The sequence below is a fragment of the Lunatimonas lonarensis genome (assembly GCF_000390185.1).
Taxonomy (GTDB): Bacteria; Bacteroidota; Bacteroidia; order Cytophagales; family Cyclobacteriaceae; genus Lunatimonas; species Lunatimonas lonarensis.
The window spans coordinates 57,672-115,342 of sequence record NZ_AQHR01000096.1 but is presented as its reverse complement, the minus strand read 5'-3'; the positions used below and the strand labels follow the sequence as shown (position 1 = coordinate 115,342).

Sequence of the window (57,671 nt, the reverse complement as noted above, 5' to 3'; positions counted from 1 at the left end):
GGATTCGGAAAATTACGATATTCCCGAGCGGACCGTGGAACTGGTGAACCGGGCATTGGATGGCAAGAAAAGGGTAGTAGCTGTGGGAACTACTTCCCTAAAGACCATTGAGTCGTCTGTTACGGCGAATGGCAGACTGAAAGCCAGCGCGGGATGGACCGACAAGTTTATCATTCCGCCCTATGATTTCAAAATCGCCAATTCACTGATAACCAACTTTCACCTTCCGGAGTCTACCTTGCTTATGACCACGGCCGCATTTGGAGGCTATGACCTCGTTATGAAGGCGTACCAGGAGGCAATCAAGGAAAAATATCGGTTTTTCTCCTACGGAGACGCTATGCTGATCATTTAAGAAAAGGGCGCTATTGGCGCCTTTTTTTATCCATAAAGATAATGTATTGATTCATGAACTCAGTAGTTATAGTCGCAGGAGGAAGTGGAACCCGAATGGGTAGCCTTACGGCAAAGCAATACCTGAAAATAGGGGACATGCCGATCCTGATGCATACTATGGCCGCTTTTTTCAATTTCGACGTTTCTATTGACATCGTGTTGGTTCTACCTTCCGGGGATCGGGATTTCTGGCAAACGCTTTGTAATGATTATGGGTTCAAGGTGCCGCATCGGACAACCGTAGGAGGGTCTTCCCGGTTTCTTTCCGTCAAGAATGGATTGGCAGCCTGCGATCCAGCCAGCAAGTTGGTGGCCATTCATGACGCGGTACGGCCTTTTGTCGCCGAATCGGTGATCCGTCAAGGGTTTGAGGTAGCAGCCCAACACGGGTCGGCCATCCCGGTAGTTCCGCTGAAGGATTCTCTGAGGAGAGTGGAGGCGGATGGGAGGTCAACTTTTCAGGACAGGCAAGCCTTCCGATTGGTCCAAACACCCCAGATATTTCAGAAACCCCGAATTCTACAAGCGTTTCGCGTGGAGGACAATCCGGCTTTTACCGATGATGCCACTGTATATGAGCACCAAGGTTGGGAGGTCACATTATATCCTGGAAATCCCGAAAACATCAAAATCACATCCCCCGAGGATATGGCCTATGCAGAGTTCCTGCTAAATGGTCTTTCAACGTAAGCCTGATTGGTGACTTTTGCCGATAAAAAGTAGCTGCTTACCGATTTTTTGTTACTCGTCACCTATTTTGGTCGGGATATTCTAGAAACACGGTCTATTTTTGGTACGGTAAACAACGCCTTAAAGCGAAAAATTGCCCATGAGAAAATTTCTCACACAGGAGAATGACTATGATGGGTATTCGATCCCTATAAACCGGGACAAGTTGTGACCTTTGAAAAACAAATATAGACACATGAAATCAGACAATCAACGAACCTTAGGCATAATCGTGCTGGTGATCGGTACCGCCCTGTTACTAAAACAGTTTGGGATTATTTTCCCTGCATGGCTTTTTTCTTGGCCGGTCATTCTGCTGGCGATAGGAACCATAATTGGGGTAAAGCATGGTTTTACAAATACAGCATCCATTGTACTTCTGAGTATCGGTACGTTTTTCTTCCTACGAAACAACCATGTACTGCCAAGTGACACCGAGAAATTTCTAGTCCCCATAGGAATGATTTTGTTGGGAGCCTTTTTGCTGGTAAAGAAGCGTACCAAAAAGGTCAACTGGGAGGGTAATTTCGACCGGTTTGAGCGAAAACTCCGGACAGGAAAGGGAGGAATACCGCAGGACGGAGACCCCTCCGACTATGTAAACGTGGAAGCTATTTTTTGTGGCATCAAGCGCAAGAGTATTTCAAAGTCATTTAAGGGTGGGGAGATAACAACCATTTTTGGAGGGACGGACATCGATTTAAGCCGTGCTGACTTGGAAGGAACAGCGGTGCTGGACATTTCAGTGGTCATGGGAGGTGTCAAGCTGATCGTCCCCTTCCACTGGGATGTCTCCTTTGGCGTAAGCAATATTGCCGCCGGTGTGGAGGATAAACGTGCTCAGCAGGTTGTTCCGATGGAGGCAGAAAAAAAGCTTATCCTAACGGGAGCCGTGATTTTTGGAGGTATCGAAGTAACCAGCTATTAGGATGGGATTTTCCGGTGATCGTGCTACGTCAAGGAAAGGTAGGGGGTGGTTTTTTCTTGCGCTCTATATAGTGACGGCCGGAGTTTCCTTGCTTCTTTTTGCCTACTACAAAGGCCTGGACTGGTTTGTTGTTTCCGATAGTGGCATTCATGCATCGTTGATAATGCTAGGGGTATTGCTACTTTATTTGGTTTATCCCTATCTGAGACATTCGGGAACTTCTTACCTGCACACCTTGAGTTTTCCCGCAATTCTCGGACTCTTTGCGGTTTTTCTTGGCAAACTCATGCTCCAATGGCTTTGGGGCGATGCAGAATACCAAGGGTTTGTCGAATATACCCTGCCGCTGCGGTTGGCTTTTGTGTTTCTGCTTTTTTATGGGATGTCTTTGTTGGTTTTTTGGCAAAAGGAACAGGAGAGGGGCTGGGATATGAAGGAACGGGAGGCAATCACAGAGAAGCTCGCTATAGAGGCTGAATTGCATCAGCTTCGGTTGCAGCTTCAGCCCCATTTTTTGTTCAACAGTTTAAACTCGGTAAGTGCGCTTATTGGGAAAAATCCTGCAGGGGCAAGGGATATGCTGCTCCGTTTGGCCGATTTTTTCCGTCTGACGATTCAGAAGTCGGTTGCCTCCAAAGAACCCTTTGATTGTGAGTGGGAGCGAATTGGGCTATATTTGGCGATTGAGAAAACGCGGTTTGGTGACCGCCTGCAAGTACATATGGAAAAGGAAGAGGCCTTGGGCGATTGGGCTATCCCGCCCTTGGTGGTGCAACCGTTGGTGGAGAATGCGGTCAAATTTGGTTTGTACGGTGTAATTGATACGGTATCCATTCAAATCAATGCCTACGAGTCCCAAGGTATGCTTCACGTAGCGGTGTCCAATCCATTTGATTCCGACACCCTACAGCCTTCCGGTACCGGCTTTGGGTTGGAAAGCGTTCGCCGCCGGCTTTATCTGCTTTATGGCCGGCAGGATCTTCTGCATACCCAAAAGAGAGACGGCGTGTTTACAGCAATGCTAAAAATACCGCAGATCCATGATAAGAGCAGTAATAATAGACGATGAGCCTTTGGCACAGGACATTCTGGAAGAGTTTCTTGGCGACCACGCCGATGTGCAGGTAGTGGGGAGGTACCTAAACGGCTTTGACGGGGTAAAGGGGATTCAGGAGCTTCGGCCTGATTTGGTTTTTCTGGATGTACAAATGCCCAAAATCAACGGCTTTGAGCTATTGGAGCTTGTAGAGTACCTTCCTGCTGTCATTTTTATGACTGCGTATGATACCTATGCGCTCAAGGCCTTTGAAGTTCAAGCCTTGGATTACCTGCTTAAGCCCTACAGCAAAGACCGGTTGGCACAGGCGTTGGATCGCTGCCGCAAAGACCGGGAAAATAGGAAAGGTACGCAGCTACGTTACCTCGTAGAGCGCCCTCGTTCAGTAGAGACTCTTACGAGGGTGGTGGTCAAGTCTGGCAACAAAATAGACGTGATCCCGGTCGCAGAGATACAGTACCTCTGTGCAGAAGACGATTATGTAGGAATCGTAACCGCAACGGGGAGGCATTTGAAACTGGGTTCTATGCAGTACTTTTCGGAAGCACTCGACCCGCTTAAATTTGTACGGGTTCACCGCTCCTATATCGTCAACATAGATGAGGTGACACGAATAGAGCCGTATGAGAAAAGTAGGCAGCAATTGGTGCTGCGATCGGGACAGCGTATTCCGATGAGTAGGCAGGGAGCCATGCGGCTCAACGAGGTTTTCAGGACATAAAAAAACTCCCGATGGATTCACCGGGAGTTTTTTGCTTCAATATTCGTCTTCGTTGAAGAAGAAATCGTCTTTTGTCGGATAATCTGGCCAGATTTCCTCAATGTTTTCATACGGCTCACCATCGTCTTCCAGCTCCTGGAGGTTTTCAACTACTTCCAGTGGAGCACCGGAACGGATGGCAAAATCAATCAACTCATCCTTGGTGGCCGGCCAAGGTGCATCTTCCAAGTAGGAGGCAAGTTCTAACGTCCAATACATAGTCTACACAGTTAATAATGGTCCCTTTCGGGTTGGTAAAAATAGATATCTTTGCTTACGATTGTATGCTAAACGGATTAGCGAATGGTTAGTTCCCTCAAAAGGTGATTTTTTACATCCATTTTTCGTAGGTAGCTATTTATCTTGCGCTGCATGACGATATCGAAATCCTTTTCGTTGCTTCGAAAGTTTTCCGCGTTACCCTTAACGGTGTCAAGTTCCTTTTGATCCCGCGCTATTAGGTCTTTCAGGATACCCGCTTTGATGATGTTTTGCTCTTCTATTGTCTTCTTTTCGAAGTCTTCATACTTGGAGTGACAAAGCTTTTGCAGAAAAGATTTTTCGTACACCAAATCGGTGGAGAAGATAAATGTTTTGATGCTTTGCTGGGCATTTCGCGGCTTCTTCGGAGGGAGCTTTTTCCATTCTGCCTGAAGGCGTTTTGCTTCTGCCAGCGTAGAGGGAGAAGCAGATCCCTTGGAAAGAATGCGCATCTCCTGGGCCATTTTTTCCATTTTTCTTAGCAATAGACCTGGACTGAGGGTAGGCCCACTTTGCATTACCCGCTTGTATTTTGAGAAAATCCGGTTGTTGAGTTTGGAAAATTCATCCCAGATCGGCTGCCGCTTATCGGCGGGAACCCTACCGGATTCCTTCCATTGCTTTTGTATTTTCTTGCTGATTTCGAAGGCCAGCTTTACATCTGCCAAATCATGCGCTTGCCTTGCCTGTACCAGCAGGTCTTCGTATACCTTTAGGTTTTGTTCCGCCTGAAGCGCTAGACCATCAAAGTAGTTTTTCCGGTTGCCAAAAAACACGTCCAGCGCCTGCTGAAAGCGGGTTTCCATGGCTTCCTCTACGGCCTTGTCAACAGGTCCTGTTTTGAGCCAGCGGAGCTTTATGTCTTTGAAGGTTTCCGATGCAGGCTTCCAGTCGGTGCTATGCATCAACGCCTCTGCCTCTTCTATAAGAGCCTGCTTGATTTCCAGGTTTCGTTCCCGGTTGCCCTGAATGATTTCTTCGAGGAATTTCTCTTCCTGTTCCAGATCGGCGATCAAGCTGGGGAAATCACCCAGTGCGTCGTATGAATAGAGGGACTGCTTCAGGTGAATCAACTTCATCAGGAAGGACCCCTTGTTTTGGTTTTGTTGGATGTCCAGTTTCAGTTTTTCCACTTTTTCACGCAATGTTTCGAACCTGTTTTCGAAATATTGAATGGTGGAAGTCTCGCTTTCCTTGACTTCTCCAATCACCCTATCCTCCTGTCCCAAGAATCCTTTGAGGTAAACTTTTTCGTCCTTTATGTATCCATAGGGATGTTCCATGGTGGTATGCGGGGTTGGTTTTTTACTGGTGGTTTTTTATAAGCTGCAAAGTAATTAAATATGCCTCATTTATCCTAAGAAAGGCGATTTTTTACCATCTTTGTGGCTTGTTTCTACGGTAAAAACAAACACAAAACACTATGAGCAGCGAGAAAATTATATTTTCTATGGCGGGGGTATCGAAGGTCTATCCACCCCAAAAGAAGGTATTGAAAGATATTTACCTGTCATTTTTTTATGGAGCCAAGATCGGTGTTTTAGGATTGAACGGGTCGGGAAAGAGTTCCCTGCTCCGAATCATAGCAGGGATGGATAAGGAGTTTCTCGGTGAGGTAGTCTGGTCGCCTGGGTATTCGGTTGGCATGCTGGAGCAGGAGCCAAAACTCGATCCGGATAAGACAGTTAAGGAAGTTGTGGAGGAGGCAGTGGCAGACACCGTCAACTTGCTGAAAGAGTTTGAGGCAATCAACGAAAAATTCATGGATCCTGCGTTGATGGAAGACCCGGACGCCATGGATAAACTGATAGAGAAACAGGGGGAGGTTCAGGAAAAACTGGATGCCTGCAACGCGTGGGAACTGGACGTGATGCTTGACAAGGCCATGGATGCCCTGCGCCTGCCGCCCGGTGATGCAGTCGTAAAACATCTCTCCGGTGGAGAGAAGCGTCGGGTGGCGCTATGCCGCCTTTTGCTACAGGAGCCTGACGTACTCTTACTGGATGAACCGACCAACCACTTGGATGCCGAATCGGTACACTGGCTGGAGCAGCATCTGAAAAACTACAAGGGAACCGTCATTGCGGTCACGCACGACAGGTACTTTTTGGACAACGTCGCCGGTTGGATATTGGAATTGGATCGGGGCGAGGGTATACCCTGGAAGGGGAACTATTCGAGCTGGCTGGAGCAAAAGCAGCAGCGACTGAAGCAGGAAGAAAAAACTGAGTCGAAGCGGCAGAAGACACTTGAGCGGGAGTTGGAGTGGATACGCATGTCGCCCAAAGCGAAGCAATCCAAGGGAAAGGCTAGGTTAAATGCCTATGAAAAGTTGGTAGGAGAAGAAGCAAGGGAGCGAGAAGCCAAGCTGGAGCTTTATATCCCACCGGGACCGAGATTGGGCTCAAAGGTGATCGAGGTAAATGGGGTATCAAAAGCCTTTGGAGACAAGCTGCTGTTTGAAAACCTGTCCTTCTCCCTTCCCCAAGGAGGTATTGTTGGGATCATTGGCCCCAACGGAGCAGGTAAGTCCACCCTTTTCAAACTTATCACAGGTCAGGAAAAACCGGATGCGGGTAATTTCGAAGTAGGGGAAACGGTAAGCCTGGCCTATGTGGACCAGGAACACGATGATTTGGATCCGTCTAAGACCGTCTACCAAATCATATCGGAGGGCAACGAATTTATCAAGCTGGGCAACAAGGAAATGAACGCCCGGGCCTATGTGGGCAAGTTCAATTTTGCGGGGGCAGATCAGGAGAAAAAAGTGGGCGTACTATCCGGTGGAGAACGCAACCGGGTGCACCTTGCCATTACGCTCAAGAAAGGCGGGAACCTGCTGCTCTTGGATGAGCCCACCAATGACCTGGATGTGAATACCCTGAGAGCTCTCGAGGAAGCATTGGAAAATTTCGGCGGCTGTGCGGTCATCATATCCCACGACCGTTGGTTCCTGGATAGGATTTGTACCCATATCCTGGCCTTTGAGGGAGACTCCCAAGTATATTGGTTTGAGGGCAACTATTCGGATTACGAAGAGAATAAAAAGAAACGCATGGGAGATGTAACCCCTAAGCGGATCAAATACCGAAATTTGAAATAATATGAGACAGTGGCCTCAGCCACGTTGGATCGCACCCATTGCACACTATGAGACAGTTATTGCTACGACCCGGAGCGGAGGAGTTGAACTATGAAATCAGGGGCATCGTCAAGAAGGCGAGGCAGATTGAAGCGCTTGGTTATGAAATGACTTGGGAAAACATTGGTGATCCCATTCAGAAAAGCAACAAAATACCAGCGTGGATGAAGGAGATTGTGGCCGATTTGGTCAGCAAGGACTCCAGCTATGGCTATGCCGATTCCAAAGGTATGCCGGAGACACGTCGGTTTTTGGCGGAGCTGAACAACGAGAAAAAGGGTGCCCAGATCAGTGCAGAGGACATTCTGTTTTTTAATGGACTGGGAGATGCCATTGCCAAACTCTACCAGTTTTTGATTCCTACTGCCCGAATCATTGGTCCCTCTCCTGCTTACTCTACCCATAGTTCTGCGGAAGCAGCCCACGCCAATACAAGTCCCATCACCTACCGTTTGGATCCGGATAACAACTGGTATCCTGACATGGAGGATTTGTACAACAAAGTAAAGTACAATCCTGGAATAGTCGGAATTTTGATCATCAATCCCGACAATCCCACCGGCATGGTCTATCCCAGAGAGGTATTGCAGCGTTTTGTTGAAATAGCCAGGGAGTTTAAACTGTTGTTGGTGGCGGATGAGATCTATCAAAACATCACCTACAACGGGTACGAAGCGATCAGCTTGGCTGAGGTCATTGGCGACTTGCCGGGGATCTCCATGAAAGGGATTTCCAAGGAGTTTCCATGGCCCGGATCCAGGTGCGGTTGGATGGAGTTTTACAATAAAACCGCTTCCGTTGAATTTGCCAAACTGTGTGCTACCCTTGAAAACGCGAAGATGATCGAGGTCTGCTCGACCATTCTACCCCAGTTGGCCATACCCCGTATCATGAAGCACCCACTCTATGCGGAATACCGCAAGGAGGCGAACGCCAAAATCGGAAGAAGGAGCCAATTGATGGAAGATATTCTATCACCTGTAAAAGGCATCAAGTTTAACCGTACGAAGGGAGCGTTCTACAATACCATTATCTTTGACGAAAAGCTACTTCGGCCAGACCAACACCTGCGTTTGGAGGACCCTCGGCTTAGGAGTCTGTTGGACACTTGGCTGCAGGAAAAAGAAATGCCCCACGACAAGCGCTTCGTGTATAATCTATTGGCGGCAGAGCGGATCTGTGTGGTGCCGGTTTCCTCCTTCTGTTCAGATTTGCGCGGTTTTCGTGTTACGCTCCTGGAGGAAAATGAAGAGGTATTTGTCGATACCTTCGAGCGTATGGCAAAGAGTATTACGGCTTACCTGAAATCAAGCCGCGAAGTGGCAGTGGGCGTTTAAGCCGGAGTCAAGTTAGTTGTCGTGTTCCCGTATGCCTTTCAGCTCATCGATAGGTTTCCATTCCTGTTCTGAAGGGATGTCAGACTGGTGACCGGCGAGCGCATCAAGGTTCGGCTGACCTGCCAGAATCCAGGCAGTGAACCACATATCGGCGATCATCTTTATGGCAGCTACCATTTGGCGTTCCACCTGTCCGTCCAACAGGTGATGGTAGGCTTGGGTGTAGGCCTTTGAATAGACTCGGGTATTGATTCCGCCCCTTTCTTCAAAGCTGTATTTCCTGTTTTCGGGAAATTGAGCATTCAAGGACTTTTCCATTCGGAGTACGCTGTCCACGGCCTCGTGGGTTTGTACGAGGGCGTCCCAGATAGCCAGTTGGGGCTGGGGGATGAATTCAGCCTTGCCGACGAAGAAGGAGTAGCCATCGGCGAACAGCTCTGGAATGCGGGTTTCCCAAAATCCATGGATGCCGTACTGTCCGGTCAACTGTCCATTGTAGTTTTTGGTGGTGTGCAGGGGCACATGGATATCGCCGATGTAATGTCCCAAGTCTGCGGAAATACGTAGGATGGAAGGCGTGTTTTTGGATTCAAAGGCGCGGATAAGCTGTAGAAACGTCTGATAGGTGCTCCAAGGAGCAATGCCATGTGCCCTTAGCGTGTCTTCACCGAACTTTTCCACGGCTTCTTGCCAATACCGGGGCAAATAATAGACGGCACTGTCCCCGTAGGCATCGGCATCTAGGTAGTGCTTTTCCGCCTCGCCCTTGACAGCGTATCTTCGCCTATCCGGGTTGACGGCGTTTTCGCTGATATACTCCAAGTGGGCTTTGTAGAAGCGAATCATTTCGGGAGGCAGGCTGAACACAGCATGTCGGTTGATCAGACGATGGGCATAAAATCCCCAAGGAGCAGTAGGAGGGGAGAGTATGGTCACCATCCATATTGTACAATTTAACAACAATCCCGGCATATGATATAAAAAGTCGAACAGTATACGAAAGATAAAAAAAGAATACGGGGATGCCAAAGGGCAATAATTAGTTCCGATATTCTTCTTTAATTTTTGGAGGTAATGTAAAATGTATTAAATTTGCATTCCGTTTCCCATAGCGGGTTGTTTTGAACGCAATCAAGTAATTAAAGAAATATATGGCAAATCACAAATCGGCTCTTAAGAGAATTCGATCCAACGAAGCAAAGAGACTTAGAAACAGGTATCAGGCCAAGACTACTAGGACTTTTATCAAAAGATTAAGAAATACAGAAGACAAAGCAGCTGCGCAAGAGCTTTTGAAAGAGGTGACGTCAATGCTGGACAAACTGGCCAAGAAAAACATCATCCATAAAAACAACGCGGCAAACAAAAAGTCCAAGTTGACAAAAATGGTGAATGCATTGGGTTAATCTTTGCAAAAAATACCTTTAAAGCCCCGTTATCGGGGTTTTTTTTTGACCGATTTTTTCCTATTTTCGCTTGTGTGCATCAGATTTGGTTGTATCCCTATGGATGTGTCTGATTTGAAGCTGATATTTTCTTAGTGTTTACCCTTGTTTTTTGCCTATGGATCATTTTTCTTCCATCCCGATTTCCCACCTCGCAGAGGAAGACCGACCGAGGGAAAAGCTTCTATTGAAGGGAAAATCCTCGCTTACCGACGCCGAGCTTATTGCCATTCTAATTGGCTCTGGCACTAGGTCAATGAGTGCGGTAGATCTGTCCAAACACATACTCCGTAGCGTGAACAATGACTTGAGTGTGCTGGCCAGACTTACCGTGAAAGACCTACAGAAATTTAAAGGTATCGGAGAGGCCAAGGCGATTGCCATCGTCAGTGCCCTGGAGTTGGGGCGGAGGCGAAAGGAGCACGATCCCCAGAAGAAGAACAAAATCCAGTCGTCGGGTGATGTGTACCACCTGATGAAAGCCGAACTGATGGACGAAACGGTGGAGTACTTTTACGCGGTTTTGCTGAACCGCCAGAACCAAGTCATCCGAAAGCAATTGATCAGTCAGGGAGGTTCTTCCGCTACCGTGGTAGACCCCAAAGTGGTTTTCAAGCAGGCGATGGACCATTTTGCCAGCGCGGTTATTTTGGTCCATAACCATCCTTCCGGTCAGCTCAAACCTTCCGAGCAGGATCTGCGTCTTACCCGCCGGTTGGTAGAGGCGGGCAAAAGTTTGGAGCTTCCCGTAATAGATCATGTTATTTTCACCGATGTTGGCTATTTTAGCTTTTCGGATGAGGGATTGATCTAGCGAACCTATGAGCCAACAAAAAATTGTATTGCTGTTTATCGCTGTCGTCGTCTTTGGTTCCATTTTGTACACGTTTGTGGGGGGTGGAGAACAGACGGAGCAATATATTGAGCGAATCGAAAAAGAGCGTGAAAGACAGTTCAAATACCTAAAATATAACCAAGAGTCCCCACTCACGGAAGCCCAGAAGCGGGAGCTGGACCAGCTGGACTTTTACCCGGTGGATCCCGGATTTCTGGTAAAAGCGCGGATCGAACCCATCGAAATCAAAAAAATGATTGAGGTGCCCCTAACCGATGGTTCGGTAGAGAAGTACCTGCGACACTCCTTTGCAGTGTTTGAGCTGGATGGTCGGGAGCTGCGGCTATTGCTTTTGCAGGCAGCCAAGGAAGCAGATAAGCGGAATTTTTTTCTGGCGTTTGCCGATGCTACCAGTGGCGAAGAAACCTACGGGGGAGGTAGGTTCCTCAATCTCAGGCAAGACGGTCAGCGGTCGATTACGATTGATTTTAATTTGGCCTACAATCCCTATTGCGCCTACAATCCGGACTATGCCTGCCCCATCCCTCCACGAGAAAACATCCTCGAAGTCCCCATTCGGGCGGGGGAGAAAAATTACACCAAATAACCCAGGCTAACCTAAGTTTCTCTTAAATTTGTAGATTATCTAGGGTGATACTGGATGCATTCGGGAGCGATCCCTTTGCCATAGTATGGGAAGACGGGCCATGCCCAAGCTTTATGACGGGTTAGTCATTCAGAGCTCTCCGACACCTTCGACAGTCAAATTATTTTACCATGAACATTTCCTTACATAGACTCAAAGAATACCTGTCGTTTGATCAAAGCCCGGAGGAAATAGCTGCCCTTCTGACGGCCTCCGGATTGGAGGTAGAGGGAATCTCTACGTTTGAATCCATCCCTGGAAGTCTGGAGGGAGTGGTTATTGGTGAGGTGCTTACCTGTGCGCCCCATCCCAATGCAGATAAGCTTCGGGTTACCACCGTATCCATTGGTGAGGAGGTAGTTCCGATTGTTTGTGGTGCTCCCAATGTCGCCGCCGGGCAAAAAGTTGCCGTCGCAACCGTTGGCGCTACTTTGTACACTTCCTCGGGGGAGTCGTTTCAGATCAAAAAGGCAAAAATCCGCGGGGAGGTATCCGAGGGCATGATCTGTGCCGAGGATGAGCTGGGACTCGGCGATAACCACGATGGCATTTTGGTCCTTGAAACCGACCTGGCAAATGGTACGCCGGCCAGTGAATACTTTGGCATTTTCCGTACCGACGTGTTGGAGATAGGGCTTACGCCAAACCGGGCCGATGCGGCCTCCCATATGGGAGTGGCACGTGATCTCAGTGCCCTGTTGAGAAAGCCCCTCCGATTGCCCTCCGTGGAGCATTTTGCCGTGGACAACGAGGCCTTGCCTATAGAGGTTGAGGTGGAGGATGCCAATGATTGCCCCCGGTATGCCGGGCTAACCCTAACCGGCCTTAAGGTGGGACCTTCTCCGGAATGGCTCCAAAACTACCTAAAAGCCATAGATTTGGAACCCATCAATAACGTGGTAGATGTGACCAATTTCATCCTACACGATCTGGGACAGCCGCTACATGCGTTTGATGCGTCCAAGATCAAAGGAGGGAAAATCATCGTCAAAAGACTGCCGAAAGGAACATCCTTCACGACTTTGGACGAAAAGGAGCGTAAGTTATCCGGTGCTGAATTGATGATTTGCGATGAAGGGCAAGGTTTGTGTATCGCAGGGATCTTTGGTGGTCTGGGTTCTGGCATAAGCGAGCAGACTACTGAGGTGTTTTTGGAAAGTGCCTGTTTTTCGCCTGATATCATCCGAAAAGGGAGTCAGTACCATGGCCTGAAAACAGACGCTTCGTTTCGTTTTGAACGGGGAACCGATCCGAACATGCCGGTGTACGCGCTTAAACGGGCGGCTATGCTCATCAAAGAGTTGGCCGGAGGCAATATATCCTCGTCGATAGTAGATGTTTACCCCAATCCCATCCAGGATGTACGGATTTGGGTTAAGTACCGGAATGTGACTAGGCTAATCGGCAAGGAGATTTCAAAGGATGAGATACATGATATCCTGCGATCGTTGGAGATAGGTATAGAAGGAGAAACCGGAGAAGGATTCTTTGCCATTGTAAAACCCTATCGGGTGGATGTGACCAGGGAGGCGGATATCATAGAGGAAGTATTGCGTATCTACGGGTTTGATGCGATTCCGCTTTCGGATACCTATCAGGCGGATTTTCTTGCCAATCATCCTGAGAAAGACGGCAATCGAATACAGTATCGGATTTCGGAGATATTGTCGGCTCGGGGTTTTTATGAGATTATCACCAATTCCCTTACCAAGCCTTCCTATGCGGAGCAGTCCCCCCATCTGGATGGAAAGGATAGCGTGATCGTACTCAATAAGCTAAGCGAGGATTTGGGTGTGCTTCGGCAAAGCTTGGTGCATACCGGGCTAGAAGTTTTGGCATACAATATCAACCGTAGGCAAAAGGACTTAGCTTGTTTCGAATTCGGAACCGTTTACCGAAACTCCGTGAAGGGATATGCTGAACGTAAACACCTGTCGCTGTTTCTGACAGGAAACGCCACCTCCGAAAGTTGGCTCGCGCCCGTTTCTCCGGTACAGTTTTCCCAGCTTTACGCTGTTGTGGAGGCATTGCTTCTCAAACTGCACGTGGGTACGCCGACGGTGGAGATGGCCGAAGAAGGGGATTTCGAATATGGGCTGAAGCTGCTTTTGGGCAAGGCTCCGGTAGCAAGGATTGGTCTTTTGTCAGATACGGTGACGCGTATGGCCGAAATTAAGCAGGACGTGTTCTATGCAGAGCTCGATTGGACCGCTTTGTTGGAAGCTACGGAGGGTGTGCGCAAGTTTGCAGAGATTTCGAAGTTTCCCGAAGTGCGCAGGGATTTGTCGCTTGTCATAGATAAATCCGTTTCTTTCGCGACGCTTAAGGAGCTGGCAGAGAAAGCAGGTGGTCCCCTGCTCCGTCGGGTAGGTGTGTTTGACGTATATACCGGGGATAAAATCGATGCATCCAAAAAGGCCTATGCCCTGAGTTTCTTTCTGCAGGATTTCGAAAAGACACTCACCGATAAAGTGATAGACAAAACGATGACACGCCTCATGCAAGTCTTTGAGAAGGAGGCAGACGCCTATATCCGTAAATAGCAGTATGGTTTTCGAGGAACTTCAGCGGCTGGAAAAATTGGTGGGGCATGTGGTCCGCAAGGTAAAGATGCTCGAAAAAGAAAACGAGGGTCTCCGAAAGGAGCTGACGGAGGTGCATGCTGCATTGAAAGATAAAGAGGAAGTCCTAGAGGATTTTAAAAATCAAATAAAAATTAGTAAAATTGTAAATAAACTGCCGGTAGAAACTATAGAGTCTGCTGAACTGAGAGGAAAGATTGATAATTACATAAAGGAAATTGATAAAATCATTACCTATTTGTCTGAATAGATGGAGACACTTTCAATACGAATCAAAATAGGAGATAGGGAATATCCTATGAAAGTGAAAGCCCAGGACGAGGGGAAGATCAGACGTGCGGGAAAGTTGATCAATGAGAAGCTAAAACGATACAGGGAGGAATTTGGCTTGGATGACAGGCAAGATTTGCTGGCCATGGTTGCTTTTGACAGTATGGTAGAAGCATTGGATCTACACGAATCAAACGCCCAGGGCAGCGAGGAAGTCAGAGCCGCCCTTACCCATATCAATGCCGAAATATCTGCCATTTTATAATTACCTTGAATCTCTCTTTTTAAGCTAGTGCTTGGTTTTCCCGGTAGGATAACTTAAACATACCTATGGGAATTTCATTATACATTATTATTGCGGGAGTCGTTGGCATCCTGCTTGGCGCACTTATAGCAAGTGTTTTTGCCAAAAACAACAGTAAGAAGATGGAGGCGGAAGCCCAGGACAAGGCCAAAAGCCTTATCCGAGAGGCGGAGATCACCGCCGAAGGGATCAAAAAAGACCGAATTCTAGAGGCAAAGGAAAAATACCTGCGCCTGAAATCGGAATTTGAGGAGGAAGTCAACAAAAAGAAGCAGTTGATTTCGACCAACGAAAACAAACTCAAGCAGCGGGAACAGCAGCTCTCCAAGGAGATGGAGCAGATCAAACGCAAAGAAGCGGAGCTGGACAGCAAGAAGGAAAACCTCAGCGCACAGCTTCATTCAGTACAGATAAAGAAAGAAGAACTGGATCGGGTGACCAATCAGCGGATTACCGACTTGGAAAAGGTTGCCCTGCTCACCAAAGAGGAGGCTAGGGAACAACTGATCGAAATGCTGAAAGACGAGGCAACGACCAAGGCATCCTCCCATATCAAGGATATTTTGGATCAAGCAAAACTCACCGCTACCAAGCAAGCAAAGAAGATCGTCCTCGACACCATACAGCGTACAGCCACAGAGCACGCAATCGAGAATTGTGTTTCGGTGTTCAACATCGAGAGTGACGATGTAAAAGGTAAGATCATCGGTAGAGAGGGTAGAAATATCCGTGCCCTAGAGGCCGCCACTGGCGTCGAGATAGTGGTAGATGATACCCCAGAAGCCATCATTATCTCCGGATTTGATCCGGTTCGTAGAGAGGTGGCCCGTTTGTCCCTCCACCGACTGGTTCAGGACGGAAGGATTCATCCTGCCCGCATCGAGGAGGTGGTGGCCAAGACAGAAAAGAATATCGACGAGGAAATCATCGAAATTGGCGAGAGAACCTGTATCGAATTGGGCATACATGGCCTCCATCCCGAATTGATCAAAATGGTGGGTAGGCTTCGATTTAGATCCTCTTACGGGCAAAACCTCCTTCAGCACTCCCGAGAGGTGGCCAAGCTAAGTGCCACCATGGCCGCAGAAATGGGATTCAACGCCAAGCTGGCCAAGCGGGCAGGATTGCTCCACGATATAGGCAAGGTGTACCCAGAGGAGGCGGAGCTTCCCCATGCTATCTTGGGCATGGAGTTGGCCAAGAAATACAAGGAACATCCAGAGGTGATCAATGCCATAGGTGCCCACCATGACGAGATAGAAATGACTTCCATGCTGTCTCCCATTGTGCAGGCTTGCGACGCCATTTCGGGATCCAGACCAGGGGCACGCCGTGAGATCATGGATAGCTACATCAAACGTCTAAAGGACCTGGAAAACCTAGCCTTGAGTTTTGATGGGGTAAATAAGTGCTTTGCAATGCAGGCAGGCCGAGAGCTTAGGGTTTTGGTAGATGCAGACAACGTGGACGATACCACGGCGGGCAAGCTCTCCTATGAAATTTCCCAGCGAATAGAGAAAGAAATGCAGTATCCCGGTCAGATCAAAATTACGGTAATAAGAGAAATGCGAGCCGTGAACTACGCCAAATAGTGAGCCAAGGTGATATTGTTTAAGGTAAGGGAGTGGCTTTGGCTACTCCCTTTTTTAGTATATTTACTTCAAGCCAGTCAATAGGCTGGATTTATATCGGTACCACCCTTTATGATAAACTACAACAACCGCAAATTCCGACCAGTCAGTAATTCCGAAAATGGCGAAACTTCCGCCGATACGGTGTTTTTGTATAAGCAAATTGGTGATGTACTAACCTCTTCCTACTCGGGGGGAGAAATCCTACAGGGCCACCTCATGGGGCAAGTAGATGCCGAGGGTAACATAGAGATGTGCTACCATCAAATCAACCGGCGTGGAGAACTGAACAGTGGGCTATGCCGCTCTCGCCCGGAGCTTATGGAAAACGGTAAGATCCGCCTCTTTGAGACCTGGCAGTGGTTTACCGGGGACAAATCCAAAGGGGAATCCATCTTGGAGGAAATATGACCATCCAGCCACACCGTTAGGTTGCCCTTTTTCGAAGAAGCCTTTTCTCTTTCTATTTATTAACGCTCGGTTTTATGGTTCGATCAGCTCGATGCTGCCGTCCGGAAGGTGCCGAAGAGGAGCCATTTTCATATTTCTCAGGTGAGTTTCACCGGAAAGCTCCGTATCGTGGTAAAACAGATACCATGTTCCCTCAAACTGCACAATCGAATGATGGGTAGTCCATCCCTGCACGGGTGCCAGTACATTTCCTTGGTAGGTAAAGGGTCCGTAGGGATTGTCCCCGGTTGCATAGGCTATAAAATGGGTGTCCCCTGTAGAATAGGTCAAATAGTAACGTCCATCGTGTAAATGGATCCAGGCTGCTTCAAAAAAACGGCGTGCATGGTCTCCTGCCAGAATGGGGTTGCCAGACTCATCAAGGATTTGTACTTCCCTGGGTTCCTCTGCCAAGGTTTTCATGTCCTTGCTGAGGCGTGCTACGATGGGAGATAGGGCAGGTTCATCGTCGGCAGGTAGGCCATCCGTAGGGCCATCCCCTTTATCCAAGAATTGATTATTGCGGTATTTTTGGAGCTGTCCGCCCCAGATTCCGCCCCAGTAAAGGTAGTAATTTCCGTCATTGGCGCGGTACACCGCAGGGTCTATGGAGTAACTACCGGAAATGGGGTAGGGTTCTGCTATGAAAGGTCCAGCAGGATTATCTGCCACCGCAACACCAATTTTAAAGATGCCATTTTCGTCTTTGGCAGGGAAATACAGGTAATAGGAACCGTCTTTCTCGGCAGCGTCGGGTGCCCATAGCTGTCGGGAAGCCCAGGGAATGTCCTCTACCTGGAGCACTGTGCCGTGATCGGTGATTTCACCACCGGGCGTATTCATGGAATATACCCTGTAGTCACGCATACCAAAGTGAGACCCAAGGTCGTCGGAGGGGATGCCGGCATCGATGTCATGCGACGGGTAGATGTAAATTCTGCCCTCAAATACGTGGGCTGATGGGTCGGCGGTAAAGTGATCCGTCACCAAGGGCCTATGGGAATATTCCGCCGGTTTGGAAACTTCTGTGCGATGATGTTCCTGCTGGGAGCGGCCTCCACACCCAATTGCAAGAAGTATTCCGAGTCCAAAGAAAGGACGGCTCGTCTTTTTAATGGCTGTTTTTAACATTGTTGTTGTTTAATAGGTTTGAATACAAAGTTAAACAGAATAACGCTTTTTTTGAAGTGTTGGCTTGACATATTTAAGGCGGTGCAAGCACCTGGTTTGGAAGGGAGAAAGTAATACTGACTCGTGGCAGCTAGTAAGGAAATATCAAAAAAAATTGGGCCATAGCTTATTCCGCTGTGGCCCGATGAATTTTCACGAAAGTCGGTACCGATTCTATTTCCAGGAGAAAACGAAAATAGGGTTTACATCCGGTATAGGCATGGTGTCTACTAGTTGTTCCCGATTCCAAAACTGAAACCTATATGCACATCAGCCTGCATGGAGTTGGCCATGGTACCGGTCAGCAACGCGTTACTGCCCAAGAAAAAGCCTCCGATCTGTAATCCCAATCCGCCAGTAAGTCCGGAAACCTGATTGTGTGCCCAAGGGGAATAGAGCTGAAAGGCCCCCAACACAAGCCGAGGGGTAAGAACGATCATATTTTGAGCAGTAATCAGGTTGTTATTTGATTCGTTTGATAGGCGCCGTTGGATAAACAAGGAGGCTTGGAAAACTTTTGCAGGCTGAATTTCACCATAGAGGTTGAGCAGCGTGGGCAAATTAACAGAAAGTTGATCCGTACCCCGGTTTACTGTAAAATACCCACTGTTTTCCAGTTGCGCTTCTATTTCATCCAAGCTTCCTTCTAAATTATCGATCTGGAAGCGCTGATTTGCGGGGATATTGATGGCATAGGCCCGGTCTGTTGAATTTTCCCGGAAGGACATGCCTCCCAGGTTCTTAATGGCTAATCCGCCGTGAATGAATGATTTCCCGTCGGATTTTTTCCATTGGTAGTTACCACCCAGATCTAGTGCGAATCCCCTTAATGAAGCCAGGCCGACGTTAAAATCCTCTGTAAGGGTGGCGTCAGAATAGGAGATGTTCAAGCTTCCTCGGGTATCGGTAAGGTATATACCATCTTCATCTTCGATAATGGTAGCCCGCAGTTCTCCCATACCGATATTTGCATAGGCACTGGGGAAAATCAAGCGTAAATTGGCACCGGCCGAGAAATGGTGGTTCCCCATTTTAAATACCTCCCGGCCAACAAGAAAGTCCAGTTCGGACCATCCCGAGGCTACGATCCGCTGATTGTATTCACTTGCTATGGCAGTGAATGTCTGAGAGGGAGTTTCCCACGAGTATCCGGAGTCACCCAGCAAGCCATCTCCCAATGCAGGATCCAAGTCTATGATATCGGCCCTCACAAATCCCTGGGTGGCAATACCAAAAGACCATTTACCTACGGAGAATCCCACCGCCGGTCCCATTACTGCGATGTCGGTTCGTAGGTTTATAGGGTCATCTGCCTTTTCGAAAGCAAGATCCAATAAATCATCTCCGTCCAAAATATCCTGAAAAGTAAGTATGTTGTTGCTGATTCCCGCATGGACCGAGAATAAGCTTACCTCTACCTTTTTGGATAACGAACTGATTTCTGCGGGGTTCATCAAAGCGGTCTGCATCCCTTTTCGGGGCCCATTTTGTATGCCTATAAAATGGGATTGTGCGAAGGTAGCGGTAAAAGATAGGAAGCTTAACGCTACGAAGTGTAAAAATCTCTTCATTTGTGTATGGTTGTTTTTTTATTTTTCATGCCGTGCTCCCTTAGGACTATCGGGAGATTCGCAAACCGGATTGCCTGCCGGTATGGTAAAGTGACCCAACCGTGGGATAACTTCGTTAGGGTTTTCGCCTTTGAAAGCGCTTGATTTCAGTAATAAAAACGTGTATATAAACAAAAATAGTAGTAAAATCGGTAAAATGCAGCACACACCTATGGTTTTTTGCCTGTTCATTTTCTATGTGCTTAGAAAATTGGGATCTACGTCCAATGAATGGGGAATTAAGCCTATATTAATGCATAGTTCACAACTGATGAAACCCAGACCTCGCATGCGTTTTTTATTCGGATGTTTTGTTTTATTTCAATTCCTGGGCGATGTTTCTGCGCAGACAGTGCATCAGGTCGGTGTAGGGAGTGCCGTTCAGGTATTTGGGGAGCGGGATCGTGCGTTCTCTCCATTGATTTACCAGGGTCAAAGGTCTTTTTTTGTGGTGGATTACACAGCCGAAACTGAGACTATGATGCTGTTTACTGCTCTTGGATATGGGCACGGATCGGCTGTAAGCAGAGGGGGGAATTCATTGGAGCTTTGGACGGGAGGGGCTCAGTGCCAGGTTTACTATCGCGATCGAAGGGTTCGGTTTTGGCAGTTTGGCTGGGCAGTTCATGCCGAATTCAACAAGCGGCAACATGGGGAATTTGTGAATTTTGGCGAGCGTACTGATTTTTCCATTACCCTTGGCCCTTCTGTCCGGTACCTTCTGCCGTTTCGTATCGTAAATCGTAGGTTTGAATGGGACAGTAGGGTTCAATTCATGGTAGTAGGGGCAAAGGTCGGCTCTGATTACATTGCCTCGGAACCCAGACGACTGAAAAGTAATGATAGAGCATCTGTACGGGATGTGTTGGGGGCAATAGATCCTTTTTATTTGGGCAATGATTTTAGAATCGGATGGGAATCCGGAGTTTTTTTCCCGGTTTCTGTGGGAAGTTCACTTGGAGTAAGATATGTAGCTGATTGGCAGCAGCTTTCGGTTTCCCATGACCTACAGCGTGCAAGGGGCGATTATTCATTGGTGTTTAGGGTGCAGTTATGAAGAGGAGTTTGGTTAAGAGGTGTGTTTTTTGGTTGGGGGGATTGTTTCCATTGTTGATTTCCTGCGAAATGGCATGGTTGCAAGAGGATCCAGATACATCGCCCGAGGTCGTTTTCGACCATCTATGGACTGACTTGCGCGATAGGTATGCGTTTTTTGACCATAAAGGAATTGATTGGGAGGAACTTTACGGTACGTTTCGCCCCAAGATTAGTCCGGAGATGGGTGGGGAGGATCTCTTTGATGTACTAGGTGAGATGCTTTACGAACTTCGGGATGGGCATGTAAATCTTACCAGTGGTTTCAATCGGAGCAGAAATTGGGATTGGTATCAGCAGTTCCCGTCCAATTACAATGAGAACGTAGTCGTTTTGTCCTATTTGGGAAAGGACCACCATAGAAACGGCCCACTATACCAGCAGTTCCTTGGTGACGTATTGTTTATCACTTACCGTTCTTTCGCGCAGGACATAACTGAGGCGGACCTAGATGGTGTGATGGTGCGCGCCGCCAATGCGAGGGGCATAATCTTGGATATCCGAAGTAATGGGGGAGGTAATTTGGGCAATGCTTATAGACTCGCGGCCTGTTTTACCGATAGCCGCATAAAATTTGCCGAGCAGCGATGGAAAAACGGTCCGGGGGCACAGGATTTCACCCCTTGGTCTCCCATGGAGGTTACTCCGAGGAAGGGACCTAAGTATTCGGGGAATGTGCTTGTTCTGACCAATCGGAGGTCATACAGCGCAAGTACTTTTTTTGCACAGATGATGCGAAGTCTTCCGAATGTGCACCTGATCGGGGATCAAACAGGAGGAGGTGGAGGTACGCCTGCTTTTGGAGAGCTGCCCAATGGCTGGATATATCGTTTTTCAGCTACGCAGACAATCGATCTGGAAGGGAAGCAGCTAGAGGATGGTGTTTCGGTGGATAGGGAGGTCAGGCTGCGGAGAACAGATGAGAATATGGGAAAGGATACGATAATCGAAGAGGCACTAAGGATCCTGCGCGAAACGACGCAATAAACCTTTTTTATTGACTATTTACTTAGCGCTTTTGCGATCAGTTCGCTTGCTCTAGGCGAAAGGGAGAGGTTCAACGCCGCTGCATGTCCTTTGGATGACATTTTTTTCCAGGTTTTTTGGATGATCTCCATGAGCTTATCTGTTTCCGATGCATGTTTGGCGATGAAATCATCGAAATAGTGAGACAAAAAAACCAGGCATGTAATATCCTCCAAACACTGCGCCTCCGGGTCGGTTTTGAGCGCCCGCTTGTTGATTAGGTCATCTACACGCTGAATTTCTTCTTGAGAATACCCACATTCCTTCATAAGTTCTCCGGTAAGAGTACCATGGAATTTTTTCAATTTGGTTCTCCAGCTGAGGTAACCAATGCGATCCATTGAAAAGGACTCTCTTGGGATGCTCCAGCGTTTGATATGCTGTGCACGGGTGGCAATACGAAGCAGTTCTGAGGCGTCGGGGGCAAATGATTCCTGCATTTCGGTCATTTGTAGGCTATAGGTTAATTCCTTTGGAGTACCATTGGCATTCAGATTAGGGTCCTCACTGTTTACCTGGTCTATTCGCTGAAGTACCTGAGTTAGCCTTTGCATACCTGTTTTATAATTGACATATATGCCGTTTTTTCACCGAACCAGTTGTACATTTCGGTTCAGTTACAAATCACCCTCCTGTTTGAGGTTCTCGGTTTTTCGAACGATTTCCCGAATGATGTCATCGATTTCGTAGGCAGATCGTTCTATATAATCCAATAGTTGGATGAGTTCCTCTTTCGGGGATATCTGGGTCGTTTTAATGAGATTGATCAATCCCATCATGCGGGACAGGGGCGCACGCACTACGTGAGATTGTTCGAAGGCAATATCCTTGAGCCGGCGGTTTTGTTCCTGGATTATGTTGAGGTGGGTCAGGCGTTCGGTTACATCATTTGCCAAGACTACCTCCGCTTTAATACCATTAAAAAGTAAAAGGTTGCAGTTAATTTCCGCATCAATCCACTTGCCTGACTTCACCTGTAATTGGACCAGGCTGCTGAAATCAGAATCCATTGATTCCTGATCTGCCATACGGCACTCGAAAATACCAAAGTATTTTTCCTGAGTAATGTCATATAACGTCATGGACATAAACTCCTCCTTGCTATAGCCGAAGTGATTGATGGCTGCCTCATTGACATCCAAAAACCGATAGTCCTCCATGGCCAACACCCACATCGGTTGAGGGCTTAGGTGAAACAAGTCACTGTATCGAAGTTCAGACTCTTTCAGTCGGGTTAGCGTCTTAAACCGCTCTATGTTGTATATAAGGCTCTTATACAGGGTAGTTGCGGTTAGTTCGTCTTTAAGTAGGTAGTCTGATGCACCCAAACTTAGCGATTTCGTAGCAAAAGAGGCATCGGTATACCCTGTCAGCACGATTACAGGTGTTTTTTTTGCCAGTTGCAGTATATCGATGATCAGACCTTCACCACTCTTGTCCGGTAGGGATAGGTCAAGGAATACAGCACTGTAGTTTTCCTGTTCCTTGGTGGTGGTTAGTTTTTCGACGGCCTGCTTAAAATCCGGCGCATGTACTACTTCCGGAGCCAGAATGGTTTCTTCTAAAAAATCGCTAACTAATATGAAATCTCCTAGGTTATCCTCGATCACCAAGATCTTGTATGGTTCTTTGTCTTTTCTCATACCGGAACATTGGTGGGCAGAACTGCCGTATGTAACCAAAATTTATTGATCATCGAAAAAGCCCTGATAAACTCATCGATATCAACTGGTTTGGTAATAAAACAGTTAGCGTGGTTTTTGTAAGAGTTCATCACGTCTGATTCAGAGGACGAAGTGGTAAGCATGATTACCGGAATATGCTTAATTTCATCCGTAGTTTTGAGTGTTTTCAGCACTTCATGCCCACTTTTTTTTGGAAGATTGATATCCAATAGAACCAAATTTGGGGTTCTAACAGAAGTATAAGGTTCTTCACGAAGCAAAAATTGAATCGCCTCTTTGCCATCTCTCACTACACTCAGGTCATGATCAAATTGGCATTCTTCCAACGCCTCCCTGGTTAATAAGATATCTCCTTCATTATCCTCCACTAGAAGGATGTGCACTCTTTTCATACGACACAAGGTAGATGCCTCGTTTCTTTCTAAATAATTTAACCAACTAATTTCTCAATGAGAGGTATCCAAACCAACCTATTTGGGTGATTATGGATAGATTTTATATTTAGTCACATATCCGCAAAAAGCAAAGATTGATCTAGGTACAACCCACCTTTCAAAATACGGCCTTTTTTACCAGTATCACAAATACTTTGCTACAAAACCTTTTGCTTCGATCAAATAGGGACTTGATGCAAATCGGCTTTTGCTTTTTTCAAGGTAAAGGAAAATGTGCTTCCCTTACCAATCTCTGATTCTACCCATATATTCCCATTTAATGAATCAATGATTTTTTTTACAATCGCCAATCCGATCCCCGTACCTTCGAAACGATCCCGACTGTGCAGGCGTTGGAAGATCGCGAAAATTCTTTGAAAATGTGCCTCTTCTATTCCAATTCCGTTATCAACAACCGAAAATTGATAATGATCGGTGAAGTCCTCAAAGGTGATTCGAATCTGTGGTTGACGGTCCGGGGGGCAGTATTTGATGGCATTTTCGATCAGGTTTTGGAATACCTGTCCAAGTTGAGATACAGAACCGTACACAATGGGCAATTGATCTATTTCTATACTCACCTTTTTTTCCTCGATGGGTCGTTGTAGATTTTGCAGTATGGTTTCCAAAACGGTGTTGAGATCAATGGGTTGCTCCGTTGTTTCTCTAGCATCGGCTCTTGCGTAGTCCAGCAGATCTAGGATGATCTGTTTCATCCGATTCGCGCCATCTACAGCCATGGCTATGTAGGTTTTTCCCTTATCGTCCAATAAGGATCCGTACTTTGCATCAATCCGGGATAAAAATCCGGAGATCATCCGCAGGGGCTCCTGAAGATCATGGGATGCGACGTAGGCAAACTGTTCCAATTCGTCATTTTTCCGCTCCAAATCCTTAAGAGATTGCTGAAGTTTCTGTTGCTCCAGGTCTAGCTCCTCCCGAAGCTGGACTTGCGCGGCAAGGGTTTTTTCCATTCCGATAAACATCCGCGGAATCAATATTGAAAACAACAAATTGATAAACAATAGATTGGATGATACTGCAAACCAGGAAAGAGCCTGAGCTTGGTCGGAGGCATGCAGCCCTTTTATATCTAAGTGGATAATCAATCCATAAATCAAACAGAATAACGCATTATATCCCAATGTGTAGAATGAGAACTTGTCAGGAAAAATGATGATGGCAAATATGGAGACTGCCAAAAGATAGACCAACCCCGGCCCATAGCTTCCCAAGTTTTTGAATAATATGAGTGCAAAAACGTATACAATGAGAACAAAAAAAGTTTTCTTGGTTTGAATAGAGAAATGGTGATTAAACGCGATTAAATACAGGATTGCTACCAAGAATACATCATAAAAGATGATTTCATAATAGCCCGCGATGGCAGAGACAACCACACCGGGAATGATCGCCATAAGGCTAAATGGCACCACATAGACTATGGTGGTAAAAAAAAGGTAGTCTCTCCAATAACCAATGGACAGTGAAGGCACTGCCAGTTCCGGAAAATTGGCATGAACGATTTGGTAATATTTTTTCCAGCCTTTCAAAATTGGTTCTTAATTGCGAGAATGCGTCAAAATGCGTTTTATAGCGTGTTGCTGTTGAGAAAAGACATCTATGGCGGGTTAGTCCGTTTTTTTGGGCAATATTACCGTAAATACACTCCCATTGCCGAGGCTTGAGGTCACTTGGACACTACCTCCCTGGATTTCCACTGCTTTTTTAACCGAAGCAAGCCCAATTCCCGAACCTTCATATAAGGAAACATTGTGCAGCTTCTGGAAAATTACAAATATTTTTTCGAAATAGGCCGCCTCTATTCCAATTCCATTGTCCTTAACAGTGAGGCTCCAGTTTTCTCCACCATCTTCCCCGCGTATATCAACCACGGGTTTGGTGTCTTGCTTGCAAAACTTCAAGGCGTTATCAACAAGCTGAAATACGATCAATTTGGCAAGTTTATCATCTAACCAAAGGGTAGGGAAATCTCCCTCGATAGAGACCGCCGCCTGTTTTTGTTTGATTAGGGGGGCCAGTTCTTCCACGCATTCTTTTATCACTTCCTTGGTATTCACAAGGGAAGGTCCAGCGGTTAGCCTCCCTATCCGGGAATATTCCAACAAGTCGATTAGAATTTTCCGCATTCGTTTGGCCCCGTCAATGGCAAAGTAAATATACTGATGGGCCTTTTCGTCCAGTTGGTCATGATACTTTTTGTCCAACTGGGCCATAAAGGACGATATCATACGAAGCGGCTCCTGCAAATCGTGGGAGGCCGTATACGCAAACTGCTCCAGGTCCTGATTGCTTTGTTTAAGCTGTACTGCTTGTTCTTCTAATTTTTCATTCAGGACTTCTAGCTCCTTTACCTTTTGCTCAATTTGACGTATGTATCTTCTCACCAAGAAGTATAGTAAAATGCCGGTAACAGCTACATAGGTGAGCCCTTTTGCCGTTTGCAATCCTACGCTATAGGGGATATCGGAGGAGGCAACCAGGAGCAAAAGTGCTCTGTCGCTGAAAAAGATCCAGCTAAAGCCTACCGCTAAATAGGCAAGCGTAACTTTAATGGCCGGTTTCATAGGGTGTATCTTTTTTGATTTTTTCCGGCTTTACCGGGGTTTTTAGCAGTGTGAAATAGAAGGTACTTCCCTCGTCTTTTTTGGATTTCACCCAAACATGGCCTCCCAGGTTTTCTATGATTTTCTTAACAATGGCTAGTCCGATGCCAGTCCCGGAATATTCGGTTTTGTGGTGTAGCCGCTGAAATATAACAAATATCTTTTGGAAGTATTCTTCTTCTATTCCAATGCCATTGTCAGAAACACGTATGGTGTAGCTGTTTTCGTTTTCCGTACAGGAGACATTGATTGAGGGGGGGATCGTCTTTTTTCGGTACTTCAAAGCATTTCCGATGAGGTTGTTGAATACCTGCATCAGTGGGGTTCGGTAATTTTGGATGGTGGGAAGTTCTCCGATATGGATTTTTGCATTGGATTCCTCTATTGCCTTTCGGTTAAGCAGGATAACCTCCGCTACCAGTTCAGCAAGTGATACAGGCCCAAGCCTTTCGTCGTTCTTTCCTACCCTTGAAAATTCGAGGAGGTCAAGAATGATTTGGCGCATACGACTGGCCCCGTCTAGCGCAAAGCCTATGTACTCTTTAGCTCGATCATCGAACAGTTCGCCGTATTTTTTATTCAGCTGGGCCAGGAAGCTGGTGATCATGCGAAGCGGTTCCTGAAGATCATGGGAAGCTACGTAGGCAAATTGCTCCAATTCAGCATTTGATATTGCCAGTTCCTGTGCACGTTCTTTAAGGGATTCGTTGAGACTCTCCAGCTGCCGGTTGGCTATTTTGAGTTCTTCTGTGGCGAGTATTTGCTCGGTAACCTCAAAACGAAGGGCCAAAAACTGGCTGGGGCGGCCATTTTCATCCAAAAATGGCACCATTGTTGAGTTTACCCAGTATTCGCTGCCGTCTTTTGCGCGGTTTTTGATCACTCCCTGCCAAACCTGCCCTTTGGTAAGTTTTTTCCACATCTCGTTAAAAAAGGACTTTGGATGGTACCCTGAATTGACAATCTGATGGGTTTTTCCAATCAGCTCTTCGGGAGTGTATTTTGAAATTTCACAGAATTTTTGGTTTACCGAAGTGATTTTTCCCTGTACATCTGTGATCGCAACAATAACAGCTTGATCAAGGGCAAATTTGTAATCCTCCAGTGCCTGGAGATTGCGTTTTAGGGCAGTTTCCGATTCTATCCGCTCGCTGATATCGGTATGTATGCCAAACACAGCGATCAAGGTGCCTTTTTCGTCGTAGATCGGTCCCGCACTTAAGAAATAGGGGGTTCTTTTGCCTGTTTTGTCCACTAGGTATATATCTCCTTTCCAAGGTTTCCCACGTAACAGATGCCCAAAGACCTCGGCAGCGACCTCCTGCTCCGCATATACAGCCGGCGGACCCCCAGCATCCTGAAGTTCTTGGGTTGTAAAGCCAAGTTTTTGGCTGAAGGACGGGTTTAAGTAGTTTACCTGTCCTTCTAGGCCAGCCACGGCGATTCCTTCGTGGGACGTTTCGACGATCTGCTTGAAAATGAGCATTTGCTGCTCGGCTGTTTTCCTGGCATGAATGTCCTGTATGCTACCATACATTTTGGTGACTTTTCCATGTTGGATTTCTGCCTGTCCGGTAGCCCGAACCCATTTTTCGTTTCCAGTAGCAGTTATGATCGGTGCCTCAAAATCAAAAAGCTCTCCCGTAGCTAAGCATTTGCCGACCATTTCGGATACGAGCGATCGGTAGTCTTCCCTGTAAAACAACAAGGCTTCCTGCACGGATGGGATAAATTTTGTGTCGCTAATCTCATGAATTTTCCGGGCAACGCCCGACCAATACGTGATCTCCTGACCAACATTCGTCTCCCAAACCCCAATCATTGCCTGTTCATAGGCATTTTCAAGCGATTGTAACAACGATTTTTGTCGAGTTACATCTTTACCAAAAGCATAAATGATGCGTTCCTCCGGTATCGCCCGGGACGACCAACTGATCCAAATGGATTTTCCAGATTTGGCAAGGTACCTGTTTTCGAATGCCAAGGGAATGGCTTCGTTGATAAGGCGATTAAACTCCATTTCAGTTTTGTAGTGGTCGTCTGGATGTACCAAATCCAAAAAAGGCAGGGACATCAGCTCGTCCATGGAGTATTCGAGCATTCGGCTGGCGGCCTCGTTGATTTTGATGAAATGTCCTTCAAAGTTTACGATGCCAATCAGATCGGGTGCTCCTTCAATGATCTGAGTCAACTCGGACTCCAGTTTTTTCCGCATCAGTTCACCACTAAGGAAGGACTCGAGGCTGCCAAAGAGCATCTTGAAGGACTCCAAATGTTCCCTCCCCTTTGAGGAACCGAAAACCAATACACCAAGCATATCGCCATTTTGTTGTAATGGCACGCCAAAAACGGCAATAATGCCGGATTTCTTTGCTGCTTTCGATCGTACGAATTCCTTATGGTCTTCAACTTGATCCCAAATCATCGATTGTCCGGTAGTCCATACGTTTCCAGGCAGTCCTTCACCTTTTTGAAAGGTGGTAATCTGTTGGCTGTTTATTCGAAATAGGTTAGCCTGCTCTGTTTGGCTGTAGTTTGCCAGTAATTTGATGGAGGTATTGTCTGGACTTACCAACCATACCTCTGCCAAATCAATGGCGGCTAGGTCGGCCAGGTATTGGATGACCTCACTCAATGTGTTTACCAGTTCTCCCCCTTTATTAAAGATAAGACTGATTTCCCGTTGCATTTTGCGCTCGAGTTCTTGGTAATGCCGCTTTGTGATGTCCTGCATAGCGCCAATCACCCGCACAGGTTTGCCTTCGTTATTTCTAATGATCAGTGCTTTGTTGGAAACAACTGCGTAACTACCGTCTGATTTCAGGTACCGGTGCTCGCACTGCCATTGGATGCGGTCGGATCTCAACACTTCCTCAGCATCTTGGATAATCTGCTCCAATTCATCAGGATCTAGCCTTCGATGTACCTGTGCTACGTCGCTGAGGTTTTCGGAAGGCAGCTCACCAAAGATTTGGACATGGTTTTCGCCCCATAGTACTTTGTCTCTGGTGATATCCCAATCCCAGATTACATCCGAGGTAGCTTGGGTGACGTAGGAAAAACGTTGGTTGGTTTCTTTGATGCGTTCTTCGGCCTCTTTCTTATCCGTGATATCCTGAATGGAACCGAAGATCCGTACAACGCTATCATCTGATTTTTCTGCCCTTCCGATGGATCTTACCCATTTCTTGACTCCATTGAAATCAACTAATACCAGCTCCATATCAAAGGGCCTGCCCTGCTCCATACATTCCTTAAATGCCTGGGAGATTTGGTTTCTGCTACTGCCCTCTTGGTAAAAGGACAAACCATTTTCGACTGTCAGCTCAAAGCTATCCGGTATCCCATAGATTTGACTGGTAATTTCGGAATAGTTTAAACTACCGGTATCGATAACATATTCCCAAGCACCAATACGGGCCATATTCTGTGCTTCCGCCAGCAGTTTTTTTATGTTTTTTTGCTGGGTTATGTCTTTTACGGAAGTGACCTTATATCGGGTTCCGTCCGGTTGGATCAATAAATCAGCGGTTACCTCCACATCGATCCTAACCCCAGCTTTTGAAATAACGCGTGCTTCCCCTAAGGTTTCTGATCCCGTATTAATGAATTGGTCATGCAACAAACTTAGTTGTTCCTTTTGGGAAACCGGTACTACCTTGGTAAAGTGTTCCCCTACCAGCTCATGTTTTTCATACCCATATAATTCGCAATAAGCATCGTTCGCGTTTAAAAGAATGCCGGATTCATCCGTTACGCAGATACCGAGTGAAACGACATTGAAAACAGCCGATACCAGCTTTTCGGTGAGCACAAGACTGGATTGGGTATCCTTTAGGGTCGTTATGTCCAGCAAACTGAGCGATACCCCGGTGACGGATTCGCCCTTGAAAATAACAGGTGCATAATTGACCGCAAACCAGCGGTTTTTTCCGGATAGATCGGTGAAGTTTTTTTCTCCCGTGAAGGCTTTCTTGTCAAGGACTTTTTTGAAGTTGGTGATAAAGTGCTCGGTTTCTCCTTCGGGCAGGTAATCCAAGATCAGCTTTTCCGTAGCCAAACGCTTTCCGCTTAGGTCTTCGAACAGTTCTACCGCACGGTGATTGAATTTTTGGATTTTATAAGAGCTATCGACCAAAATAAACGCCTGAAGGTCATTGTCAAGCAGTGCCTCCGAGTTGGCTTGGAGCACTTGAAGTTCCAACTCCTTTGCTTCCAATGTTTCATGGGCGGATTTTAGCTCCATGTAGGCCACCTGGATTTCCTCGTTGGTGCTTTGCAACTCTTCATTGGTGGTTTCCAGTTCCTCGTTGGCGCTTTGCAGCTCTTCATTGGTACTTTGTAGCTCTTCTATCAGTGACTGCAGCTCTTCATTACTGGTTTCTATTTCCTCTATGTAGGTTTGCAGTTGTTCTTTTGTCTCGTTCAGCTCCTCTTCAAGCTCTTTGAACTTTGTCGATTCGTCAGCCGGGAGCGCGGTACTTTGCGGATCCGAATGAATGAAGTCTTCCAGGTCCAGTTTCTCAAACAGAACCATGTAGAGCGGATCGGAACCCGGTTGATCTATCAGTGGAAAAACACCGACACGGACATAATGGTAGCTGTCGAAAAGTCTGAATTTTTTGATTTTGCTTTTTATCCCGGTGTTGGACTTAATACACTTGTTGAGTATTGCCCTTACTTCGATTTGAAGTTCAGGGTTCAGCATTTTGATCAAATTCGCCTGGATCCCTCCCTCACTTAAGCTCAGAAAAAGCCTTACATCCCCGTGTACCTCTTGGATGTCCTGGGTTTCGTTCACCACCACATAAGGGGTATCAAGTGCCTTTAGCAGCGTTTTCCGGGCAGATTCCTTTAGGTTGTTTGCGGGCGGGTTTTGTGTGGCCTGTACCTGCTTGACGGGCATGGTCTGTGGTTTCAGTGCCGAAAACCGGATGGTTTGAAGACCCTGTGATATCTTTTTCTTGTAGATCCGGTGTTTGGTGTTTTCTTCTGCAAACAGGGATGTAAAGGGTCCAATGGATTCTGATTTTCCAAGGAAAAGGTAACCTCCGGGAAGTAGGGCAAAGTGAAACAGCGGGATAAGCTGTTGCTGAAGGGAGTTTTTAAAATAAATAAGAAGATTTCGGCAGGAAATCAGGTCCAATTTTAAAAACGGCGGATTTCGCATGATATCGTGCTTGGAAAACAAGACCATGGAGCGGATCGCTTTAATGACTTCGTATCCAGACCCCTTCGGGATAAAGTATTGTTCGATGGTCTCACGGGAAAGTACCTGCAATGAATCGGCGGGGAAAAATGCCGATCTCGCTTGCGCAATAGCCTGTTCATCGATATCCGTGGCAAAAAGCTGTATCTCCAGATGCTCCTTGGCATACCGTTTAAGCATTTTATGCAGCAGGATAGCAATCGAGTAGGCCTCCTCTCCTGTAGAGCATCCCGGAATCCATATCCGTATAGACTCTTGGCTTTTTTTACCCTGAACCAGGCGATCTAGGTAGGTTTCCAACGTGAGAAATGCCTCGGAGTCTCTAAAAAACGAGGTTACCCCGATAAAAACCATATTGAAAAGTTCGTTGACTTCCTCGGGGTTTTCTTCCAAGTACTCAAGGTAGCGTTCCAGCGAATCCATGTGCAATGACGAAATTCTTTTTTCCAGCCTTCTGGTGAAACTGGCCGTCTTGTAGTTGGAGAAATCCGTGCCGCTTTTTTTGCTAAGCAGTTCTACCACTTTATCATAAGCGGATTTTTTTTCATCCATAGACCGGAACAAGCCCTTACTTTCGGCGGAAGCAAGCAGGTCGGAAAGGTGTTTGCCAAGGTCTTTGGCAGATAGGATCTTCTTTACATGCCCAGTCTGAATGGCCGCATTAGGCATCCCGTCGTATTTGGCACTGCTGGGATCCTGTGCAAGTATGAATGCATCGCCCGACATCGCCAGCCTGTTGATTCCCTCGGCACCATCGCTGCCGGTACCTGAAAGGATAATGGCAATCACCTGATTATCCTCCTTGGCCAACGATTCAAACAGCACATCCACTGAGGGCTTTGGACCTATACTTGAATGTGGTTTGGCCAAATGGATCGCCTCGTCTCTGATGGAGATTTCCGTGTCGGGCGGAGTAATGAATATCGTTTTTTCTGAAAGGGCTTGCAGATTGGTAGCCTCAACCACCGGAAAGGAAGTGGCTTTTGTCAACAACTGAACCAACATACTTCGGTGGGTAGGACTCATGTGTTGGGCGATGATCACACAGCAGTTATCCAATACCTGTAGATTGGAAAGGAGATCCTGAAGGGCTTCCAAGCCACCGGCAGAAGCACCTACCGCCATAATGCGAAGCATACGGGGAGGCCTTTTTGTTGAAGGTAGGTGTGGGTCAGGTTTAGAATTCATAGGTTGGGTAGGGGTACGTGCTGTAAATTAATGCGATTGGTAAGTCGTACTACGAGTTAGGAAAGTATCTGGAAATACCGGCCAGGACTGAAATCGGGTTGGTCATCATTTATTGTCCTGCATCCAACCGTTACGGTTGTAAACAGGAAGAAATAACTCCATGTAATCAAATGGGTGATGTTTTTGTCGTCTATAAAGACAAGCGCTCTGTCTACAGAATCAACGGATTTATTAGTTTTCGTTTGGCAAAGCAAACCTACCAGATCCCAAAGATCTCTCCACTTGGAGAATGCTGTTATTAGATTCAGTCGAAAAATCAACGGTTTGGGCACTTTAATGAGCTGGCAATTCCTTTCGTATTATCTTGATTTAGTCAGCGAGGAATCCAATGGGTCACGTTCGAGACTGCATGATCGTTTATAGACAAACTTGATTTACCTTGGCGAAAGAGACTTACAAAGGGAATTAACCACTTAGCTAAATTCTGATTTATGCTATTAAAGCTATTAATATATTTTTATTTAAGCAAAGGAGTAGATAGATAAATGGGATTAATGAAAAGGGTCTATCCGGTACGAGGACATGATTTTTTCTGTTAGTCCCTCTGATACTTTTTCGATATCAAGGCCTAGATGGCTTACGTTTACATTAATAGTGTGTTTGTACATATTATCAGGCAGCTTTTCTATTCCCCAATAAGCACCCAGAATGGCCCCTGCGATGGCGGCAGTTGTATCGTTATCTCTGCCGTAGTTCACCAAAAACTGCAAACTTAGCTCGAAGTCAAACTCTGTCAGGATCAAAGCAGTCAGGACCTGAAGAAATATTTCGCCTGCATGAAAGGGCATATCCTGAAGGTGCCTGTCCAATAAAACGAATGCTTCCTTCATTTCTTCTTTTGTAGGAGGCTGGCGGGTGCTTTTTTCTGCAGGTATCGAGCCGCCTGAATTACTGACTTGTTCTACGATGCTCTGAGCAAGGTCAAGGATTCGATGGGCGGTTCGCCCCACCAAACGGCTTTCTGTATATCGATGGGGATCTATTTCATTAATTACCTGGAGGACAGTATGGGGTGTGGCGTCCGGATTCATGGCTGCGGCGGTCATCGCGGCAGACAGGGCACTGATATCCCTAGCGTAGCCCAAATCGAAAATTGCCAGATCGAAGGCAACTAAGTAGGCCTTTTCTGGGTTACTCGGAAACAACGCCCCAATAACGGGAGAATAGAGAAGTCCTGCACAAACCATCTCCCCCCCGTAGAATGTACTCAACCGGATGTTGTATTCCGAGTAGTCTCCTCGAACAAATGGCGCACTTACCTTTGCCCATTCATCCAACCAAGCTTTGCGCAGGAAGTTTTCAGCCAGCCCAAGGCTGTCTTCCGGGTCAATTTTCATTCTTTCCTTAAAATATTCGCTGTGCCGGTCAAGAATATGCTGGGCCAGCCCTTTAGGATTGGGCAGACTACTAGCCTCACTAATCAGGTAATCAGCAACTAGTTTCTTCCACCTGGTATCATCGGTTGTGCCTCCTGCTGGAAGGTTTGGCACCCAAATTCCCTCGGGAGAAACATCCCTCGTCATGGTGTCTAGCCGATCCACCCAGCCATATGCCTCATCGATGGATTTTCTGGGCCACATTTCCGTGGGGGCACCCATCGCATCTCCGATCGCACTACCCACCATCATGCCCAGTACTTTATCTTTCAGCGCTGCTTCGTGGAGGGGTGATGCGGGGAGGACATCTTCAGAGGCATTAGGTTTGTCCTTGGGGTCTACATCACAAGCTGTGGAAAACAGCAAAATAAAAGCGGTGGAAATCGTATAGCATTTAAGCATCCAGTATCATCGTTTTAGCAAGGTTCGCCAACTTGAATTTTTCTTCCAACGTCAACATCAGGGGCAGCTGCGCCACACCGAACAGTCTCCTCAAGATTTCAACCCCGGCATAATTCCGTAGAAGTGATAGGATAAGCTCTGTTGTTTCATAGGTCTCTAAAGCTAGGTGGATTTTCCCTTCTTCTATGCCGGCCATGGCTAGGTGGGCGATCAATACTCCCAAATCAAACTCTCTATCGCCCAGAAAGGCAAATTCCGTGTCGATTATATAGATACCATCAGCCGATTTCAGCCAAGAACCTGGATAGAAATCGCCATGCAGTAGCGTTTTTCCTGTCAACAAGTAACGATTTCCGATCACTCCGATTGCCTTTTTCAGCACATTGTCATACCGGAAGGGCTGGGCGATTTCTTCCAAACCTGGTTGGACTGAGTTGAGGTTTATGGGAGGTGTCTCCAAGAAAGGGATGCTAAATATATGTGCATGGTTCAACACTTTCATAGGGGTATTAGAGGGGAAGGAATCGACCTGCAGGGAGTGAAGCTCGAAGAGGAATTCTGCCAGCCGTACGATTTCTGAGTCAGTTATTTTGGCTGAATCTGAGTAAATGGCCGTAAAGTCGGAGGAAGCTCCTAAATCCTCCAGCGCCAAAAGTTGGCTTTCTTCATCAAATGCGAGCGGTGAAGGGGTCATGGAGGCGAGTCGGGTTTGTCCGGCTATGGTATCGTAAAATGCTTTTTCAACAGAAATCCTTTCAAAGGGAGCAGGGATTTGGGGATATTTGTGCACAAATGGTCTTGACTGCTTTAGGATTACACTGCGAAAGTTAGTGGTGATCCTAAGGACTACATTCATGTTTCCCTCTCCCGCTTTTTCAGCCTTTAAAATGGTTTCTCCAGGAGAAAGTAAATTAAATTTATCCGCTAAAAAATGGATCACATCCTCACCGAGTGGCAATTCCAATTTTATCTTCATTCGATTGTATTTTCAGATTCAAGTTGGACAAAGATAGGGTTTTCGTCCATTTTGAAGGTATAGCAAAATATTTCAACGATCTGTTTATTCCTATGGGCAACTGTCTTAATTTTGAACCATGAGTAATGAAACAACCCCCATCAACCGACACCTCGGGCAGTTGGCAAGCGAATTGGACGGTGAACTGTATTTTGATAACTTAATGAAAACCCTTTACGCCACGGATGCTTCCGTCTATCGGGAGATTCCATTGGCGGTGGCTTTTCCAAAGCATGCGAAGGACATCAAGAAGCTGATCCGGTTTGCCAAAGAGCATAAAACCTCCCTTATTCCCCGTACAGCGGGGACCTCTCTGGCGGGTCAATGCGTGGGAGATGGGATTGTGTTGGATGTGTCCAAGCATTTGAACAAAATCCTCGAATTCAACAAAGAAGAGGGTTGGGTTAGGGTACAGCCCGGTGTGGTCAGAAACGAGCTCAACCATTTTTTGAAACCACATGGGTTGTTTTTTAGTCCCATCACCAGTACGGCGAGCCGAGCCATGATTGGAGGAATGGTGGGCAATAATTCCTGTGGTACCACTTCGATCGTATATGGAAGTACGCGGGAGCATACGCTTTCTTTGAAGGTGTTGCTAAGCGATGCTTCCGAAATAGAAGTAAAGGCACTGTCTGATGAAGAATTTGTGCAAAAATGTTCGCTTGAGACCTTGGAGGGTAGCCTTTACCGGCAAATGAGGCAGGTGTTGAGCAATCCGGACGTACAGGCCCAGATCCGGGACAATTTTCCAAAGCCAAATATCCATAGACGAAATACGGGCTATGCAGTCGACTATTTGTTGGAAACGAACCTGTTTTCGGGGAATTCTGTGCCGTTTGATTTTTGCAAGCTTTTGTGCGGATCTGAAGGTACCCTGGCCGTGACGACGGAGATCACCCTTCATTTGGATCCCTTGCCGGATCCCCATGAGATTGTGGTGGCGGCACATTTTGATTCGATCCATCAAAGCATGAAGGCTGCGCAAGTAGCGATGAAGCAGGATCCGACGGCGGTAGAGTTGATGGACAAGATAATTTTGGACTGCACAAAGGAAAACGTAGAGCAAAGCAAAAACAGGGACTTTGTGGAGGGTGACCCGCAGGCCATTTTGATGGTGGAATTCAGGGGCAAGGAACTGGAGGAAGCAGTTCGGAAAGGGGAGATGTTTATCCAGGCCCTCCGGGATGCGAATCTTGGCTATGCCTATCCGGTGATAGGGCCGGATAGGACGAAAAATGCATGGGAGCTTAGAAGTGCTGGGTTAGGCCTTTTGGCCAATATACCCGGGGATACCAAGGCGGTGGCCTGTATCGAAGACACGGCCGTGGATATAGACGATTTGGCGGACTACATCGACGAGTTTGCCGGGATTATGGAGGGCTTTGGCCAAAAGCCTGTCTATTATGCCCATGCCGGGGCGGGAGAAATCCACTTAAGGCCAATTTTGGATCTAAAAAAGGAAGCTGATGTAAGACGTTTTTACGAAATCAGTGAGGCATCCGCCAAGCTAGTCAAAAAATACAGAGGCTCGCTAAGTGGTGAACATGGGGATGGACGTGTCCGTGCAGCTTTTATACCGATGATGGTTGGCGAGGCAAATTACACATTGTTTAAGCAGATAAAGAAAACCTGGGATCCCGACAATATCTTCAATCCCGGCAAGATCGTGGACGCGCCTCCCATGAATACCTCCCTGCGGTACGAACCGGGCATGGGGACTCCCGAACACGATACGCTGTTTGATTTTGGTTCGGTAGGGGGTATTCTACGAATGGCTGAGAAATGCAACGGCAGCGGAGATTGCAGAAAGCTTCCCACCACTGGGGGAGGCACTATGTGCCCCAGTTATCAAGCGACCAGAAATGAGCGGGACACTACGAGAGGTAGGGCAAATATCCTGCGGGAATTTCTTACCAAGAATACGAAGGAAAATCCATTTGATCATCCCGAAATAAAGGAGGTGATGGACTTATGCCTCTCATGCAAGGGCTGTACCTCGGAGTGCCCTTCCAACGTGGATATGGCCACCATCAAAGCGGAGTTTCAATACCAGTACCACAAAACGCATGGAGTTCCCCTCCGTTCGAAGGCATTTGCCTACATAAATAACCTGAACGAAATGGGGAGCAGGATTCCGGGTGTTTCCAACTTTTTCCTCTCCAATCCGCTTACATCCGGACTAGTGAAACGGGTGTTGGGGGTAGCGCCCAATAGAGAGCTTCCTATGCTTTCACCGGTTTCCTTGCGGTCTTGGTATAAAAGGAACTATCCCCAACTAAGTGGCGATGTGCCAGTACGAAAAACGGTGTATTTGTTTGCGGATGAATTTACCAACCATAACGATGCGTTGATAGGCATCAAGTCGATCAAGTTACTTAGGCATTTAGGCTACGAGGTGAATATGGTGGACCATCCTGAGAGTGGAAGGGGGGCAATTTCCAAAGGGTTGCTCGAATACGCCAGAAAGGTAGCTGACAAAAACGTGGAAATTTTCAGTGCCCTGATTTCAGCGGACACGCCCCTATTGGGAATCGAACCCTCGGCCATTCTTGGCTTTCGTGACGAGTACCCTCGCTTGGTTTCAAAGCAATGGGTTGATGCTGCAAAGAAGCTGAGGGCTCATACCTCGTTGATAGATGAGTTTTTGGCCAAGGAGGTGGTCGCCGGCAATATCTGTGCCGATCAGTTTACGGATTCCCCTAAAGAGATCCTGCTGCATGGCCATTGCCATCAAAAAGCCCTTTCCTCGGTAAATTTCACCTCTAAGTTACTCTCTTTACCCAAAAACTACCAGGTGAAGATAATACCATCCGGGTGCTGTGGGATGGCCGGGTCATTTGGGTACGAAAAGGAACATTACAAGCTAAGTATGCAGATAGGGGAAATGGTTCTTTTTCCTGCGGTAAGGAAGGCTTCGGAACAGGCCATTATTGCAGCGCCAGGAACCAGTTGTAGACACCAGATTTTGGATGGTACCGGAAAGAAGGCCGTTCATCCTATTGAGGTTCTTTTCGAAGCGGCCGGATTATCCTGATTATTCTGGAATTGTTGCGAGTTGTAATTCGTTTTTATGTAGGATTAAATTTGGTAATTCAAGTCTAGAAGAATATTGAAATGGACTACATAGATTATTACAAGGTACTCGAACTGAATCCATCTGCGACCGCGGATGAGATAAAAAAGGCCTACCGTAGATTGGCACGAAAGTACCATCCCGACCTCAACCCGACCGATGAATCCGCCAAACGTAGGTTTCAAGAGGTCAATGAGGCCAATGAGGTGCTCTCCGATCCCGAGAAACGCGCAAAATATGATAAATACGGAAAGGACTGGAAGCATGCAGATGCGTATGAACAGGCATCGGGGCAGTACGGTGGGGCACGGGGTGGAGCGTTCAATGGTGCAGGTACCGATTTTTATGAAACCTTTAGCGGCGGGGGATTTTCGGATTTTTTCGAAAGTCTCTTTGGTAACGGGCGGGGACACCGTACTCATTCCAGGGCTGGGCTTAAAGGCCAGGATTACCATGGAAAGCTACAGCTAACGCTTAAAGAAGCTTCCCAAACCCACAAGCGTACCATCGAGGTAGGTGGAAAGAAGATACGCATAACGGTTCAAGCGGGTGTAGAAGACGGTCAAACCATCAAAATAAAAGGGTATGGAGCAGCTAGTGCAAGTGGGGGAGAACCGGGAGACCTTTACCTTACATTTCAGGTTTTTCCCGATCCGTTTTTTAAGCGGGAGGGAAACCACCTGTACAAAACTGAGAAGATACCCCTTGTTACGGCGGTTTTGGGAGGGGAAATAACCATTGAAACGTTTGATGGCAAAGTAAGGGCTTCCATACCACCGGGAAGCCAGCCTGGCAGCAAGGTCAAGCTGAAGGGAAAGGGATTTCCGGTATACAAAAAAGATGGTGAGTTTGGCGATCTATATTTAACATTACAGGTTGAGATACCGCGGCAACTATCGGAAAGGCAAAGACGCCTGTTCGAAGAATTAGCCGAGTCGGAGAAAAAACGAGGATAACTTGCTCCCTTTTAGAACGATGAAGAACTATTAATGTAGGTCGTACCAGGCTCGAACTGGTGACCTCTGCCCTGTCAAGGCAGCGCTCTGAACCAACTGAGCTAACGACCTAGGTTCAACACCCAATATTAACCCAATTTTAGATAATACCAAAGGGTAGGGCCTGATTTGGACAGTATTTTAAATCCGGGAAGTTTATCCCCCGCCAGCTAGAGGCACAATAAAGGATAAGTTGGTACCCTTGCCTCGGGAGATTGGTAATCTTGGTGGTTTTTGTGGAATTGGCAAAAATAAAAAGCCCCGGAATTTCCGGGGCTCTAGGTCATTTCAGATCGTTTTTAGTTACCGGAAGTCTCTTCCAGCTGTTCCTCAGACGCCGCTTCGGCATCCTCTGCGGGGATTTCCAAGGTTTCCTCCCAAAGCTCCTCTTCCTGCGTCTCCTCAATTGATGATTCGATGGTTTCGGAAATCTCCTCTTCTACTTTCTTTTGGCCGCAGGAAGCAATAGCTAATCCCGCAGCGATGCTCATCGCAATGATGCTTGTTTTCATTTTGTACAGATTGTTTAAGTCTTTCTAGACGCAACAAAGGTAATAATTTTTTTAATAAAATAAATAAGCGGTAAATAATAAAAATGAATGGTAAAATGGTTGGAATGTTGGGTGTTTACAATGCTTTTTTTACCGTAAAGTAAAAGGTAGATCCCTCGTTCGGGATGGATTCCAGCCAAATGGTTCCCCCGTAGTTTTCAATGATTTTTTTGGTAATGGCCAATCCCATACCGGTTCCAGGGACAGACGGTTCGCTATGTAGCCGCTGGAATATAATAAATATCTTATCGAAATAGGTTTGATCTATTCCTATGCCATTGTCCTGTATGGAGATAACATAGTTTTCGAGCTGTTCCTCTCCACGTACGTGGATTTTTGGGGTTCGCTCGGGAGAACGGTATTTGAGCGCGTTGCTTATCAGGTTTTGAAAAACCTGACGCATAGGCACCCATCGTCCAACGATGGTTGAAAGGTTTTCGTAGGTCACTTCGGCTCCCGTTTCGTCCAGCGTTTTCCTGAAGAGTAGTTTGGTTTCGTTGACGATTTCCGTTAAGTCGACAGATTCAACTTGCTCTTCCTCCCGCCCAACTCTGGAATACTCCAAAAGATCCAAAATAATCCTACGCATTCTGGTGGCGCCGTCTACGGCAAATCCAATGTATTGCTTTCCCTTTTCATCCAATACATGATCGTATTTTCGGACGATTTGTCCCAGAAATCCCGTAATCATACGTAAGGGTTCCTGCAAGTCGTGGGAAGCAACGTAGGCAAACTGTTCCAACTCTTGGTTGGAGATGGCCAACTCGTGTACCTTGGATTTTAACTGTTCATTGAGTTTCCTAAGTGAGTTTTCATGGTTTTTTTGGTGGGTAATATCTGTCATCGCTCCAAGAACGCGAACCACTACACCGAAGGGGTTTCGAATGAATATGGCCCGGTCAATTACATAGGCGAAACTTCCGTCGGCACGTCGAAAACGATATTCCTCCGTCCAATTGTTTTCTGAATGGGTAGGCCTCATATAATCCTGGATTTTATCGAAAACGGCCTGCCTATCGTCCGGATGTATGAGACTCATCAGAAACTCAAGGGATGGAGATATACTATGTAAGTTGTATCCAAAGAGCTTTTCAAATCCTTTGCCCCAGAAGAGGTGGTTTTTGGGAACGTTAAAATCCCAGATAGCATCGTTCGTGGCTTCAGCTATTTTTTGAAATCGCTCGTTGGATTGAAGTAATTCTTGTTGTGCTTTTTTTCTGTTACCGATGTCTCTTATGAATACGCCAATTTGATCCCATTTTGGGTATATCCCCACTTCCAGCCACCTGTCGGTCTCTTTGTCGTGGCTTTCCAATTGCATCGGTGCATTCGTTTCCAGAGCAGATTGGCAGGCAGATTTTAGCCCATGTCCCACCAATTCAGGCACCGCATCCCAAACTATCTTTTCCATCACCTGTCCCCTTGGAACGTGTAGGAGTTTTTCGGCACTTTTATTCCAGTACAGCGTCTTCCAGTTTTTGTCTACGGAAAAGAAAGCCTCGCCGATGCTTTCCAATATATTGTTTCGTTCATTAAGAGCCTGTTGGATAGCCTGTTGGTCGGTTTTGTGTTGGTGGATATCTTGCACGCTGCCATATACACGTACCGGTCTTCCGTCGGCGATCTCAGCTTCCCCTTTGATTTTTACCCATTTTTCGGATCCTTTTGGTGTTGTTATAATGGCTTCGAACTCGAAAGGTTCTCCCATCGTGATGGCCCTGTCAAGTTGGGCGCGTACAAAAGGCCTAAAATCGGCGGGGTAAAAGTCAATCACCGTTGCAACCTCTGGATCAAAAGATGCAGGTACCTCAAATATCTCCCGGGTCATGGCAGACCACTTGTGTGTTCCTTTAATAAGATCCAACTCCCACGCACCAACTTTGGCCATTTCGGAAGCGGCCTGAAGCATCCGTTGCAGTTCGTAGACAGGGGTGACATCTTTTCCGTAAGAAAACAGGAATCCATCATCCCCGAAGGGAGTGGATGATCCCCATGAAATATACTTGTAATTGCCAAAGGCAGTACGGTAACGGTTGACGAAATTTTCGGCCTGACGTATGCCGGAACTTGTTTCTTCAAATTCCAATGAAGTCGATGCCAAGTCTTCAGGATGTAAAAATTCCGTGAAGGGGCGGAGGAGGATCTCTTGCTCTTCATATCCCAATAATTGGCAAAAAGCGGGATTTACTTTGGTGAAATATCCCTTAGGAGAGGCTATGGCCAAAATATCAGGAGACCACTCAAACAACAACCGCATTTGCTCCTCCTGTAGCTTGCGTAAAATCTCTCCCCCTAGGTAGGAGGCAAGATTTTCAAGGATTTCCAACTGGTATTGTACATCCAACAACGGTTCTTGACTGTAGACGATCAACGTGCCAACGAAAAGCCCGTTTGTGGTTATAGGAAGTGCTAAACAGCACTGATGTGCTCCAGCAGGCTTGGTTGACCTTATCTTAAAATCGGGATTGGTTCCGAGATCGTCCCAGACGTAGGTTTGTTGATTTACCCACACCAGACCAGGGATGCCTTCACCATGTTTAAGTTTTTGGTTGGAACAGGGGCTGTCTTCTTCTGGATCTAAGGAGATTTCGGCATATCCTGCGTTCAAGGAAATGGTGTCATTATCTTCGCTCTTCAACCAAATTTCCGCCTTACTGAATGCCAGTTCTTTGCTGATTAGTTCTACTGTTGAAAACAGAACTTCTTTTATTGATTTATCACTTTTAAAGAAGGAGGAAATCGTTTGCTGAAGTGCGTTTGCTATTTCAATTGTTTTGCTTCCAGAAATATCCCGAAGTACACCCACCATACGGATCGGATTTCCCGACTCGTCCCTTACCAAGTACCCGATTTCCTCTACGTATGCGTAATTTCCGTCCCCTTTTCTCCAACGGAATATCTCCTGCCATTTAAACCGGGAGGGATCCTCCATGTATTTTGTCCATTCTTCTTTATTGTTTTTGGTATCCTGTGGATGCTGAAGGGTTTCCCACGCCTGTATCGAATGGGGGGCTTGGTGGTTTTCGTACCCGAAAATCCGAAAGTAAGCTTCGCCCCAATGAAAGGTGTCGTTTTTTATATCCCAATCGTAAATGGCATCACTTGTAGCTTTGTTGATCAGTTCAAACCGCTCATTACTGGCGATTAGTGACCGCTCAGATTTTACCCGTTCGGTAATATCCACGCCAATGCATTGTATCTCCCTAGGTTGGCCTATCTCATCTACTACACATATAAAATCCCACAAGGTGCTCATCACACCACCAGAAATGGTTGGTTTATCTATTTCAACTTTGAAAACAACTTCTGGATTGTGAATGCACTTTTCGACGGTATCGGCTACCCTTTGCCGGTGGTATTCGCAAATCGACCTTAGGCAAAACTCGCCAATAATCGCTGCATTTTGGTAAATCCATCCGAATTCCTCCCGAAACTTTTTGTTGACGTACGTATATCTTCCCTCGAGGTCGGTACGGATGATATAGTTTGTTTGGGACTCATACAGGCCGCGAAATCTGCCTTCGCTCTCTGCCAGTTTACGGCTAGTCTCTACAATATCGGTGATATCATTACTGTTGGCCACAAAGCCTTTTATGGATTCATCCTGCGACAAATTGACCAATGTAGTGCGTATCCAGCGCCACTGTCCGCTGTTTGATCTGAACCGATACGGTGACGTAATGCAGCGTTGTCCGGGTAGAATATTTGAGCTCTCGTGTTTAAGCTTGGCTTTGTCCTCGGGGTGTATATAAAGATATACAAAACTACCAAGCAGCTCCTCCTCGGGATAGTTTAAAATCCGATTGTACGTAGGGCTTACGTACGTAAATTTCCCGGAAGGGCTGATGATGGCCACGAAGTCCCCCCCTTCCTGTATCATGGATTTGTACCGCCTTTCATTACGTTCGTTATCGCTTTCTGCTTGAAGGCGGTCTGTAATATCCCGCCCCACACAGTAAATTACCTCTGAATTTTCCTCATAATGGGCGGTCCAGGAAATGGGGACAAAATGCCCATCCCTGTGCCTTAAGGAGTTTTCAAAATTTTTGACTTTTTTTAGCTGAAAAAGTTGAGCCCAGAATTGATTCGACTTTTCGATAGAGTTAGGGTTCAAAAAATCACTGTATGCCTGTCCTTCGAGCTCTTCCGGGTAATAGCCAAGGATATCGAAAGAGGCACTGTTTACCTTTAGAAAACGGTGTTGCAGATCAACCGAGCAGATTATATCCAAAGAACTGTTCAGAATACTTTTTAGCTCTTTCTTATGTTCGATGAACTCGGTAATGTCCTGAAAAATACCGATTAAACTTTTAGGTGATCCGTCTTCACCACGTATCATGGTCGCCTTGGATACAACTTGACAAATACGACCACCCTTGCCGATCAGTCGCATTCTTATGTTATAGGGCTTTTTTTCCCGGATCGCCAGTTGCATGTGGTTGATGGCCCGGTCCCTGTCTTCGGGGTGAATGACGTCCACAGCCGATTCAACGTTTAAGTGGAACTCGTCTGGTTCATAGCCCAGCATGCTGAATACCCCCGCGGACCACTCGATACTGTTGGAATTTAGGCAGAGTTTCCAGGTTCCTGATTTGGTCAGGTCTTCGAGCGTAGCCAACATATACGTCTCTTCGTTCATCCTACTCTCATCACCGTCAGCTTGCCTCATCGAATAATTAGGTTAGGTCTTCTACACTAAAAATAACGATTCATAATAAAATTTACCGCCCATATTGGATTTTTTTATCCGGTATTAGAGTGTTCCGCGCTTCAAAGTTACGAATTCCATGCTATACTGGTCATTCGTTTGCCGATGATCCACCTTTTTTCTGTCACTTTCCACCCATTCTACGGGGTTCAGTTCCGGGAAAAAGGTGTCTCCCTCCGGTTTGGCATGGACTTCTGTAACTATCAGTTCATCAGTGTAGGGGAGTGCCTCCTTGTATATTTCCGCCCCGCCTAAAATAAAAATCTGGCTCAGGTTTTTTTCCGTTGCGAAGTCTATGGCATCCTCCAACGAGGAAAAAACATGGTGTCCCTCAGGAACTATGTATTCTTTGTTTCTTGTAATAACCAAATGGGTTCTACCAGGAAGAGGTTTGGGGAGACTTTCGAATGTCTTCCTGCCCATGACCACGTGGTGGCCTTTTGTGGTTTCCTTGAAATGCTTCAAATCCGAGGGCAGGTGCCATGGCAAGTCGTTGTCCTTGCCAATTACGTTATTCTCCCCCTTGGCTACAATAATGGAGATTTTCAACATGATCTAAGTTGGTTCCGAAGAAACTTACTGCCCCCCTAGTGCATTGGTATAGTCAGCCATCACAAAGGTGTGGGTTGATTTGGTATCTATGTTAACCATGGTGAAAGTAGAGGTAGACTTATCCGTCTTGCTGACAAAATTCATTTCCATTATACTTCCTGCTGGGAAGGTATTGAAGCCCATAGTTCCTTCGGATTTCATCCGTTGTGCCAAGAACGGGCTGTTGTTTCCCCAAAATGATTGTAGCCCTTCGATCGGATCCTTGCTGATCCAATAGGAGGCTTCCATTTCTTCGGTTTTGGCAACATATTCGTCGCAGCTATACCCTAGAATTGACTTTGTTTTTCCTGTTTTTTCGAAGGAGAAGTCCTCCATATTATTATCGGCTATTTCTTCGTCTTCCTCATCGGCCATTTCTGCCATATTTTCCATCATTTGTTGCCAATCCGCTCCAAATGCAATCCGGGTCTTCTTTCCATCTTCTTCCACCAACATGATCGTTGCATTATTTTTGAAATCAAAAATCATTACCGATCGCTGGTTGCTTTTTTTCTCTGCCGGGTCAACGAATTCCATACCGGTTAGCTGGTCGTCGCTGCTAAGGTAGGAGTTGAGACGAACGGGATCGACTTTTTTTCCGTTTGCTTCCGTGCCTGTCATTTCCATCTCGGCCAATCCTGAAAAGACATACCTGTCTTCGATCTCTACATTGGTGTTGATGGACTCGAGAATTTTGCTGAAGTCATACATGCCCCCTCCTCGTTGGCCACCGTAGAGGTCTCCAAATGCTTTTTCAAATTGTTTTTGGGTGGCTTTTTCTACTTCGCTGACCACTCTTCGTTCAACTGCCCTGGCAACGCCCTCCTCGGCGGCGTTTTTTAATCTACGAAGCAACTGTGCCTCCGCCACAAATGAGCTCATGAAAAATGGTATAAAAATAAAAATCGTAGTGAAAGTCTTCATAACGTTGGTTTTAAGGTTAATAAGTTAAAGGTACTTAATTAACGGTAAAGTTCAAAAAAACTAGATTTCCCAAACATTTTTTTGATTGGCTCAAATTTCCAATATGTATTCAATGATTCCGGCATTTTTCCCCTTCGGTCGGGTTACCAACAGGGGGAATTGATCGTTAAGCTGGATGAGTCTTTCAGCCATGCTTCCAATAAACAACGCAGTGGCCGCCGTCCTTCCCTTGGCTCCGATTATAATACCGTTGGCATTGATTTCTTTGGCTACCCGGATGATGTCTTCTACGGGGTCATCATCGTCATCTTTGGTATATACCGCTTTTACCTTAATGCTCTTGGTATCAATTTTTCGAATAAATTTCTTGAAGTTAATCTCCGCATGCGTTTGCATGATGGCGGCAAATTCGTCATAACTCTTGCCCGTAAAATGATAGCCGGAGGGGACGGTAAAAACGTTTTGGCAGATGATCTCAGCTTTTTCCCTACTTCGTTCCGCTACGGAGATGGCCACTTCCATGGCTTCACGTGCATAGTCGGAAAAATCGCTCGGAACCAACAGCTTCTTGAGTTTGGGTTTACTGTTTTCTGGGACTATCAAGAGCGAGCAACTGGCCCTGCGGGCAAGCCGCTGGGACAACACACCTGAACCGGGTAGCGAAATTTTCCTTCCCACCAAGATCATGTCTACGGATTTTTCGTTGGCCAACTTAAGGATTTTTTTAGATAGCTGGCCCTCTTTCACCACATAGGCAAACTCGGTAGGCACTTCTCTATCAAAATGTTGCTCAACCGTCTTTTTCATTTCTGTCTTTCGCTCATTGATCATTCCTTCGATCAGGTTTGGAAACTCGTTGAGTACCTCCTGAGGGATGTGGAGGTTACGGATCACGTTGGTGAAGTAGATCTTCTTGGTTTGATTGGTATCAGCAATGAAGGCCGCAAACTTCACTAAAGTGGCGTCCATTTCTGTCCGATCGAGGCAGACGATGAGTTTTTTGATTTGGTACATGCTGGTTTTCCCGCTTTTGGCCTATGATTCACAATGGTTTTAAAAATCCTAAAAAAAGTAAGTCAAGCTATCCCAAGGTATGCTTTTTGAAAACGTATAGCAAGACACCTGTCATTTTTTAGTAGATTCATGTGCTGAACGGATTGTTTTCAGCCTCGTGAACTGTTTTCGGTATTATTATAAGAAGCAAAGCTGATTTGAGGATGGGTAAATTAAGCGATTGGCTTTAGATTCTAGCCATGGATTTATTTTTACCGAATGCGTGATGTATATTTGTGATGGGTTCGGGCTAATGACATGTTCAAACTTCACAAATTAATTAAATATCCCGAGTGAAGCCCTTTTTCAAAACCAGGCCTCATCCTTGGATCGAAAGCATACAAGGACCTCGCCCATAGGCAGGATAACAGTGGAAGGTTGCGATCTCAGGGCAGCTCAAATCTTGTTTTATAGGAGGTTTGTAACACTCCGACGTCCGGACTCATTATTGAAAGCGGAACCAATTGGCTGTAGTGCCGAAAGGTTCCGCTTTTTTTTAATACAACATACGGAATCGGATGGTGCCGGAAATATTTTTCAGGTCATCGATCACCCGGCTGGAATAGGCCTTGTCGATGTCAGTGATTACGTAGCCTATTTTCTCATTCGTTTTCAGGTACTGACCCACGATGTTTATTTCGTGATCGGCAAGTATCTGGTTGATTTTGGCCATGATGCCCGGCTCGTTTTGGTGTATGTGAATAAGCCTGTGGGCATTCTGTAGGAAGGGAAGTTGGATATTGGGGAAGTTGACGCTGTTATACGTGTTGCCCGTGTTGATATATTCCATGATTTTTCCCGGCACAAATTTGGCGATGTTGATTTGGGCCTCCAGCGTACTTCCACCAATGTGTGGCGTAAGGATGGTGTTTGGCAATCCCAGAAGCTCTGATTCGAAGGGCTCGTCATTGTTTTTGGGCTCCGAAGGAAATACGTCGATCGCAGCTCCGGCAATATGACCCGACTCCAAGGCCTCTTTTAGGGCTGGTATATCCACCACGTGTCCTCTGCTCAGGTTGATCAAAAGAGAGCCTTTTTTCATTTTTTGCAGACGTTCCCTGTTGATCAGGTTGTAGTTTTCTTTTCGTCCATCTACGTGAAGACTGATTACGTCGCAGGTTTCAAGCAGCTTATCCAGTGATTCGATTTTGGTCGCATTCCCCAGTGCCAGCTTTTCCAATACATCGTAATAATATACATCCATACCCAGATTTTCTGCCAGTACGGAAAGCTGGGCACCAATATTACCATAGCCGATTATGCCAAGTTTTTTGCCTCGGATCTCGAAACTGCCCGAAGCAGATTTATCCCAAATACCTTTGTGCAGGTTTACACTCTTGTCAAAAAGTTTGCGTCGAAGCACAATGATCTCCCCGATAGCCATCTCGACAACCGATCGGGTATTGCTAAAAGGCGCATTGAATACAGCTATGCCTTTTTCTTGGCAGGTTTCCAAGTCGATTTGGTTGGTACCTATGCAGAACGCACCGATTGCAATCAACCGGTTCGCGTTGTCCAATACTCTTTTGGTTACCTGGGTTTTGGAACGGATACCTAAGATAGATACCTTTTTGATTTTTTCCATCAGCTCTTCCTCTGAAAGGGCAGAACTGACCACTTCGACGTTGTACCCCTCCTGCTTCATCAGCTCTATACCTACAGGATGCACGTTTTCCAATAAAAGCACGTTGATCCGGCTTTTGGGGTAGGAGAATTTCTTGTTCAACTTATTTACGTAAAGGATTTCATCAAAACTGGGTGCCACATGGTCGGCTTTTGCCAAAACCCTGGGTCGGTTTACGTTTTCTGTAAACGCATAAAATTTGTTTGCTACTCCCGATGCCTTGATTTCGTAATCGGTGTATCCATCCCCGACCACATAGATGTCACCTTCTAGGTTTAACCTCTTTATGGTTTCGGGCTTTCCGTTATTTTTAGATAGAGGATTTTCCCGGTTAAAATCGACGATGTGACCTGCCTCATCGTACACAAACTCGTTTGCGAATACATTCTCTTCTTTGATACCGTATTCAGCAACTATCGGAATGATAAAGTCCTTGAAACCGTTTGAGATTATGTAAATGTCGTCTGCGTTTTCTTTCAAAAACTCTTTGTTGCGGTGAAACGAAGTCGAGACTTTGTTTCTGAGAGAATCAATCAGAGACGCTATCTGGGATCTGTTAGCGTTAAGCAATGAAAGCCGTTGCTCTAGACTCTCCCGAAAAGTAATGCTGCCTTCCATCCCCTTGTCGGTAATATCTTTTATGGCCTGCAACTTCTTTTCCTTTTCAGGATCCTGCTGTAGACTGATTTCCCCCAGGATATCCAGGGCTTCCACCTGGGTAAACGTACTGTCAAAGTCAATGATAAATTTCTTCGTAACGGTCATTTGCTGGTGAAGTTTTTATAACGAGACGCAAAATTAACAGATTAAAAAATATTATGAAGGTTTAGTTTGAATTTACTTTGGCACCTGTTAGGCTACGGGGAATTTGCACTTTTAGCGTGTTGGTGTATGGCTTCCATTTCCTAGCCCTTTAGTTCTTAAAAAAAGCACAATGATTTAAGTTAGGGACGAAACTGTTTTTCTATCTTTCGAAGTTATTAATGCTGATCAACGTAGTGTTTGACGAAATCGAGCCTGCCAAAGGCGGAATGCCATGACAGGGCCGTAATAAGCAGGGGTGGCAATCAACCATGAGATATGGTCTTTTAGATGCTGCCTCGTGATCTTAATGACATAGTAGAAAGTAATGATCATAAAAAAAGCAATTATCAAATGATGCAGAAGGGGATTAAATATTTGTTCATTTTGATGGCTTCGGCTAATTTTTGGGCCTGCAGTTCCGGTCCTGCGACCCATGAGGTGGTAGGCACTGGCTCTGATGTGACAGGTGCTTTTGGAGAAGCCATGGGTGATGGAGAGGCTGTGACCATCGAGCAAATGTATGCAAGCGTAGGCACTGATGGGATCTTTGAGGGAATTGTTACCGGAGAAATCAAAGAGGTTTGCGCAAACAAGGGGTGTTGGATGACGCTGGATTTGCCGGATGGCCGTGAAATGAGGGTGACCTTTAAGGATTATGCGTTTTTTGTTCCCAAGGAGTCCAAAGGGTACAGGGTACGCATAGAAGGTGTAGCGCAACAATCGGTGACGGATGTGGCCACGCTCAAGCACTATGCAGAGGATGCGGGAAAGAGCAGGGAGGAAATTGACCTGATCATTGAGCCAGAATCTTCGGTGTCTTTTGTAGCATCGGGAGTCGTGATTGAAGAGGGTATATAATAAAGTATAACCAGCACAACGTATGCCACTGGCACTTGACAATCTCCGCGTAGGCCGTATCTACCGGATGATCAATTTCGGAGAAAGTAGAACCTTAAAGGTGTTGGAACGAATCAACTCGTCCAACTATCGGGTATTAGATATGGATACCTTGGAGCATTACGAATTCGAGGAACTCATCCGATGGGGTAGGGGAGCTGATTATGATTTGGATGAAATAGACAGAAGCTGACGAAATCGAGCCGGCCTACCTGACCGATAGGCATGACATAGCCTGCACACACTGGGCTACCCCTATAGCTATTCAGGGTAGCCAAGCGACCTACTGCCGGCAGGGATTCCCATAAACAGAGATATGGTCTGACCGTTAAAAAAATTCTAAACAGATGAATGATAAAATTGAAGGTGTACCCTCTCTAGCAGGTGCGATCCGAGGTTGTAAATGTCCGGCATGCAGAAAAGGAAATCTGTTTCCAGTGCCGATTTACAGCTTTTCGAAGCTAACCGACGTGAATAAGGAATGCCCCGTGTGCGGAGAGACGTTGGTTCCTGAGCCGGATTTTTTCTACGGGGCTATGTACATTAGCTATGCCTTATCAGTTGCCTTGTTTATTTCGATCATGGTCGCCTTGAACGTTCTAATGGAGAATCCTGATTTGATGGCATATATTTTCAGTGTGGTTTTTTTCAACGTATTGTTGTTGCCCGTTATGCTGCGTTACTCCAAAACGTTGTATTTGTATGGAGTCGGAAGGATCAAGTTTAGGGGCTAGCAGAAATCAGGTGTCGATTTGGTAATGAAATTGGTTGATTTTTTTGCTTAAGCCAATCCGAAAGGGTATCCACCTTTGACTGTCAAAAAAAGTGTTAAAATTTTTTAAAATTTATTAATTGTTAGTAAAACTTACTGAAACAAAAGCCGTATAAACCTGTTGTCAGTTAGCTTTATCAATTTTTGAATGGACCAAATTTTAAACTCTATCATGGTTCAGGTGACGGACGATGTTTACCTGAAAGACCCGCTTAGCTCTGAATTGGGCCGTAAAATTATCAATCAAAGCCTCTTTTTGATTGCCGAACTTGGCATGGAGGGGTTTACGTTTCGCAAACTCGCCGAGCGGGTAGGCAGTACGGAGGGCGCCATATACAGATACTTTGAAAACAAACATAAACTACTCGTGTATTTAACGGCGTGGTACTGGGGTTGGTTGGAGCATCACCTTGTTTTTTACATCTCAAACTTGACGGACCCGTACGAAAAGATGCGGATAGCCATCAAGCTGTTGGTTGAGGGACCTGATACCAAAAAGAACCAATACCTGGATCCGGAAATGCTTATTCAGATCGTGACAGAAGAGTCCTATAAATCATTTTTGACCAAGGAGGTGGATATAGAAAATCAAAATGGCTACTTCAAGCACTTTCATAGGCTCAATGCGAGGCTTGTCACCTTGGTTAAGGAAATAAACCCGACCTACAAATATCCAAAGACGCTGGTTTCAACTTTGATGGAGTCAACGTTATTGCACGCATATTTCCGCAAACATATGCCGATGATGACAGAGATTGGATTGGTTGGCGATGAAAAGGTGGATTTTTACAACGAACTGATATTTAAAACCCTGAAGAATGAAAGCTGATTACCTTCAAACACCTCTGAACCGGTTTTTTAATCTGTTAAGAGAAGAGAAAAAAGAAGTTTATGCCATTTATTTCTATGCGGTACTAAACGGTATCGTCTCGCTATCCCTTCCGCTGGGTATTCAGGCCATTCTAAACTTCATCCTAGGGGGGAGGATGACCACGTCTTGGACCTTGTTGGTAGCGATCGTTGCATTGGGGGTTATCTTTGGGGGGTTTTTGCAGATCAGTCAGCTTTACCTCACGGAGAAGTTGCAGCAGCGGATTTTCAGTAAATCGGCGTTGGAATTTTCCTATCGTTTACCACGAATCAAGATGGAAGCGCTCAGGGGAAAGTATGCCCCGGAACTGGTCAATCGGTTTTTTGATACCATAAACCTTCAAAAAGGCCTTGCCAAGCTTCTGATTGATTTTAGTACGGCCACCTTGCAGGTTTTCTTTGGGTTGCTTTTGTTGGCCGTTTATCACCAGTTCTTTATAATCTTTGCGGTTACTTTGGTTCTTTTATTGTACCTAGTTTTTCGGTTCACGAGTCCAAAAGGGATGGAGACGAGTCTAAAGGAATCGTCGGCCAAGTATGAAGTGGCCTATTGGCTTGAAGAAATAGGGCGAACTCTGGGTACGTTTAAGTTGGCCGGATTTTCCGACCTGCCATTTTTGCGGGTCGATAAGCTCGTGAAGAAATATGTGGAGAATAGAAACAGTCACTTTGCCGTTTTGATCTTCCAATATAAGATCATGATTGCCTTCAAGGTGCTGATTGTCGTGTCCCTGTTGGTAGCGGGAAGTATTCTTTTGATGAACGATGAGATTAGTATTGGCCAGTTTGTGGCTGCAGAGATCATCATCGTTTTGATCATTGGCTCAGTAGAGAAGCTTATTCTTAGTCTAGAGACTGTTTACGATACCCTAACGGCTACCCAGAAGATGGGATTGATCATGGATATGGAACTGGAGCGATCGGAGGGCATCGACAAACCCCTGAAGCTAACAAAGAATGGGTTGTCCTATGAGTTGCGTAACCTTTCCTTCAAACCAAGTACCATGGATGTAGCGATATTGGATAAAATAGACCTTGATATTCATGAAGGAGAGAAGGTGGTGGTTACCGGCAAGAGTGGCTCTGGCAAGAGTTCATTGCTCTACCTAATGGCTGGACTGATGGAAGGGTATACCGGCAATATCATTATCAACAAGCTCCCTCTGGAGACCATTGCGCTTGAAAAGTTGAGGGGAATGATCGGAGACAGTTTATCCCATCAATCTATATTTTATGGTACCATCCGTGAAAACATAACCGTGGGCAAAGAGGTAGGTGACGAGGAACGGCTACGTGATATTATAAAACTGGTAGGTTTGGACAATTATATTTTTGGACTTAAAGATGACTTGGAGACCATGTTATTGCCGGAGGGTAAGCAGTTAAGCCATGCCGTTATCAGTAAAATTGTGTTGGCTAGGAGCATCTATTGTGAGCCGAAGCTGATGCTACTGGAGGAGGAGTTTAGTCACCTTAACAAGAAGGATGCCAAGAGATTGATGGACTACATCTTTGGCGGGCCATGGACACTTGTAGCGGTGTCCAATCAGGAGGATACTTTAAGTCGAGCGGATACTGTGGTCGAGCTTGATAGGGGTAAGATTTCATTTAGAGGGACGTACGAAGAATATAAATCCTATTTAGAAGGAAATAACCGTTAACACCATGCTTAACATTTCAAATAATTCGGTAAAAGATCGAATAGATCCTTATAAATTTGAGAGCTACAGGAAAACCATTCCCCATGACGAGAGCAAAAAGAGGGTAAGGATTCTCTTGTATTCTCTATTGGTTGCTTTCGTTGTGCTGTTTTTGCCATGGACCCAGAATTTCCGTTCACGGGGTATGGTCACGGCATTGAAGCCTGAACACAGACCGCAAACCGTCCATTCCATTATTCCTGGAAGGATCGAGCGATGGTTTGTACAGGAGGGGGATTATGTCAACAAAGGCGATACCATCTTATTTATCTCCGAAATCAAGGATGAATACATGGATCCTGAGCTACTGATGCGTACGCAGCGACAGGTAGATGCAAAAGCATTGGCGGTAAGATCCTACGAAGAAAAGGTGAAAGCCCAGGAAAATCAGATCAGCGCACTTACGGAAAACAACCGATTACGGAAGGAGCAAGCAGAAAACCGATTAGAGCAGGCTCAGTTGAGTGTGGATTCGGACAGCGTTGTTCTTGAGGCAGAAAGGTTGAACCTCTCGGTAGCCACTGTTCAGTTAGAACGTATGGAAAAGCTTTTTGAGGAGGGCTTGAAGTCCCTGACCGAACTAGAGCAACGCAAGATCCGTTTCCAAGAAGCGCTTGCCAAAAAAATCAGTGCCGAAAACAAGTTGTTAAGCAGTAAGAATGGGCTCATATCTGCACAAATCGAGCTAAATGCTATCGACAACGATTTTAGGGACAAGCTTGCCAAAGCGAATGCGGAACGGTATGCGGCGTTGTCTGACCAGTACGACGCCGAGGCTACGGTAACCAAGCTTGAGAATCAGTTGTCCAATTATACGGTACGGTCGGGCATGTATTACGTCTTGGCCCCTCAGTCGGGATATGTCACCCAGGCAATCCAAGTAGGCTTGGGAGAGACCATCAAAGAAGGTGCGGAGATCGTAAGTATTATGCCAAAAGACTATTCCCTGGCGGTAGAATTATATGTGGCACCGATAGATTTGCCCTTGGTAAGACTGGGAAATAAGATACGGTTCATCTTTGACGGATGGCCGGCGATCGTGTTTTCCGGATGGCCACAGTTGTCAAATGGTACATTCGGAGGCAAAGTCTATGCCATCGATAACTTTACCAGCGCAAACAACATGTACCGGATTCTAGTGGTGCCGGATCCAGATGAGGAACCATGGCCAGATGCGCTCAGGTTGGGATCCGGTGCAGATGGCATTGCCCTACTGAATGACGTTCCTGTCTGGTATGAGATCTGGCGACAGATGAACGGTTTCCCGGCTGATTTTTATACACTCAAGGATACGAGGGAAACGAAGGGCAAAAAGTAACGCTTGATTGTAGATACTATAAATTAACGAAAAAGGTGCTGACACAATCCGATTTACCAATGCAACAACGCCTAGGTTACAAAGGAGGGTTATTTTTGATGTTTTTGTTACTTGCCAATACCACCTGGTCATATGGGCAGGAGATCCTTACCTACTCAGATTTTTTGACTTGGGTGCGGGAATTTCATCCCATTGCCAAACAGGGGGATCTGACGATCGAGCTAGGTCGGCAGGAACTAAGGATGGCGAGGGGTGGCTTTGATCCAATCCTATACGGTGACCAAAACGAAAAAAACTATAACAATACACAGTACTACAATAAGCGCGAGGCCGGAATTGTGGTTCCGACCATGGCTGGGGTGGAATTCAAAGGTACCTTTGAGCAAAATGCAGGTGTTTACCTGAACCGAGAGAATACGGTCCCCCAGGTGGGTCTATTAGCTGCGGGAGCATCCATTAACTTGGGAGAAGGCTTGTTTATCGACCGCAGAAGAGCAGCGTTGCGTCAGGCACAGATCTTTGCCAACGCGACCGATGAAGAGCGTAAATTCCTGTTGAATAGCCTATATCTGGATGCCACGTTCGCCTATTGGGACTGGGCGAAGGCCTATGCTAATCTGGAGGTGTTTCAGGAAGGGGTTAGCTTGGCGGAGATACGGTTTGAAGCTATAAAATCGAGTTTTGAATTCGGGGATCTACCTGCTATCGACACAGTAGAGGCCTATACGCAGGTGTTGAACCGGATGATTAGGCTGCAAAATGCCGAAAACGTGTTTTTTGCCAAAACCCAAGAGCTGAACGTTTTTTTGTGGGACGAAGATGAAACCCCCATTTTTTTAAATGAGGGTACTGTTCCCGTAGGACTTACAGAAGGTCCGGTGGACTTAGTCGATATCACGGAGTACCGGGAAGTTCTACCCAGTCACCCGGAGATCAGGCTGCTCGACTATGACTTGGAATTCCTGGATGTGGACAGAAGGTGGAAAGTGGAGCAATTGAAGCCGATCGTTAAGTTGAATTACAATTTTCTCTCAGAGTCGGTTACTCCCATCGAAACCGGTGCATTTTTCCAAAATGACTACAAATGGGGAATCACCATAAGTACTCCCTTGCTTTTGCGTCGGGAAAGGGGATCCTTGGGAGTTACCAAAGCAAAGATAAACATGACCCGGTACAAGCGGGATTTAAGTGTACAGAAGCTTTTGGCAACATTGGAAAAGGAATACAACACCTTTCTCGTGTTGGGTCAGCAACAAACAACGTTTGATGAGAACATCAAGGGGTTGGAGAGGCTCCTTGAGGGGGAAAAGATACGATTCGATCAGGGAGAAAGCTCTTTGTTCTTGATAAATGCCCGTGAAGTAGCCTTGTTTGATGCGTTGGTCGTACTAAACTCGATCAATGCCGACAAAAAAATAGCCGTTTCAAAAGTGCGTGTAGCTGCGGGTTTAGGATTTGAGGAATAGCGTCTTTACCTTTAAATCAATGGTTTCAATTTTTCAAAGGTGAGGGGTTTTTCTATAAAGCCACTAACAGCCGGAAACTCCTTTGCACGCTGACGGTCTTGAAAATCAATGCTACTTGAAAGCATTACCACACTATCGTTTCTCTCTAAACAGTGTCCTGCGTACTCTTTCAAAAAATCCCATCCATTCATTACCGGCATGTTTATGTCTACCAATATCAGAAGGTGTTGGACGGACGGCACGGTTTTAAGGAAAACCAGCGCCTGTTCAGCTTCCAAAAACTCTTCAATTCTCGGGGAAAGTTGTAGTTTGTTTATCAGCCTCCTATTTATCAGGTTATTGATCGGATCATCGTCTATTAACACAATCAGGTCGAATGGATACATTGATTAGGATGTGGGGGTAAATTAAGCGAATTACCGAATGTCAGCTGTTTTAACTATGAAATTGTTTTGATTTTTTTCTTCATCCGTAGGAAGATGAAAACAAAGTTAAAAAAAACAGGGAGGTGTAAAAACCTCCCTGTCGGAAATATGAGAATTTATGCGGATGATTACATCATGCCGCCCATTCCGCCTCCGCCATGCATGTGAGGCGCAGCAGGAGCATCTTCTTTGATGTCAGCAACCACACATTCGGTGGTAAGCAATAAAGC

Annotated in this window: 47 protein-coding genes and 1 tRNA gene (2 of these 48 cut by a window edge); 26 read left to right on the top strand and 22 right to left on the bottom strand. The window is 46.2% G+C overall.

Features of this window, described 5'->3' with window-relative positions; translation table 11 throughout:
• The 5 genes from queA to ADIS_RS16930 all read left to right on the top strand — a co-directional run.
• Positions 1–355: the 3' portion of a tRNA preQ1(34) S-adenosylmethionine ribosyltransferase-isomerase QueA gene (queA, locus tag ADIS_RS16950; RefSeq protein WP_010855881.1), read on the top strand. 695 nt of this gene lie to the left of the window's left edge; 355 of the gene's 1,050 nt are visible here — the last part of the coding sequence; its start codon lies beyond the left edge, outside the window; the stop codon is at positions 353–355.
• A gap of 53 nt (positions 356–408) precedes the next feature.
• The gene (locus ADIS_RS16945; RefSeq protein WP_010855880.1) at positions 409–1,086 is read left to right on the top strand and encodes a 2-C-methyl-D-erythritol 4-phosphate cytidylyltransferase; all 678 of its coding nucleotides are present in this window, start codon (positions 409–411) and stop codon (positions 1,084–1,086) included.
• A 235-nt stretch (positions 1,087–1,321) separates the two neighbouring features.
• Complete coding sequence (locus ADIS_RS16940) at positions 1,322–2,053, top strand: LiaF transmembrane domain-containing protein (protein ID WP_010855878.1); 732 nt, start codon at positions 1,322–1,324, stop codon at positions 2,051–2,053.
• 1 nt (position 2,054) lies between these two features.
• Positions 2,055–3,122 (top strand): sensor histidine kinase, encoded by a 1,068-nt coding sequence (locus tag ADIS_RS16935; protein WP_010855877.1) that lies wholly within the window; start codon positions 2,055–2,057, stop codon positions 3,120–3,122.
• Positions 3,094–3,831 carry a LytR/AlgR family response regulator transcription factor gene (locus tag ADIS_RS16930; protein ID WP_010855876.1) on the top strand — a complete coding sequence of 246 codons (738 nt, stop codon included), beginning with the start codon at positions 3,094–3,096 and terminating at the stop codon, positions 3,829–3,831. The genes ADIS_RS16935 and ADIS_RS16930 overlap by 29 nt, the downstream gene beginning before the upstream one ends.
• 36 nt (positions 3,832–3,867) lie before the next feature.
• Here the strand turns inward: ADIS_RS16930 and ADIS_RS16925 are convergent, their stop codons facing one another.
• Both ADIS_RS16925 and ADIS_RS16920 read right to left on the bottom strand, forming a co-directional pair.
• A complete protein-coding gene (locus ADIS_RS16925; RefSeq protein ID WP_010855875.1) occupies positions 3,868–4,089 on the bottom strand; it encodes a DUF2795 domain-containing protein in 222 nt (73 codons plus the stop codon).
• Positions 4,090–4,166: 77 nt separating this feature from the next.
• On the bottom strand, positions 4,167–5,414 hold the full coding sequence (locus tag ADIS_RS16920; protein WP_010855874.1) for a DUF349 domain-containing protein: 1,248 nt from the start codon (positions 5,412–5,414) through the stop codon (positions 4,167–4,169).
• Positions 5,415–5,554: 140 nt separating this feature from the next.
• Here ADIS_RS16920 and ettA point away from each other — a divergent pair, with 140 nt between their 5' ends.
• Together ettA and ADIS_RS16910 are read left to right on the top strand one after the other, a co-directional pair.
• Complete coding sequence (gene ettA, locus ADIS_RS16915; RefSeq protein WP_010855873.1) at positions 5,555–7,234, top strand: energy-dependent translational throttle protein EttA; 1,680 nt, start codon at positions 5,555–5,557, stop codon at positions 7,232–7,234.
• 47 nt (positions 7,235–7,281) lie between these two features.
• Entirely contained in the window at positions 7,282–8,610 is a 1,329-nt protein-coding gene (locus ADIS_RS16910; protein ID WP_010855872.1) for a pyridoxal phosphate-dependent aminotransferase, read from the top strand.
• Positions 8,611–8,622: 12 nt separating this feature from the next.
• Here ADIS_RS16910 and ADIS_RS16905 read toward each other — a convergent pair whose 3' ends face one another.
• Positions 8,623–9,549, bottom strand: a complete 927-nt coding sequence (locus tag ADIS_RS16905) for a zinc dependent phospholipase C family protein (RefSeq protein WP_010855871.1) — start codon at positions 9,547–9,549, stop codon at positions 8,623–8,625.
• Between the two features lie 212 nt (positions 9,550–9,761).
• Here ADIS_RS16905 and rpsT point away from each other — a divergent pair, with 212 nt between their 5' ends.
• The 8 genes from rpsT (at position 9,762) to ADIS_RS16865 (ending at position 16,734) form a co-directional block, all read left to right on the top strand.
• Positions 9,762–10,016, top strand: coding sequence for a 30S ribosomal protein S20 (gene rpsT, locus ADIS_RS16900; RefSeq protein WP_010855870.1), 255 nt, complete (start codon positions 9,762–9,764; stop codon positions 10,014–10,016).
• A 157-nt stretch (positions 10,017–10,173) separates the two neighbouring features.
• Positions 10,174–10,869 carry a RadC family protein gene (radC, locus tag ADIS_RS16895; protein ID WP_010855869.1) on the top strand — a complete coding sequence of 232 codons (696 nt, stop codon included), beginning with the start codon at positions 10,174–10,176 and terminating at the stop codon, positions 10,867–10,869.
• A gap of 7 nt (positions 10,870–10,876) precedes the next feature.
• The gene (locus ADIS_RS16890) at positions 10,877–11,497 is read left to right on the top strand and encodes a DUF1684 domain-containing protein (protein WP_010855868.1); all 621 of its coding nucleotides are present in this window, start codon (positions 10,877–10,879) and stop codon (positions 11,495–11,497) included.
• Positions 11,498–11,667: 170 nt separating this feature from the next.
• Positions 11,668–14,079 carry a phenylalanine--tRNA ligase subunit beta gene (gene pheT, locus ADIS_RS16885; protein ID WP_010855867.1) on the top strand — a complete coding sequence of 804 codons (2,412 nt, stop codon included), beginning with the start codon at positions 11,668–11,670 and terminating at the stop codon, positions 14,077–14,079.
• A 4-nt stretch (positions 14,080–14,083) separates the two neighbouring features.
• Positions 14,084–14,368 carry a hypothetical protein gene (locus ADIS_RS16880; RefSeq protein ID WP_010855866.1) on the top strand — a complete coding sequence of 95 codons (285 nt, stop codon included), beginning with the start codon at positions 14,084–14,086 and terminating at the stop codon, positions 14,366–14,368.
• The gene (locus tag ADIS_RS16875; RefSeq protein ID WP_035806604.1) at positions 14,369–14,653 is read left to right on the top strand and encodes a cell division protein ZapA; all 285 of its coding nucleotides are present in this window, start codon (positions 14,369–14,371) and stop codon (positions 14,651–14,653) included.
• Positions 14,654–14,718: 65 nt separating this feature from the next.
• Positions 14,719–16,284 carry a ribonuclease Y gene (gene rny, locus ADIS_RS16870; RefSeq protein WP_010855864.1) on the top strand — a complete coding sequence of 522 codons (1,566 nt, stop codon included), beginning with the start codon at positions 14,719–14,721 and terminating at the stop codon, positions 16,282–16,284.
• Positions 16,285–16,395: 111 nt separating this feature from the next.
• Positions 16,396–16,734, top strand: a complete 339-nt coding sequence (locus ADIS_RS16865; RefSeq protein WP_010855863.1) for a hypothetical protein — start codon at positions 16,396–16,398, stop codon at positions 16,732–16,734.
• A 72-nt stretch (positions 16,735–16,806) separates the two neighbouring features.
• On the opposite strand, the gene ADIS_RS16860 is transcribed toward ADIS_RS16865, so the two are convergent.
• Complete coding sequence (locus tag ADIS_RS16860) at positions 16,807–17,904, bottom strand: glycoside hydrolase family 43 protein (protein ID WP_010855862.1); 1,098 nt, start codon at positions 17,902–17,904, stop codon at positions 16,807–16,809.
• Between the two features lie 269 nt (positions 17,905–18,173).
• Entirely contained in the window at positions 18,174–19,514 is a 1,341-nt protein-coding gene (locus tag ADIS_RS16855) for a hypothetical protein (protein WP_010855861.1), read from the bottom strand.
• 328 nt (positions 19,515–19,842) lie between these two features.
• Here ADIS_RS16855 and ADIS_RS16850 point away from each other — a divergent pair, with 328 nt between their 5' ends.
• Both ADIS_RS16850 and ADIS_RS16845 read left to right on the top strand, forming a co-directional pair.
• Positions 19,843–20,610 carry a hypothetical protein gene (locus ADIS_RS16850; RefSeq protein WP_035806601.1) on the top strand — a complete coding sequence of 256 codons (768 nt, stop codon included), beginning with the start codon at positions 19,843–19,845 and terminating at the stop codon, positions 20,608–20,610.
• Positions 20,611–20,678: 68 nt separating this feature from the next.
• Positions 20,679–21,635, top strand: a complete 957-nt coding sequence (locus ADIS_RS16845) for a S41 family peptidase (protein ID WP_162141581.1) — start codon at positions 20,679–20,681, stop codon at positions 21,633–21,635.
• A 14-nt stretch (positions 21,636–21,649) separates the two neighbouring features.
• Here the strand turns inward: ADIS_RS16845 and ADIS_RS16840 are convergent, their stop codons facing one another.
• The 8 genes from ADIS_RS16840 to ADIS_RS16805 form a co-directional block, all read right to left on the bottom strand.
• Positions 21,650–22,228, bottom strand: coding sequence for a DUF4202 domain-containing protein (locus ADIS_RS16840; protein WP_010855857.1), 579 nt, complete (start codon positions 22,226–22,228; stop codon positions 21,650–21,652).
• 63 nt (positions 22,229–22,291) lie between these two features.
• A complete protein-coding gene (locus tag ADIS_RS16835) occupies positions 22,292–23,317 on the bottom strand; it encodes a response regulator (RefSeq protein ID WP_010855856.1) in 1,026 nt (341 codons plus the stop codon).
• Positions 23,314–23,751, bottom strand: a complete 438-nt coding sequence (locus ADIS_RS16830) for a response regulator (RefSeq protein ID WP_035806600.1) — start codon at positions 23,749–23,751, stop codon at positions 23,314–23,316. The genes ADIS_RS16835 and ADIS_RS16830 overlap by 4 nt, the downstream gene beginning before the upstream one ends.
• 221 nt (positions 23,752–23,972) lie before the next feature.
• Positions 23,973–25,346, bottom strand: coding sequence for a sensor histidine kinase (locus ADIS_RS22445; RefSeq protein ID WP_010855854.1), 1,374 nt, complete (start codon positions 25,344–25,346; stop codon positions 23,973–23,975).
• A 78-nt stretch (positions 25,347–25,424) separates the two neighbouring features.
• A complete protein-coding gene (locus ADIS_RS16820) occupies positions 25,425–26,381 on the bottom strand; it encodes a sensor histidine kinase (RefSeq protein WP_010855853.1) in 957 nt (318 codons plus the stop codon).
• Positions 26,365–32,766 (bottom strand): PAS domain S-box protein, encoded by a 6,402-nt coding sequence (locus ADIS_RS16815; protein WP_010855852.1) that lies wholly within the window; start codon positions 32,764–32,766, stop codon positions 26,365–26,367. The genes ADIS_RS16820 and ADIS_RS16815 overlap by 17 nt, the downstream gene beginning before the upstream one ends.
• A gap of 602 nt (positions 32,767–33,368) precedes the next feature.
• Positions 33,369–34,655 carry an ADP-ribosylglycohydrolase family protein gene (locus ADIS_RS16810; RefSeq protein ID WP_010855850.1) on the bottom strand — a complete coding sequence of 429 codons (1,287 nt, stop codon included), beginning with the start codon at positions 34,653–34,655 and terminating at the stop codon, positions 33,369–33,371.
• Complete coding sequence (locus ADIS_RS16805) at positions 34,648–35,631, bottom strand: phosphotransferase (RefSeq protein ID WP_051113340.1); 984 nt, start codon at positions 35,629–35,631, stop codon at positions 34,648–34,650. Before ADIS_RS16805 ends, ADIS_RS16810 begins: the two co-directional genes overlap by 8 nt.
• Positions 35,632–35,749: 118 nt before the next feature.
• Here ADIS_RS16805 and ADIS_RS16800 point away from each other — a divergent pair, with 118 nt between their 5' ends.
• Together ADIS_RS16800 and ADIS_RS16795 are read left to right on the top strand one after the other, a co-directional pair.
• Positions 35,750–38,704, top strand: a complete 2,955-nt coding sequence (locus ADIS_RS16800) for an FAD-binding and (Fe-S)-binding domain-containing protein (RefSeq protein WP_010855847.1) — start codon at positions 35,750–35,752, stop codon at positions 38,702–38,704.
• An 80-nt stretch (positions 38,705–38,784) separates the two neighbouring features.
• Positions 38,785–39,699 carry a DnaJ C-terminal domain-containing protein gene (locus ADIS_RS16795; RefSeq protein WP_010855846.1) on the top strand — a complete coding sequence of 305 codons (915 nt, stop codon included), beginning with the start codon at positions 38,785–38,787 and terminating at the stop codon, positions 39,697–39,699.
• 36 nt (positions 39,700–39,735) lie between these two features.
• Here the strand turns inward: ADIS_RS16795 and ADIS_RS16790 are convergent.
• The 7 genes from ADIS_RS16790 to serA form a co-directional block, all read right to left on the bottom strand.
• Positions 39,736–39,810: transfer RNA gene (locus ADIS_RS16790), tRNA-Val, on the bottom strand.
• A 227-nt stretch (positions 39,811–40,037) separates the two neighbouring features.
• Complete coding sequence (locus ADIS_RS16785) at positions 40,038–40,250, bottom strand: hypothetical protein (protein ID WP_010855845.1); 213 nt, start codon at positions 40,248–40,250, stop codon at positions 40,038–40,040.
• A 115-nt stretch (positions 40,251–40,365) separates the two neighbouring features.
• Complete coding sequence (locus ADIS_RS22440) at positions 40,366–44,958, bottom strand: PAS domain S-box protein (RefSeq protein WP_051113339.1); 4,593 nt, start codon at positions 44,956–44,958, stop codon at positions 40,366–40,368.
• 84 nt (positions 44,959–45,042) lie between these two features.
• Entirely contained in the window at positions 45,043–45,549 is a 507-nt protein-coding gene (locus tag ADIS_RS16775; protein WP_010855843.1) for a dihydrofolate reductase, read from the bottom strand.
• A gap of 24 nt (positions 45,550–45,573) precedes the next feature.
• Positions 45,574–46,470 (bottom strand): DUF4412 domain-containing protein, encoded by an 897-nt coding sequence (locus ADIS_RS16770; protein ID WP_162141580.1) that lies wholly within the window; start codon positions 46,468–46,470, stop codon positions 45,574–45,576.
• A 132-nt stretch (positions 46,471–46,602) separates the two neighbouring features.
• Positions 46,603–47,526 carry a universal stress protein gene (locus ADIS_RS16765; protein WP_010855841.1) on the bottom strand — a complete coding sequence of 308 codons (924 nt, stop codon included), beginning with the start codon at positions 47,524–47,526 and terminating at the stop codon, positions 46,603–46,605.
• Positions 47,527–48,061: 535 nt separating this feature from the next.
• The gene (serA, locus tag ADIS_RS16760; RefSeq protein ID WP_010855840.1) at positions 48,062–49,954 is read right to left on the bottom strand and encodes a phosphoglycerate dehydrogenase; all 1,893 of its coding nucleotides are present in this window, start codon (positions 49,952–49,954) and stop codon (positions 48,062–48,064) included.
• A 390-nt stretch (positions 49,955–50,344) separates the two neighbouring features.
• Between serA and ADIS_RS16755 the strand changes: the two genes are divergently transcribed.
• The 7 genes from ADIS_RS16755 (at position 50,345) to ADIS_RS16725 (ending at position 57,016) form a co-directional block, all read left to right on the top strand.
• Positions 50,345–50,851, top strand: a complete 507-nt coding sequence (locus tag ADIS_RS16755) for a DUF4920 domain-containing protein (RefSeq protein ID WP_010855838.1) — start codon at positions 50,345–50,347, stop codon at positions 50,849–50,851.
• Positions 50,852–50,873: 22 nt separating this feature from the next.
• Positions 50,874–51,083, top strand: coding sequence for a hypothetical protein (locus tag ADIS_RS16750; RefSeq protein ID WP_010855837.1), 210 nt, complete (start codon positions 50,874–50,876; stop codon positions 51,081–51,083).
• Between the two features lie 154 nt (positions 51,084–51,237).
• Positions 51,238–51,624 carry a DUF983 domain-containing protein gene (locus ADIS_RS16745; RefSeq protein WP_010855836.1) on the top strand — a complete coding sequence of 129 codons (387 nt, stop codon included), beginning with the start codon at positions 51,238–51,240 and terminating at the stop codon, positions 51,622–51,624.
• A 186-nt stretch (positions 51,625–51,810) separates the two neighbouring features.
• On the top strand, positions 51,811–52,491 hold the full coding sequence (locus ADIS_RS16740) for a TetR/AcrR family transcriptional regulator (RefSeq protein WP_010855835.1): 681 nt from the start codon (positions 51,811–51,813) through the stop codon (positions 52,489–52,491).
• Complete coding sequence (locus ADIS_RS16735) at positions 52,481–54,193, top strand: peptidase domain-containing ABC transporter (RefSeq protein WP_010855834.1); 1,713 nt, start codon at positions 52,481–52,483, stop codon at positions 54,191–54,193. Before ADIS_RS16740 ends, ADIS_RS16735 begins: the two co-directional genes overlap by 11 nt.
• Before the next feature lie 4 nt (positions 54,194–54,197).
• A complete protein-coding gene (locus tag ADIS_RS16730) occupies positions 54,198–55,550 on the top strand; it encodes an HlyD family secretion protein (protein ID WP_010855833.1) in 1,353 nt (450 codons plus the stop codon).
• A 59-nt stretch (positions 55,551–55,609) separates the two neighbouring features.
• The gene (locus ADIS_RS16725; RefSeq protein ID WP_010855832.1) at positions 55,610–57,016 is read left to right on the top strand and encodes a TolC family protein; all 1,407 of its coding nucleotides are present in this window, start codon (positions 55,610–55,612) and stop codon (positions 57,014–57,016) included.
• 11 nt (positions 57,017–57,027) lie between these two features.
• Here ADIS_RS16725 and ADIS_RS16720 read toward each other — a convergent pair whose 3' ends face one another.
• The gene (locus ADIS_RS16720) at positions 57,028–57,402 is read right to left on the bottom strand and encodes a response regulator (protein WP_010855831.1); all 375 of its coding nucleotides are present in this window, start codon (positions 57,400–57,402) and stop codon (positions 57,028–57,030) included.
• 167 nt (positions 57,403–57,569) lie between these two features.
• A protein-coding gene (gene groL, locus ADIS_RS16715) for a chaperonin GroEL (protein WP_010855830.1) crosses the window boundary here: on the bottom strand, positions 57,570–57,671 show its 3' portion. Its footprint extends 1,530 nt past the window's final position; 102 of the gene's 1,632 nt are visible here — the last part of the coding sequence; its start codon lies beyond the right edge, outside the window; its stop codon occupies positions 57,570–57,572.

Bases quoted from the DNA above. Each gene is read 5' to 3' on its own strand.
- ADIS_RS16720 (WP_010855831.1), bottom strand. From the start codon at position 57,402: ATGTATCCATTCGACCTGATTGTGTTAATAGACGATGATCCGATCAAT.
- ADIS_RS16880 (WP_010855866.1), top strand. From the start codon at position 14,084: ATGGTTTTCGAGGAACTTCAGCGGCTGGAAAAATTGGTGGGGCATGTG.
- ADIS_RS16755 (WP_010855838.1), top strand. From the start codon at position 50,345: ATGATGCAGAAGGGGATTAAATATTTGTTCATTTTGATGGCTTCGGCT.
- ADIS_RS16770 (WP_162141580.1), bottom strand. From the start codon at position 46,470: ATGAGCTCATTTGTGGCGGAGGCACAGTTGCTTCGTAGATTAAAAAAC.
- radC (WP_010855869.1), top strand. From the start codon at position 10,174: ATGGATCATTTTTCTTCCATCCCGATTTCCCACCTCGCAGAGGAAGAC.
- ADIS_RS16730 (WP_010855833.1), top strand. From the start codon at position 54,198: ATGCTTAACATTTCAAATAATTCGGTAAAAGATCGAATAGATCCTTAT.
- ADIS_RS22440 (WP_051113339.1), bottom strand. From the start codon at position 44,958: ATGAGGCAAGCTGACGGTGATGAGAGTAGGATGAACGAAGAGACGTAT.
- ADIS_RS16785 (WP_010855845.1), bottom strand. From the start codon at position 40,250: ATGAAAACAAGCATCATTGCGATGAGCATCGCTGCGGGATTAGCTATT.
- ADIS_RS16745 (WP_010855836.1), top strand. From the start codon at position 51,238: ATGAATGATAAAATTGAAGGTGTACCCTCTCTAGCAGGTGCGATCCGA.
- rny (WP_010855864.1), top strand. From the start codon at position 14,719: ATGGGAATTTCATTATACATTATTATTGCGGGAGTCGTTGGCATCCTG.
- ADIS_RS16805 (WP_051113340.1), bottom strand. From the start codon at position 35,631: ATGAAGATAAAATTGGAATTGCCACTCGGTGAGGATGTGATCCATTTT.
- ADIS_RS16830 (WP_035806600.1), bottom strand. From the start codon at position 23,751: ATGAAAAGAGTGCACATCCTTCTAGTGGAGGATAATGAAGGAGATATC.
- ADIS_RS16940 (WP_010855878.1), top strand. From the start codon at position 1,322: ATGAAATCAGACAATCAACGAACCTTAGGCATAATCGTGCTGGTGATC.
- ADIS_RS16725 (WP_010855832.1), top strand. From the start codon at position 55,610: ATGCAACAACGCCTAGGTTACAAAGGAGGGTTATTTTTGATGTTTTTG.
- ADIS_RS16935 (WP_010855877.1), top strand. From the start codon at position 2,055: ATGGGATTTTCCGGTGATCGTGCTACGTCAAGGAAAGGTAGGGGGTGG.
- ADIS_RS16835 (WP_010855856.1), bottom strand. From the start codon at position 23,317: ATGAGAAAAGACAAAGAACCATACAAGATCTTGGTGATCGAGGATAAC.
- ADIS_RS16850 (WP_035806601.1), top strand. From the start codon at position 19,843: ATGCGTTTTTTATTCGGATGTTTTGTTTTATTTCAATTCCTGGGCGAT.
- ADIS_RS16865 (WP_010855863.1), top strand. From the start codon at position 16,396: ATGATAAACTACAACAACCGCAAATTCCGACCAGTCAGTAATTCCGAA.
- ettA (WP_010855873.1), top strand. From the start codon at position 5,555: ATGAGCAGCGAGAAAATTATATTTTCTATGGCGGGGGTATCGAAGGTC.
- ADIS_RS16890 (WP_010855868.1), top strand. From the start codon at position 10,877: ATGAGCCAACAAAAAATTGTATTGCTGTTTATCGCTGTCGTCGTCTTT.
- ADIS_RS16920 (WP_010855874.1), bottom strand. From the start codon at position 5,414: ATGGAACATCCCTATGGATACATAAAGGACGAAAAAGTTTACCTCAAA.
- ADIS_RS16875 (WP_035806604.1), top strand. From the start codon at position 14,369: ATGGAGACACTTTCAATACGAATCAAAATAGGAGATAGGGAATATCCT.
- rpsT (WP_010855870.1), top strand. From the start codon at position 9,762: ATGGCAAATCACAAATCGGCTCTTAAGAGAATTCGATCCAACGAAGCA.
- ADIS_RS16810 (WP_010855850.1), bottom strand. From the start codon at position 34,655: ATGCTTAAATGCTATACGATTTCCACCGCTTTTATTTTGCTGTTTTCC.
- ADIS_RS16860 (WP_010855862.1), bottom strand. From the start codon at position 17,904: ATGTTAAAAACAGCCATTAAAAAGACGAGCCGTCCTTTCTTTGGACTC.
- ADIS_RS16765 (WP_010855841.1), bottom strand. From the start codon at position 47,526: ATGTACCAAATCAAAAAACTCATCGTCTGCCTCGATCGGACAGAAATG.
- ADIS_RS16740 (WP_010855835.1), top strand. From the start codon at position 51,811: ATGGACCAAATTTTAAACTCTATCATGGTTCAGGTGACGGACGATGTT.
- ADIS_RS16910 (WP_010855872.1), top strand. From the start codon at position 7,282: ATGAGACAGTTATTGCTACGACCCGGAGCGGAGGAGTTGAACTATGAA.
- ADIS_RS16815 (WP_010855852.1), bottom strand. From the start codon at position 32,766: ATGCTTCGCATTATGGCGGTAGGTGCTTCTGCCGGTGGCTTGGAAGCC.
- ADIS_RS16800 (WP_010855847.1), top strand. From the start codon at position 35,750: ATGAGTAATGAAACAACCCCCATCAACCGACACCTCGGGCAGTTGGCA.
- ADIS_RS16855 (WP_010855861.1), bottom strand. From the start codon at position 19,514: ATGAAGAGATTTTTACACTTCGTAGCGTTAAGCTTCCTATCTTTTACC.
- ADIS_RS16795 (WP_010855846.1), top strand. From the start codon at position 38,785: ATGGACTACATAGATTATTACAAGGTACTCGAACTGAATCCATCTGCG.
- ADIS_RS16925 (WP_010855875.1), bottom strand. From the start codon at position 4,089: ATGTATTGGACGTTAGAACTTGCCTCCTACTTGGAAGATGCACCTTGG.
- ADIS_RS16945 (WP_010855880.1), top strand. From the start codon at position 409: ATGAACTCAGTAGTTATAGTCGCAGGAGGAAGTGGAACCCGAATGGGT.
- ADIS_RS16750 (WP_010855837.1), top strand. From the start codon at position 50,874: ATGCCACTGGCACTTGACAATCTCCGCGTAGGCCGTATCTACCGGATG.
- serA (WP_010855840.1), bottom strand. From the start codon at position 49,954: ATGACCGTTACGAAGAAATTTATCATTGACTTTGACAGTACGTTTACC.
- ADIS_RS16905 (WP_010855871.1), bottom strand. From the start codon at position 9,549: ATGGTGACCATACTCTCCCCTCCTACTGCTCCTTGGGGATTTTATGCC.
- ADIS_RS16930 (WP_010855876.1), top strand. From the start codon at position 3,094: ATGATAAGAGCAGTAATAATAGACGATGAGCCTTTGGCACAGGACATT.
- pheT (WP_010855867.1), top strand. From the start codon at position 11,668: ATGAACATTTCCTTACATAGACTCAAAGAATACCTGTCGTTTGATCAA.
- ADIS_RS16820 (WP_010855853.1), bottom strand. From the start codon at position 26,381: ATGAAACCGGCCATTAAAGTTACGCTTGCCTATTTAGCGGTAGGCTTT.
- ADIS_RS16845 (WP_162141581.1), top strand. From the start codon at position 20,679: ATGGCATGGTTGCAAGAGGATCCAGATACATCGCCCGAGGTCGTTTTC.
- ADIS_RS16775 (WP_010855843.1), bottom strand. From the start codon at position 45,549: ATGTTGAAAATCTCCATTATTGTAGCCAAGGGGGAGAATAACGTAATT.
- ADIS_RS16840 (WP_010855857.1), bottom strand. From the start codon at position 22,228: ATGCAAAGGCTAACTCAGGTACTTCAGCGAATAGACCAGGTAAACAGT.
- ADIS_RS16735 (WP_010855834.1), top strand. From the start codon at position 52,481: ATGAAAGCTGATTACCTTCAAACACCTCTGAACCGGTTTTTTAATCTG.